The organism is Paenibacillus solanacearum (genome assembly GCF_910593845.1).
GTDB lineage: Bacteria > Bacillota > Bacilli > Paenibacillales > NBRC-103111 > Paenibacillus_G > Paenibacillus_G solanacearum.
In genome coordinates, this window is record NZ_CAJVAS010000009.1 from 1 (window position 1) to 57,671 (window position 57,671).

Consider the following 57,671-nt stretch of genomic DNA (forward strand, 5'->3'; position numbering starts at 1 on the left):
TTTGTCGATACGCTTTTACGCACAGATTTCGCCATACGCAAGTATCCTAGCTACGCGGGGGCTTGGCCCCTCCCGCGACCGGACCTTCACCGGCTAGAAGATGCGTGCTTTCTGGGCACGCGACACAGAAAAAAAGGAAAAGCCCGTTTCCGAGCTTTTCCTCATCTCCTGCGGCAGCCGAGAGCTTCCCTGCTTCAGGATTCAAAATCTTCTTCCGTCAAATCGAGATTGACGCTCATGGCCGACCGGCTGCCGTCCGCCGCGGCGTAAATCAGCTGCGAGGGCGAGAAATACGAAGCGTCACCGGCGGCGTATACGCCGGGAACCGAGGTTCTGCCCAGTGCATCCGTCCTGACCCCTCCAAGCTCCGTCCGTTCGCAGCCCAGCTGCTCCGCAAACGGCGTGCTCTGCACAAAGCGCGGCGTCACAAAGCCGCCCGTTCTCGGCAGCTCGGTACCGTCCGCGAAACGAACCCGTTCAAGCTGCCCGTGACTGCCGATAAAAGCGGTGACCGGCTGTTCCTTCACCGCAACGCCTTTGGCTTGAAGCTTTCCGGTTTGCTCCTCTGACAAAGACGCCAGCCCATTCGTGCAAACGATGAGATCCTTGCTCCAATTCAGCAGCAGCTTCGCCACATGATAAACGGACGGATGCTCAGACACAAGAACCAGCGGGCGATCTCTCAGCTCCCATCCGTCGCAATACGGGCAGTTGAACAAGCTTTTCCCGTATAGCGGGTATAAACCGGCGATTTCGGGAAATATTTCCTTCACTCCGGTAGCCAGAATCAGCTTGCGCGCCTGGGTGCGGCGGCCGGACGAATCCAGCAGCGCGAATCCGCTGCCGATCTTGCCGACCGAGACAATCTCGGCCCGCAAATGATCGACGGACGGGTAGCGGAGCACCTCTTCATAAGCAACGCGGCGGAACTCAGCCGGCGTGACGCCGTCTCTTGTAATAAAGCCGTGCGACGCATGCGTAACGGCATTCCGGGGCCGGTCGTTGTCGATCAAAGCAACATTTCGCCTGGCCCTGCCCAGCACAAGGGCGGCATTGAGCCCTGCGGGTCCGCCGCCGATAATAGCGCAATCGTATATCATGCTTATGACCCCCTCTATCCTTATATATGAATGTGCGATGCGAACCGCAACGCGAACTCCTCGCGGCCCCGCCCGAGCGAAGCCGACTCGACGACTACGTCTGCTGCGGAACGATGACCGGCATCGCCGGAGAAGCGTCGTGAAAGCATAAGCAGCGAAATGCGGAGCATGCTCGATCGCTTCGGAAACATTGCGGGCCGCATTTAATTAAAGACTTAATATATCTATAATATCTTTATTATGCCGAAAGTGTCAAGCCGCTGTCCTATGATAATGAAGAATGTTATTACAGGCCTATCCGCCCGCAACGCAAAAAAAGACTCTCGCCCTCCTAACGGAAAGCAAGAGTCTTGCTGCGTGCAATGATTCTAAATTAATGCGCCACTGCGTTGTACGTCATAATCCAGATCGATCCGGCTACGATCGTCAGCAGTATAATGAGACCGAGGATCAGCGCCATCATGTTCCACTTGGCGTCCTTGCCTTCCTTCAAGTGCATGAAGAAGACGAGCTGCACGGCAAATTGTAAAATCGCCATTGCCAGAATAAGCACCAGCGTTGCCGTCTTGCTCATCAGCCCGTTTAGTACGACGACGAGCGGGATGATCGTAAGCACGATCGACAGGATGAAACCGATCACGTAAGATTTCAGGGAGCCGTGCCCCCCTTGATGGTCATGCGACGCGGCATGCGCGTTATGTTCCATCTTACATCACCCCCATCAAATAAACGACCGTGAAGACAAAGATCCATACGACGTCGAGGAAGTGCCAGTACAAGCTGATGACTTCCACTTTCCGTTTCGTCACGGCGGTGATGCCTCTTTTGCGAAGCTGAAGCATCAGGCCGATCATCCAAATCAAGCCGAGCGATACGTGCAGCCCGTGCGTCCCGACCAGCGCGTAGAACGACGACAGGAATGCGCTCGTGCTGATCGTCGCGCCTTCGTGCAGCACCATCGTGACGAACTCCGTCACTTCCAGCGCGATAAAGGAAGCGCCGAGCAGCGCCGTGACGGCGAGCCAGCCGATTAAGCCCTTCGTGTTGCCGCGGTGCATCGCGAGCACCGCCAATCCGCTCGTGAAGCTGCTTGTGAGCAGGATGAACGTCTCTGCGATGATGCCCGGCATTTTGAACAATTCATGCGGAGTCGGTCCGCCGTTCGTATTGCCGTGAAGCACGATATACGTAGCGAACAGCGTACCGAACAAGATGCAGTCCGTGATCAGAAACAGCCAGAAGCCGAACGTTTTGATCGATTCGTGATCATGATGATCATGGTGGTCATGCTCATGTTCATGACCGGAATGTGCCGCTGCGGTATGCGCCATTAGACGTTCACCCCTCTCAGCTTGGATTCGGTCCGTTTGACTTCATCGACCGGAATATAATAATCGGTATCGTAAGTGAACGAGCGCGCCAGCATGCAGATCCCAACCCCTGCGAGCGCCGGAATCGCCATCCACATCCAGCCCCAGACGAAGCCGAAGCCGACGAAAAACCACAGCATCGATTTGATGAACGGAATCGCGGAATTTTTCGGCATATGAATCGGCTCCAACGGCTGCGGAGCAGGCTTGACTCCTTTGGCCAGCTTCTCTTTCGTCTCCCACCAGTCGTCGGTTGCTTCGACCTGCGGAAGCACGGCGAAGTTATACAGCGGCGCCGGAGACGGAATCGACCATTCGAGCGTGCGTCCGCCCCAGGCATCGCCGGTCGTATCGCGCTCATGATGCTTGATGCTGTAGGCGATCTGCCATACTTGGAAGATGAACGCGATCCCCATCAGGAAGCCGCCGATCGTCGAGATCAGGTTGAGCGGTCCCCAGCCCATGTCGAAATCGTAGGTGTACATCCGGCGAGTCATCCCCATCAGACCAAGGAAGTACTGCGGCATAAAGCAGACGTAGAACCCGATATTCCAGAACCAGAACGCCCATTTGCCCAAATGCTCATTCAGCTTGAAGCCGAACATTTTCGGCCACCAGTAGTACAGTCCGGCAAAGTATCCGAACACGACGCCTCCGATCAGCACCTGATGAAAGTGCGCGATCAGGAAGTAGCTGTTATGGAACTGGAAGTCCGCCGGCGCCACGGACAGCAGCACCCCGGTCATCCCGCCCACGACGAAGCACGGAATGAAGGCGATCGTCCACATCATCGGCGTCGAGAAGGTAATTCGCCCTCGGAACATCGTAAACAGCCAGTTGAACACTTTGACCCCGGTCGGTATCGCGATGGCCATCGTCGTTATGGCGAAGAAGGCGTTCACGTCCGCTCCGGAACCCATCGTGAAGAAGTGGTGAGCCCAGGTGAAGAACGACAGCACGCTAATGATCAGCATCGCGAACACCATGGAATTGTAGCCGAACAATTTCTTTTTGGAGAACGTAGCGACAACTTCCGAGAAAATCCCGAACGCCGGCAGTACGACAATATATACTTCGGGATGTCCCCACATCCAGATCAGGTTGATGTACATCATCGGGTTGCCCCCGCCGTCGAGCGTAAAGAAATGCGCCCCGAAGAAGCGGTCAAGGAACAGCAGCGCCAGCGTCACCGTCAAGATCGGGAACGCGAAGATAATGATAATGCAGCTGGAAAATACGGACCAGGTGAACATCGGCATCTTCATCAGCTTCATGCCTGGCGCGCGCATTTTCAGAATCGTCACGATAAAGTTAATGCCTGTCGCCAAGCTCCCGATCCCGGAGATTTGAATGCCCCAGATGTAGAAGTTTTGCCCGACGCCCGGACTGTATTCCAATCCCGACAGCGGCGGATAGGCGAGCCAGCCCGCATCCGGCGAACCGCCGATAATGAACGATACGTTGAACAACATCGCGCCCCAGAAAAACATCCAGAAGCTGAGCGAGTTCAGGAACGGATACGCTACGTCGCGCGCGCCGATTTGCAGCGGCACGACGATATTGAACAGACCGAACATGAGCGGCATCGCCATGAACAAAATCATGATGACGCCATGCGTCGTGAAAATCTGGTTGTAGTGCTCGGCGTGCAAAAATTCGGTATTCGGCAGCGCCAGCTGCAGCCGCATGAGCAGCGCGTCGACGCCGCCGCGGAACAGCATCAGGATGGAACAAATGATATACATGATGCCGATCTTCTTATGATCCACGCTCGTGAGCCATTCGCGCCACAGCCATCCCCACTTTCGAAAGTAGGTAAGCACGAACACGATCGCTACCATCGCGATGGCAATGCTGACCTGCGCACCGAGAATCATCGGGTCGCCGGTCACGAAAAACTCAGAAGCGAACTTCTTTATTGTATCCAGCATAAGCGGACTTCCTTTCCGTAAGTTTAATGGCCGGCATGCTCATGACCCGCCGCCTGCTGAGGTTTGGTCTGCGGAGGCTGTACAGCCTTGGGCTCCGCGGCGCCTTGCGGCGCTCCGTGAGAGCCGTGGCCTTGCCCGTTTACCGCATATTTGAACGCAACTTTGTGGAACAAGCCTTCCTCGAACGAGGAGAAGGACATTTTATCCGACTTGCCCGGCTTCGCCAGCTCGTTGTAATTTTCCATCGTCAAGGACGAAGGCGATTTTTTCACTTCCTGCACCCATGCATCGAATTCCTGCCGGGACGTCGCCTTCACATCAAATCGCATATTGGCAAAATGCTCGCCGCTGAAATTCGCCCCCGAGCCGTAATAAACGCCGGGGTGATCGGCTTGCAGGAACAACGTCATGACCATGCCGGACATCGTATACATTTGTCCGCCTAGCTGCGGAATCCAGAACGAGTTCATCGGCGCATCCGCCGTCAGCTCGAACTTGATCGGCACCCCTTCCGGGATTTGCAAATAATTGACGGTGGCAATGCCTTGCTCCGGATACGTGAACAGCCATTTCCAGTCCAGGGACGTCGCTTGAATCGTCACCGGCTTTTGCGCCGATTCGATCGGTTTGGACGGCTCCAGCGCATACGTATAACGGACGGTTACAACGCCCAGTATAATAATGACAATAATCGGAATGCTCCACCATACGGTCTCCATCGCCGTGCTGTGCGCCCAGTTCGGCTGGTACGCCGCTTTGTTGCCCGGCTTGTCGCGGTAGCGCCACACGATGTAGAAAGTCAGGATCAGGACCGGAACGAGAATAATGCCGCATAGGACGGTCGAGATCAGCATCAAATCTTTTTGGCCGGAGCCGATCGGCCCTTTCGGGTCAAGAACAATGATCTGTTCACAACCCGCCAGCAGGAATAACATAAACATCATAAGCAGCGGAACTGCGATCCGAAATACGTTCTTCGGTTTTTGCATGGCGATCCTCCCCAAATTGTACGACGGCAGACGCAATCGTCCGCCTCGACTCTGCAAGCTCAAGTTGTTGACTAATCCTAACATAGCAGATTTGCTCGCAGGTTTCGCCGGTGTTAACAAATACGTCAAACGATCGCCTTTTCTTTGCAATATTTTCGACACGAGTTAGACGCAATTAGCCCCCAAACAGGCAAAACCCCTTGTCAGCCTAAGCCAACAAGGGGCAACCGAACCGTTGCTTCATACTAAAAGTTGCCGAGTTCCCGGACAATCCTATCGACCGAAGGAGAAAACGGGGGCCAAACGAACCGGGCGTCCGCCGGCCTGCGTTACTTCTCCTGGGATTCCGAACGCGAGTGAACGAGATGAATCGCGGTGCGGATGACGTACACATGAACGCTTCCGACCATAAAGCCGATGCCTACCATCAGTGAAGCATTGCGATCGCTAAAATGGTTCATATTAAAAAGACTGAGCAGCAAGCCGATGCCGAGGAAAATCCACGCGGCCGCCGTCATGATCGCAATCAGCCGATTGACGTCCTGTTTCGTATGCGTCATGCTGCCGTTCTCAGTTACCGTTTTGGTTGTCATGATAACATCACTCCAGACTCGAATGAAAATGCTTTCCTTATCAAGAGTATACCACAAACTTACGAATTTTGTTCAAAAATCATTCACATTTTCTACAAAAAAATTACACAATTGCGAAAAGGGGCTTCTCCCCGTATGTTATGGCCGAAGTAAAGCCAAATGACTTACGCCCGCCGCAGCCTCAAGGCGTTAAGGATGACGGTAACGGAGCTGAACGCCATCGCCGTACACGCCATCCAAGGCTCCAGCCGCCCCATAACGGCGAACGGAATGGCGATCGCGTTGTACAGCAGCGATAGGGCCAAATTTTGCCGGATGTTGTTCATCGTCAGCCGGCTGATCCGCATCGCCTGCGCGATCCCGAGCAGATCGTTTTTCAACAAATACAAGTCGGCCGACGCTTTCGTCAAATCGGTTCCCGATCCCATCGCCACGCCGATATGGGCGGCGGCCATGGCGGGCGCGTCGTTCATCCCGTCCCCCGCCATCACCACGATTTTCCCTTTCTCCTGCAGCCTTTTCACGAGCTGAAGCTTATCCTCCGGCAGCATCTCCGCGTACACTTCCTGAATCCCGGCCTGACCGGCGACGGCCCGCGCCGTTTCCTTGCGGTCGCCGGTAACCATCATAACCCGCAGCCCCAGCTTGCGCAGCAGCTTGACGGCCGCCCTTGACGTCGGCTTCAGCGGATCGGCAAGCAGCATCGCGCCCGCCCATTTCCCGTTGACGGCGACGCATAAGACGGATCGTTCCGGGCCAAGCATCGATGGCGATCCTTCCGGTACGCTGACATGAAGTCCCTGTTCCCCAAACCATTTGATCGAACCGACCATCACCTGCTTGCCGTCCACCACCGCCCGGACACCGCTGCCGGGAACCGCTTGGAACGCGGTGCATTCCGGTACGTCCAAGCCTCTGCGCCGCGCCTCCGCAGCGACGGCAGTGCCGTACGGATGCTCGGAAAATTGCTCGGCGGCGGCGGCGATTTGCAGCAGCGCACGCTCCGAACCGTCTGCCGGATGAATAGCCGCGATGACCGGCCGGCCTTCCGTCAACGTGCCGGTCTTGTCGATCAACAGCGTATCCGCGCGATTCAGCTGCTCCAGATGAACGCCGTTCTTGAACAATACACCGGACAGGGCGGCCCTTCCCGTTCCGACCCAGACGGAGATCGGCGTTGCGAGTCCAAGCGCGCACGGGCAGGCGATGACGAGCACGGCAATCGCCGTCACGAGCGCTTCGCCGAGCGCGCCCGGCTTCAGCGCATAATAGCTGAGCAGAAAGGCAGCGGCGGCGATGACGACAACGACGGGGACGAATATGCCGGACAGCCGATCGGCCAGCCGCTGGATCGGCGGCTTCGTCTCCTGCGCCTCTTCAAGCAGCCGCAGCATGCCTGCGATCGTCGTCCCGCTTCCCGTCCGCGTCGCTTGGACGCTCAGCACGCCGTCCGTGTTCACGGTTCCGCTGACGACCGGATCGCCGCTGCTTTTGCTTACCGGCAAGCTCTCGCCGGTCACGGCCGACTCGTCGACAGCCGCCTGCCCTTCGGTCACGACGCCGTCCACCGGAATAACCTCGCCGGGCCGAATGCGCAGTACATCGCCGGGCGAGACGCGCTCGATCGGCACCTCGATTTCCTCCGCGCCCTGCACGAGCCGCGCCGTCTTGACCTGGAGCCGCTCCAGCTGCCGCAGGCTGCTGTCGGTATGCTTCCTCGCGCTCGCTTCGAGCCACTTGCCGAACAGGACGATCGTAATGATCATCGCACTGCTGTCGAAGTACAGCGGGATGCCATGATGCACCGATTCGATCTTGCTCGGATGAAAGATCAAGTAGTGGCTGTACAAATATGCCGCTGTCGTTCCCATGACGACTAGCACGTCCATGTTCGCGGTTCCGCTTCGCAGCGCCTGCACCGCGCGGTAATAGAACGGGAGCCCGATCACAAACTGCACCGGCGTCGCCAGCGCGAGCTGAAACCAGGGATTGACCAGCAGCTCGGGAACCCAGATGAACGATGTCACCGCATGATGACCGGCCATCGCCCACAAGAACGGCAGCGTCAGCAGCGCCGACCACAGCAGTCTCACCTTCAGCGCCCCAGCTTCCTGCGCTCTGGCATCTTCCCGTGATGCCGCACGCATCTCTTTCTTGAGCACGCCGTAGCCAAGCCCGCGAATTTTATCTTCGATTTGCGCGGGTTCGACCTTGCTCCCGTCATACACGATTCGGGCGCGGTGCAGCGCCAGGTTGACGCCGACCTCCTCCACGCCGTCCATCCGCCCGACCACTTTCTCGATGCGGGCAGAGCACGCTGCGCACGTCATCCCGGTAATATCGAGTATTAGCGGATCGATCTCCATTCTCATCGCCATGCTATCGCACCTCATTCCGCTTCAGCGTTCCGTGACGCCTGTCCTTTATCTCAATATATATGGGGACAGTCGTTGTTTCATGAACAGGTGCCCCGAACATACGCGTTAAAAGCGCAGCTGACATCAATCGGGTTTCAGGAAAGCTTTTCGAGTGCAGACAGAGCCATCGCCCAGGGGACTTCAATTAGAATTAATAATTGATAACGATGTACGAAAGCTGTATTGGCTGAAAGGAGCGATGATCCGTGTCAATTAAGGTGACAACGCTCTCCACAAGCCAGAATGAACAGCGATTTCCGATACATGGAGGGAACCATGAACTATTCCATTGACATTTCGTTTGAACAGAACGAAGGTTTTACAGCTTTCTTGAAACAAAGGATTCGAGATTACAATAATAGCCACTCATCTTATCATAGGAAGATCAGAAAAGAAGGAGCGGTTCGGCCGATAAATATTATGGTATATGGCGAGGATAAACAATGGGTCGGCGGAATTGCCGTAGAAGTGTATTGGGATTGGGTGGTATGGGATTGGGACGGAGCTTGCTTCAAAAAGTAGAAACAATCGCAAAAGAGGAAGGTGCGAGCAAGGCGCTGCTGACTACCTTTGACTTTCAAGCTCTTACATTTTATGAAATGCAACAGTATGAGGTCGTAGGTGAAATCAAGGATTATCCTCCTGGCAGCAGTTACTACACGATGGTTAAATTGTTAAAATGAACCCATCCGTATCCAATGAACGGACACAGAAGCAAAACAGCGGCAATCACGAACTTTATTATCGCGTCCTCGCTTGCCGCCGTTTCATTGCCTGACCCGTTATTGTATCGCTCTGGTCATCATCACCTGCTCCGACGTCTGCTCGAAGCCTGCGCCAAGCAGCAGGCGAACCGCGTCATGGCCGCGCAGCATATTGAACGCCCTTCGCGTCAGCTCACGGGGCGACCCCAAAGCGTGAGCGAGCGCGCAGCGCAGCAGCGTCTCGCGGTCCGGACGGTCCGGCTTTACCTCGCACTGGAATAAGGTCGTTGACACATGCGCGCCCGAGGCGTCGAAGCCGCGACGGTATAGGCAATAGGCGACCTCCTGTCCGCTGCTGTCGGCCAAGATCAGCGACTCGCCGTCGCGAACGCTCGGCCACTGCGTTTGCCAGGCGGTCATCGGTTCGTAAAACGGGACGCGCACCAGCTCCTGCGGCTTTGCTTTGACTACGGTGTAAGGGGCTAGCTCTTCCGCCGGCAGTTCACACATTCCTTTATGCTGAAGGATCGCCAAGCGGTCGACGATGCAGTAGCCCATCCGTTGGTACAGCTCGATCGCCGGCACATTCGCCTGAATCGCTTCCAGCGTCGCCGTGTTCACCTGTTCCTCCCGGTATATATCGAGCGACGCTTGGATCAGCTTCTTGCCGAGCCCTTGCCCGCGGAAAGCTGGCGCGACCCCGGTTCCGCCATTCCAGGAGACCCGCTTGCCGCGAATCGTACGGATGCCGTTCAATACGATGCCCGAAGGTTTGCCGTCGATAAACGCGATAACCGAGAGCGCGGGGGATAGTCCTTCACTGGCCATCCGTGCAAGGAACGCATCCAGCGTCATCGTCGCGTCGATGAAGTACCCCTCGAAGCCTTTGTTCCACGCCTCCAGCGCTTCTTCCAGCGTACATTGGGACAATCTTCTGATAACCGGTTCCCTCATCCGTTAGGCCTCCTTCCTTTACTTTTCGCTTCTTCCTCTATGCATATTGCTTCATGAACGTATCCATTCGTTCCAGCGCGCGATCGAGCTGCTCCTGTGACGTAGCGTACGAACAGCGGATATGGCCTTCGCCGCCCGGGCCGAAAGCATGACCCGGAACGGTCACGACGCCGGCTTCCTGCAGCAATCGCTGGGCGAATTGTTCCGAGCTCAGCCCGGTCCGAGCAATGGAAGGGAATGCGTAGAACGAGCCTAACGGTTCATGACAAGTCAATCCGATCTCGCAGAGGCCGCGGACGAATGCTTGACGGCGGCGGTTGTACACCTCCATCATCCGATCCTTCTCCTCCATCCCGTGACGCAGCGATTCGAGCGCGGCCACTTGCCCCAGTACCGGCGCGCACATGACGGTGTACTGATGAATTTTCAGCATGGCCGAGATGAGCTCTTGATGGCCGCATACGTATCCGATCCTCCAGCCGGTCATCGCGAACGCTTTGGAAAATCCGCTGACCAGCAGCGTCCGTTCCTTCATGCCAGGAAGGGAAGCGATGCTAACATGCTTCTCGCCATACGTCAGCTCGGCATAAATCTCGTCCGAGATTACGATCAGATTATGTTTCTCCGCGATTCGTGCGATAGGGAGCCAGTCCTCATAGGTCATGGTCGCCCCGGTCGGATTGTTCGGATAACAAAGCACCAGCACTTTGGAGCGCGGCGTCACTTTTGCTTCCAGCGCTTCAGCCGTCAGTTTGAACCGGTCCTTCGCGTAGGTCTCCACATGGACCGGCTTACCCCCTTCCAGCGAGGCGATCGGCGAGTACGGCACATAGCATGGCGTCGGAATCAATATTTCATCGCCTTCCGTGATCAAGGCGCGCAAGGCAAGATCGATCGATTCGCTGCTGCCGACCGTTACCAGCACCTCACGGGCCGGATCGTACTTCACTTGAAAGCCGGTGTGCAAATATTCGGCGATCGCCTCCCGCAGCTCGGGAAGACCGGCATTCGTCGTGTATGATGTCATTCCTTTCTCAAGCGCCTGTACGCAGGCATCCCGAATTCGCTTCGGCGTCACGAAATCCGGCTCGCCGATGCCGAGCGATATGACGTCCTTCCGATCGACTGCGAAGTCAAAAAACTTGCGAATGCCGGAAGGCGGCATGTCGCGCACGGCCGGGGACAACAGGTCCGATATGGATAATTGCGTTTGCGTCATCTTGAATTCCTCCTTTTATAAAAAACAAAAAAACCCGCCCCAAAAGGGACGAGTTTATATACCCGTGTTACCACCCTAGTTCCGCTTCATCACAAAGCGACACTCCACTCACGTATCCATCAATACGCGTTCCCGTTAACGCTGGACCTGCGGCAGCACCTACTTGATTCAGCCTGCTTCTCGGAGATGGCTTTCCGTTATCGCTTGAACGTTGGCTTTCACCTGACCCAACTCTCTGTGGAACAATCGGATAACGTACTCTTTCTCTTCATCGAATTTCGTTCATTTATTAAGAATGAAGTCATTATATCCAAACGCCACTTGGAAAGCAATAGCCAAATCATCCGTAAATTTCGCCATCGCGGTCCGTTTGAGCGGATATTTCCGCTCTACTTCGTTTAAACGAAGCTTTTCTCTATCACGTAGTGGCCGGGAATCCGCCTGTACCCGAGTTTCTCGTTTAACGCGATCATGGGTGCATTGCCGATATCGTTGGACGTGATCAGCCTCTCTGCGCCAAGCTCGATTGCCTTTTTTATGGACCACAGCTTCAAGACGTGCGCAAGTTGAATACCTCGGAAGTTTCGTTCCACCCCTGTATATTCATGCCATACAAAATTGCCTTTCGGTTTAAATTCGAGATGAGAGATGCCTACGTATTCATTGCGATACGAAACGGTCAGGACAAGTTCAGGGTCGGTTTGACTCAACGCTTCGGCCCATTGAGCCAATGTATATTCCGGGACTGTTTTCCCGGGGATATCGATGTACGTGTTCTCGTATAGGTTGTACAAACGTTCCAGATTCGTTCCGGCTTTCGCCAGTTCCTCTTTCCAGGTGCACAATTGAAAGCCTCGCCGCTGAAGCAGAGGAATGATGTCACTGTACGGTTCCATCCGAAAGCTTGCCGTAGACAAGGAGCTGTATCTGTTGTGCGATCGCACGTTAAATCCAAGTCTCTCGGCGAAAGGAAGCGCATAGGGGAGATGGTCCTTCAGTTCGGTCTGTATGCTTGAGGCTCTCATCGAGCGAGCCCAGCCTTCCAGATGCAAATACAATGCTTTTCCAATCCCGTTACTGTAATACCGGCTGTCCACAATAACATGACTCGACAGTCTTCCGGGTGTAGACCAGGGAGCAAGCCACGCTTGAGCGAAGCCCAGCACATAACCGCTATCATCGACAGCAACCGCACGTTCACGGCAAAAACCGGTGATGAAGCCGTTCTCGTTTGTTTTCAAATTGGCGCTCGTTGGAATGCGACGATCTTCCCGCTCCAAATCGTCAGCCGTTTTCACTTCAAAATACACGGAGTTGAACAACCGAGCGATTCGATCGTAGTCACCCGGCACTTGAATCGGTCGTATCGTAAAGTTCATTCCATCTTCCTTCCCATCTACTTAATATTCCTCCTGAAATTCCTAATTCTTTTTGCAACTCTGGCTTGCGCCTCTATTTTCAATACGGCGAGCAGGATTAGAAGAATAAATGGCACTACAAACACGAACCAGACGTAGAGGGGTGTGTCGTAATCTTCAAATATGTTCATCGATGTTAAAATAATCGAAAACAAGCTGACGCTTGCAAATAAACTTAAGAAACTTAGGGTTGTACCCGGCCCTGATTTCTTCATATAGGAGTTATCGAATATCATATTTGCACTGAAAGCTATCAATGCAATGGATAGAGCGGGCAGCAGCAGAAAGGCCGGAGGATAAGCCTGCCCCAATAACAGGGGAACGATACAAATAATCCAGCATATGGCTAGTCGCTTCATGGGATTCTTCATTTTTTAACCCCCAAGTAATCGAATAATTTACATATCCCTATACTTCGCCGGTCGCGGCTGCGGGATTTTTTTCACTAGGCAATTCCCCTATAAAGAAAAGTCCTCCACTTCATTGGTACCAATTCGTCTCATCAAACCATTTATCAATCAAGGAAGCTGATCGCGACAATTCCCTTTGCACTTCCGCTTCCGAGCTGGGAGAAGCAAGACGATACAACCTATCTTCCGTATCGATCATTTTGATTTTTGGGTTGCGGTAAATGACCGGCTTGACGGCATGATTCAATTCGTCAATGAATACTTTCCATACCGGCTCGTCGTTTAGCTTAAGCTTGTGAATGGAAGACCGGGAGGTAAGCGTTTCCTGTTTCGACCAATCATATTGGAACTCGCTTTCCGGGTTAAGGACAATATCCTTGATGAATTTCCAGGCTAGTTGTTGCTGCTTAGAAGCGGCCACGATGGACAGAACAGCCGGGATCCATACCGCGTTCGCCCGAACCCCGTTGTCCAGGCGGGGTAGCGGAGCGACTCCGATCCTTTCTTTCAACTCTGGGTTACGAGAAAGAAAAGGATAGTTCCCGATTCTCCCGACGCACATTCCCACATTGCCGGAGGAAATTTCTCTAAGGACTGTACTTGTCGCACTGGGCACCTTTTTTACGACATCTTGACTGTTCTGCAGCAACAAGGTCAACGCTTCGATGACAAGCCGGCTATCCAAATAACCGGTTAAATAGCTATTGTCAGGTGACAGCATGCTGCCACCGTTACTTTGTGCAAGTGATTCAAATACATCCAGGATGATCGGAACTGCGCTGCCGTAAATTTTTTTTCCCCGGGCGGTGTTGGCCGCTTTCAAATGAACCGACATGGCAAAAAATTGTTCCCATGTCCAATCCTCCGTCGGCTCGGGCAGATTTGCCCTGTTGAACCAATCTCTGTTGAAAAATACGGCCAGCGGTTGAGGAGACATCGGGATCCCTGTTAATTTTCCGTCCTCTGTCATCATATCGGTTAGCGGTTTGTATAAGTCGTCGTGAGTTATTCCATCTTCCTTATAAAGGTGAAGCAGATCGACAAACAGTCCCTGTCTGCTGAACAAGGTATCATAAGGCCAAAAGACAAGGTCTACAGCATGGGATCCGCTTATTCGTTCCAAAAATTCGGCTCCATAGAAATCGGGTATAGGCATTGTGGAAATTGTAACCTTTGTCCCGTGATTGGCTGATTCGAAAGCTTGTGCATATTTGATAAACGTGGATATCCGTGTTTTTTGGACGCCCTCATAAGCGGGTATAAGGATCGTCAAAGTTCCTTCATTCGGAATTCGCTGTTCCGGGACTATTACAGCTCCTGAAGAGTAACAATCATTATCCATATACTGTTCCATCAAGAACTGCTTCCATTCTGCCTCAAACTGGCTCGGTGTCCGCTCAAAGATGGCTTCGAGGTTGCCCAAGTCTCGAAGCAGGCGGTGGAGGGCGTCCCAGCTATACCTGGTTACGATAAAATCAATCAGGGTGTAACTTAATTCACGGCCTCTAATCCCTAAAAACTTAAGCGAGTCTACTGCCCGCAAGTATTTAATCGAAGGGAGTTGACGTTGTAGGTAAATGGAAGTTACCCGACTTCGTACTTGCTCGCGGGACCATACTTGCCCGAGATACTCTCCTACCCCGTGCAGAAGAAACGACGGTATTTGCGGATTCAATTGCCTGGTTAATACTCTACTATACAGAGCCAAAGAGTGCCGGACGATGTCGTGATAATCAAAGTGCGGTCCCGGATTCAAAGGTGAAATGATTTTCACAATGTTCTGACCGAAGGTACCGGAGATGGTTTTTTTAGAGGGATGCGCTTCCGGGAGCATTGACTCTTGATCGGGATAAATCTCATACGCTATTTTTGTGTGCGGGGTGAAATTTAAAGATGATGTAATGCGCCGGAAGTTTTTGCGTAAAATGGCCGTGAAATCGTCGGTCACCTTCTGGAATTCCGGACCGCTTTGCCCCGATTCCAGCATATTGACCATGTTGATATACTGCTTTGGGTTGAAAGGCGCTGATATGTGCCAGTCTTCCAAGTCGTTTTTCATTTTTCCCAGGCAGCGGTACATTCTGTTTTTAATCGTGACTTCATTCATTTTCAGCAGCTTGGCGATGTCGCGGAATGAGTAGTCAGCAATATAACGCAATGTGAGAATTTCTTGGTCGATCTGATCCAGTTTATTGAGGGAAGTACCGAGATCAATTTTGAAATCCACCTCCTTCGTGAAGTCGGTGGTTATAAACCGCGAAAAGTTTGTCTCCTGACCTGACGGCAACTCTTTGGCGTGATACGCCTTCCTTGCTTCGTTCATAATGGTGTTGGAGGCAATGGAATACAGCCAAGTGTACACACTCGACTTGTTCTGAAACGAGTTCAGCGACTGATTTGCCTTGAGAAACACCTGTTGCGTCAAATCCTCCGCTTGATCAATTCCAGCTCTGTAGGCGATATACCGCTTGATGCGAACGTAATGCTCCATTAACAGATCATTTTCATGCCAATTCATCGATCGATGCACCTCCCAGTTATGTTAGACACTTCAGGATGGGAAAAAGATACAAGTTTTTTGAAATTTTTCTCTACACCGGACGAAACGGGCTATCATCTGGACCCTCTCCTTCTCAAAAGGTGAAAAAGGCTAGTAACCGGAACAAACGGTTATACGGATACTTTATCCTGCCGCGCATCCAACGCAAAAAAGCCGCCATTGCCGGCGGCCTTGCAGCGCAATCGATTGTTACTATTACAAAGTGACAAGCTGTTTCTTGTCGATAATCGATTTAATATCTTTGACCAGCTGGATCGAAGCTTCGATCTCGACTTTTCGCGTCGATACGCTCTCTACGCTGCAGCCGACCGGGATGCCCTTTTCCAGTCCGAAATCAAGAATTTCCTCGAAAATTTTTTGAGAGACGCGGATCGACTGGTCCAGCACGTCATGAGAATATTTCAAGTCGTTTTCCAGCCATTTCGGGATGCTGATCCCGAGCCATTTCATGAATTCGAGCGTTTTTTGCGAGCCGCAAGGCGCGATGTTAATAATGATCGGCACCATGTCCAGCCCGTTTTCTTTGGAATAATAGTAATAGTCGGACAAGAAATCTTTGGTCGCCTCGACGTCATAGGTTGCCTGCGACACGAAGAAATCGCAGCCGCTATTGATTTTATTCAATACGCGAATATGCTCGTCATTTTTCTTCATATGCCGTTCGGGAATGACGACCCCGCCAAACAGCATGCGCTTGTTCAGCTCCTTGCTCAGTCGGTAAGCATCAGATAAACGGAGCGTGACCTCCTGCTTGCTGGACGAGGCGCCGACAAATACGGAGAACCGGTCTTCGTCGCGATCCGCTTCAATCCAGTCGATCAGCTGCGGCTCGGAATATTTGCCGACGCAGCGGTATAAAATTTTGGGGACGTTCAACGACTCGAGGTAACGGCTGTACACCGTCGGATCGATCATCGGCGAATACGGAAACGGCCTCTCTTGCTCAACGCGATCCGCTTCCTCCTGGACGTCGTACAGAATCAAGGCGTCTATATCAAGATTTTTGAGTCGCTCGCACTGCTTATGCGAGATTTCGGCTACTTTCTCCGGGGGGTTCGATTCCTTCGGCGGCGTCATGCCATATGTTAAAATGCCCGCTTGTTTATTTATGATCTTATCTCTTAGCATTTTGTGCCACATCCTCGACTTAGTATAACTCGGCTATGGATCATGTATCCTTAATCCTTAGTTATTCGCTCTGCATTGCGGAAACCCTCTTTACAAGATACCATGATCGCCCGATATAGTATAAATCGATTAAACTATATCTAGTTATAGCTTCAAGCTATATCAATGACCGCACCGTTCACCAGTGAACGTCGAGCCTCCCCACAGCTTGTTCTCCGCCCCTTAACGTTTCTCGTGAACTCCACGATTCTGGGTGGGATGGGGTGGGATCGTTAAGCCCGGGAACTGCCCTCACTTGCATTTCGATTTACCGTTTGAACGTGCTCAAGAATGAATGATAAGTGCAATGCGATTGAGTCAGATACTTCGTGAATGCCCCTTTCACCGTATTCGGCCGCTCCCTGCCCTGCGACACCGAAACGCGCTTCCGCATTCAGACCCATGCGCAGTGAGGCCAGTAAATGCATAATAGTGCTCTCCAAATCGGGGGCGCCGTGTTTCGTTCGGATAACTGCATTAGTATTGGGCAACTGCATTAGTATCGGACAACTGCACTAGTAATAGGTCAAATCCAACTCATTTCAAGCGAATGAGCGCCTGGCAGCAAAATAACAGGAACAATCGAATTATTCAGAGCCTTACCCCTTTGAATTGTTAGGAAAGCCAACTACAGCGTAGTTTTTGCGTTTATAGAGCGGCAATAGTCGGGTTTGCCCAATAAAGATTTGGTTTTCTCGAACAAATTGGTTTTCAAAAACGAAGTGGGTTCCCTGCGTGGGTGAGTCTCCATGCAACAGCCAGGTCTCCCTGCGGTAAGCGGCACCCCCTGCATTTCTTATCTCCCCTTTGCCATCTTCATTTCTGGCAATGGAACTGCATCTTTCCTTGCAGATTGGAAAATATTTGCAGCAAATTCTTAATGGAAAGGGATGAAATGATAAAAGCGCCGGCCATCAGCCGACGCTCCATCTCGTTCCCAATTTCTAAAACACCTTCGTCGTCCACGATTCGCAATTCCACGTCTCCGTCACGACGTCCCGGTAAAATTCCGGTTCGTGTGAGATCAGCAGAATGCTGCCTTTGTACGCCTTCAGCGCGCGCTTCAGCTCATCCTTCGCGTCCACGTCCAGGTGGTTCGTCGGCTCGTCGAGCACGAGCAGGTTCGTTTCGCGGTTGATCAGCTTGCACAGCCGCACCTTCGCCTTCTCGCCGCCGCTCAGCACCGCGACCTTGCTCTCAATGTGCTTCGTCGTCAGTCCGCATTTCGCGAGTGCCGCGCGCACCTCGAACTGAGTGAACGAAGGGAACTCCTTCCACACTTCCTCGATGCATGTATTGTAGTTCGCTTCCTTCACTTCCTGCTCGAAATAGCCGATGTGCAAATATTCGCCGCGTTGGACCGAACCTGACAGCGCCGGGATTTCGCCGAGGATGCTGCGCAGCAGCGTCGTCTTACCGATGCCGTTCGCGCCGACGAGCGCCAGCTTCTGCCCGCGCTCCATGCGCAGGTTCAGCGGCCGCGACAGCGGGCTGTCGTAACCGATCACGAGCTCTGTCGCTTCAAAAATCAGTTTGCCCGACGCCCGCGCTTCCTTGAAGTTGAACTGCGGCTTCGGCTTATCCTTCGCCAGCTCGATCACTTCCATCTTGTCGAGCTTCTTCTGACGCGACATCGCCATATTCCGCGTGGCCACACTCGCCTTATTACGCGCCACGAAGTCCTTCAGGTCGGCGATTTCCTGCTGCTGACGCTTATACGCGGACTCCAACTGCTGCTTTTTCATCTCATAGACTTGCTGGAAATGGTCGTAGTCGCCGACGTAGCGAGCCAGCTCCTGATTTTCCATGTGGTAGATGAGGTTGATGACGCTGTTCAGGAACGGAATATCGTGAGAGATCAGAATAAACGCATTCTCGTATTCCTGCAGGTAACGCTTCAGCCAGTCGATATGCTGTTCGTCGAGATAGTTGGTCGGCTCGTCCAGCAGCAAAATGTCCGGCTTCTCGAGCAGCAGCTTGGCCAGCAGCACCTTCGTCCGCTGTCCGCCGCTCAGGTCGTTCACGTCCTTATCCAGACCGATGTCGGTCAAGCCTAAACCGCGTGCAGTTTCTTCGATTTTGGCGTCGATCATATAGAAATCCTGATTCGTCAGCGTATCCTGGATTGTGCCGACGTCCTCGAGCAGCTGCTCCAGTTCCTCAGGCGACACCTCGCCCATCTTGGCGTACATGTCGTTCATCTCCTGCTCCATATCGAACAGGTACTGAAACGCGCCCTTCAGCACGTCGCGAATCGTCATCCCCTTATTCAGCACGGCATGCTGATCAAGGTAACCGACGCGCATCCGCTTGGACCATTCAACCTTGCCTTCATCCGGCTGCAGCTTGCCCGTAATAATATTCATGAAGGTCGACTTGCCTTCGCCGTTCGCGCCGATCAGCCCGATATGCTCCCCCTTGAGCAGCCGAAAAGACACATCGGTAAAAATTGCCCGGTCCCCAAAACCGTGACTTAACCGTTCTACATTTAATATGCTCATCCATGACACCTTTTCTTCCTAGTCTATTTATCAGCTTCTATTATAAATGCGAACGGGGAGGAACTCAATCCGCCGAAACCTGTCAGACTTTGGATTTTTGCCGATACGCGTTTTTTTCTTATTATTACTTAATGGAAAAAGGCGACATCAACCGCGTCATTCTGACGTTGTTAAACATTATCAGAGGGCGCGGCTTCCGGCCAAACGACAAAGCAGCCTATGCATAGCATAAGAAAAGTGCTTCTGATCGATGCCTTTTCGACGAAGATCCATTCGTGTCTTAGACGAAGATATATTCGCGTAAAAAAAAACATCTGCGCGGAAGGCCGGAAATCAGCGAAGGCCGCACAGATGGATATTCATGGTTCAATTTAAACTGTCGGCGGTACGCTTGCCCGCCCTTGGCTCAACGATTCGCGCGTCATCGTTACATAGGAATCGTCGGCACCTCGGGAACAGTCCGATAGGAAGCCCGAGGCTGAAGTGTCGCCAGCCGTAAGCACCGCACCGACAAGATGCGTCATCCGATTATTGGAGCTGTATGGAGACGATGCCGCCCTCGCTCGTCACTTCCGCCTTGAGCACATCGGAGAAGAACGCTAAGGGCACATACATTTTGCCGTCGCTTTGGATGACGGGCGCTTCGCCGAGTGAGAGCGGCGCCATCTTGTTATACACATATTCATCCTTGCCTTGCTGCAAGATCGTCCACTGGTTGTCCCGTGTTAATTCGGCCGCTTGTCGTTCCGCGTCCCACTGTATGGTGTATCCGAGCGCTTCAGCGGACGCTCTCAGCGGGATCATCAGCAGGCCGCTGTCCGCCTTGTAGACGGAGGCTGCTTCTTCCGGCGAAGCGGGTTTGCCGTTCAAAACGAGCTGCGTAGGCACAGCTTCGGGTTGTGTCGGCTGCTCTCCCGGTGTGCCGTTGGTAGCAATCGGGATCCGAAACTCCGGCATCCCCGACGCATAAGGCGCGATCTCGTATTGGGCGAATTGAATGACGGCATCACCGCGCTCTATGTAGAAATTTTGCGTGTCGGAGATCCCTTTGAACGTATCCGGGAAGTACGGATCGGGGTTGCTCGCAATGGCTTGCTTTATTTTTTCGTCGATAAACGCTTTATAGCCTTCACCGAACAAGTTTTTCAGCTCGATAGTTTTCGCTGCTTGTTCGTTCCATACGTTGTAATTATCGCTGCGCGTCCCTCCGTGTGCTCCTCCGGTATACGTATACGTGAGGATTTGGAGCGAGAACATGCCTCCGCTGCCGCTGCCTCCATCCGCCTTCAGCTTGTATTGGATATTCAGCTCATAGGGCCTCATCTCGTAGCCTGCTTCTTTGGCATGGACGACTTCTTCCGCCGCTTGCGTTTTGAGGGTGTCCATGTCTTTCATCGCTTGACGGTAAATAAGATCGTTAAGCTCCTCTTGGTAATGCGCGTCCTTCAGCCCTTCGATGACCGGAATGCTCAAGTCGACTGTGATCAGGTCGTTCTTCTCTTTGATCGGTTTCGTCGTTACGGTTGCCGCCTGTTGAACTGCCGGTGCAGAAATAAGCACAGGTACCGCCTGCGGCAAGGCTTCGGCATAAGATTGGGGCGCTGCCGTCAGCAGGCAGAAGCCTGCTATGCCGATGGTTAGAATCTTAAAACGTGATTTCATGATGAATGCCTCCTCGCTGAATTGGAAAATCAATCTCACACTAATATGACGTATGAGACTGCCGAAAAGTTTGGAAAACGGGAAAACGATTGTATCGCGCAATGCAAACTGCACCTGTGCACGGCCCGTTCGACAAAACAGCGGTTCTATGGTATGGTGAAAACATCCCATAGGCATTCCACCTTTTCCAGGTGGAGTGCCTTGCTCTATATTTTGGGTATTTTACATTAAATGTATATTATCGCGTGGGACGTGGAGGTGGTGATGCTGTGTTTCTCTTTGCAGCCCCGATCAGGGGGAACGTGAATGATAGTGAACGTATACGATAATCATTTCATGAAGAGGAGCGAGCATAGCATGACGACTTATTTTCAAGCGGAACAACGTAATCATTTGAATTCATCGGGTCTTCGAAATTTGCGGAGAGCGGGCCGGCTGCCCGGCATTGTATTTGGTAAACAGGCGGCAAACCGGATGATCCATATTCCGACGATTCAATTTCAGAAGTGGATGAAGCTGGGCGCCTCCGGCTTTATCGAATTGCGGCTCGACGGGCAGGAATCGGTGACCGTGCTGCTGGAGGATTTCCAGCGAGACCCGGTGACACGGGAGCTGCTCCATGTGGATTTCCAGCAGGTGCAGTCCGGCGAAATCGTGCGTACGAAAATTCCGCTCAAATTCAAAGGCACGCCGATCGGTACAAAGCAAGGGGCGGTTGTCCAAATCCAGTGCGCTTTTATCGAGGTGGAGGCGCTGCCGGGGCATTTGCCGACGTCAGTTGAATTCGACATCAGCGGCATGGAGCCTGGATCGTCATTGCAAGTGAAGGATGCGGTGTTCTCGCCGGATGTAACGGTGATCTCCGATGAGAAGGAAATTCTACTATCTGTTGTAAAACCGTAACTTCCGTCCGACCGGCCAATTCGGGGGTCCGCATGGAACAACCTTTTATCTGAAGAACAGGAATCTGCATTGGAATACGATGCGCAACGAAAATAGGGTCGAGCAGCGAGTTACGACTGCCCCACCCTATTTTCTTTTTGGATGCCACAAATTAGGAACCCGCCACTTTGAAAAGCGATCAGGTTGAAGCGGCGAACAAGTCTGCGGCTGAGCTTAATCTTCTCTGATGATCCGGTTGATGGCTTCCTCGGCGTCCCTGAGCGCCGTATTCATATCTTTCTTATCCTTGACGTAATCCCAGAACGAAGCTTCCAGCAATTTTTGCGCATCCGCATCGTATTTGGTGAAGGAAGGATTCGGGGCGGGACGGCTTTTGAAGATCGAAGCCATGCTCTTGCCTTTCAGGAACGGCATGTTTTCGCCCAGCGCTTTTTTCATTTCCGGATTTTTGAGCGGCGGAAGCTTGGCCGTATTCCTCGACATCTGCAGCATCACTTCATCCGAAGTCAATACTTCGAGCACCTGCATGGCGGCCTCCTTGTGCTTGCTTGTTTTGGCCACGAACATGATCCACGGGTCGACCATCCCGTACGTATTCGGCCGGTCCTTGTAGCTCGGATACTGCGCCACATCCCAGTTCAGCCCGGTCTCGCCCGCTTCCTTCATATCGCTCAAAAAGTTGTAGCTCGGCAGCATCGCCAGCGTCTTGGATTTGCGGAATTCATTGATCGGACTCGATTCCTTCCGCTCATTCCCGGGAATCGAAAGGATTCTTTTCCCCAGGTCGAAGACCGTCCTCCACTGCTCATTGTTCACGGCCGCCAGGGTTGTCTTCGGGTCGACAATGTTGATGGATCTGGGATAAAAAATGCGCGTCATGCTTTCCGGGTCAAGCCCCCGGTATAAAATGCCGGACTCGGTTCGCGTCAATTTTTTGGCAAGCTCAATCGCGTCGTCCCACGTCATGCCATCCTTCGGGTAAGGAACGCCGAAACGATCGAATATGTCTTTGTTGTAATAGAGTGCATTGAGCTGCAAGTTGAACGGAAGGCCGGACAGCTCGTTGTTATTGCCGGACATGCGGATCGCATCGATCACTCCCGGCTCGTATCGGTCCAGATCCAAACGGAATTTCCGGATGAGCGGGTCGATGTTGTCCAGCAAATCCAGCTGCTTCAGCGTCGGCATCATGCCGGTATAGCCCGTGAACAAATCCGGCGTATTCCCCGCCACGACCAGATCCTGGATGTTCTTTCCCGTCCCTGTTGCGATCAAGTTCAGCGTAATGTTCGGATATTTCTTCTTCACCGGATCGATCAGCATCGTTTCAAAATCCACTTGGTACGCCGAGGCCAATATATTCAAGGTGACAGGCTCCGTGCTTACCACAGGCGGAGCGGAGCTTTCTAGTCCCCCCTCGGACGCGCTTTTCTGTCCCGATGCTTGCCCTCCGCTCTCCTGATGGCCGCTGCATCCTGCAGTCATCCATATCAACAGCAGGATCGCTGCCGCGAACAGGCCGTTATTTTTCACGCGAAACACCTCCCATGGTTACGGTTATAGGGTACCGCCGAGCTCCAATTGCTCAAAAACATGAGATCAACAGCAATGATGAGATTTCTCAGCAAACGCTTACATATTCGCGTGAAACAACGTTTCGCCCTGCCCCATACGCACGTCCAGATGCCACTTCGCCGTCTGCCCGGCGCCGATCCGAAGCTGTGTTCCTCTCCGGCACGCTTCGCTCAGCACGTCATAATATCCGTTGCTCGGCTCCAAGGCGCAAACCGTCCGCTCATTGAACGCGCCCTCGTCGATCCAGACGCCGACATAAGGAACAACGTCCGGCTGCCATGCCAGCGAGAGGCCGTGGCCGCTCTGCTCGTCATAGAGCCCGATGGTTCCGGCGCGCAGACGCCCCGATACATAATATTTGCGGCAATCTTGCAGTGTAGCCGGGCCTGCGCGGGTGAACGTATCGTCCAGCACGGGGCTGCCCGTCGGCCAGCGATAAGAGCGTCCGGCTTCCAAGGTCCGGCCGCCGTCGACGCAGAGCAGCCGGTCCGTCCCTTCCGGCAAAACAATGCGCGTATGCTCCGTGCAAAGAAACTGCGGATGGGCCGCCCACAGCACGGAAAGCGTCTCGCCGCCCCAATTCGCCGCTTCGTAGTCGAAGCGCAGCGTGCGCTCGTCGAGAAACCGCATCGTGCGCGTGAATGTGTAAGGAAGCGCCCTCCCCGCTGCGCTGCATACCACCCTCTCTCCCTCCGCGCACGTGCGCCACGGCACGGACCACAGCTCTCCGTGATCCGGAAGCAGGGCTCCCTGGTATGCGCCTTCGGCCGGATAAGGGCAGGCGACAATCGTCGGGAAGCATTCGTCCCAGCCGCTCATGTCGGCCGCCGTAAATGCCGAGCCGTACGCGGCCCGCCGCAATGCCCTCGTCCCCGAATCAACCAGCCATTCCTTCGCTCCCGGCGTATACGCCAGCGAGACGATTTTGCCCCCGAGCTCGGGCAGCATGATCAGCTTCACTTCGCCCGACTCCATCTCCACCGAGCGTAAGCCCCGGTAGACGGAGTACCGGATGCGGCATGACGGCGTCCGGCTGCCGCCGCGATGCGGCGCCGGATCGGGCGAGCGGCTCCCGGGAGGATGGTTCATCGTAAGCGCTCCTCCTTCGTGCACTGCTCTTGCATCGCGTCGGCGAGCTTGACGTAGACCGCACCCGCTACGACCTTGACGGGATAGGTCCGCAAAGCGACGCAAGCCGGCGGACGCTTCGCCTCGCCGGTAGAGAAATCGAACCGGCCGTTATGCTTCGGACATTCGATCAGCTTTCCCGTGACCAGCCCTCCTTCCAGATGAACTCTCTGATGCGTGCAGTACCCGTCGGTAGCGTAATATTCGTCATTCGCCGTACGGTATACAGCCAACGAGCGGTCGCCGGAATCAAAGCGGATTACATCCTCCGGCGCCAGATCGTCGGCGGCGCAAGCCTCGATCCATTCGTCACATGCCATGCGTCATTCCTCCTGTCGCGGCCGCTTGGGCCGTCCCCGTCTCTGTCTCCCTCTCTGTCCCTTTTCCGGCTTGCTCCTTCGGCATCCCGCCTTCGGGGCCGTACTTGTAAGGGCGGGCCGTGCTCGGCAGCGGACGCAGCACCGTATAGGAAGGGTCTTTCCTTTGCCGGATCAGCGCGGTTACCACTTCGACGAGCGCGGATGTGAAGCTGCGGCACGCCGGCGGGCAATCCGCCTTCATCTCCTCATGCAGCCGAGGCAGGGCGTGATACGGAACCAGCGGAAACATATGATGCTCAATATGATAATTCATGTTCCAGTAAAGGAAGCGCAGGATCGGGTTCATATAGACAGTGCGCGTGTTCAAGCGGTGGTCGAGCACGTCCTCGCATAAGCCCAAATGCTGCGTCATCCCGAACAGCAGCACGATCATGCTCCCGTAGAACGAAGGCAGTCCGATCAGCATCAGCGGCAGCATGCTTCCCGCGTAAACAGAACCGGCGGCGACCGACAGCAAAATCAGCAGGTAGATGCGCGCCTCCAGGTACGCCTTGCGCCGCTCCGATGCCGGTATATACTCATTCTCTTCCTTGTCCACCCGGCCGAAGCAGTGGAGGGCGAAGCGTTTGATTTCCAGCGGTCCTCCATACAGATGAAATATTTGCATGACGATGATTCGCCAGATCGGCGGCCGTTCGGTCAAAATTTCCGGGTCGCGGCCGACGATGTACGTGTCGCTATGATGCCGCGCATGGCTCCATCTCCACGGTGTAGCCGAACGCAGCACCATAAACGAGGCAATCTGGTAAACCGCTTCGTTCATCCATGCCGTCTTGAATGCGGTGCCATGCCCGCACTCATGCCACCTCGAATCGGCCGGCGTGGCGTACAGGATGCCGTACAGTGCAAAGGCCGGCACAGCCCACCACGTTCCCCACGCCTGGTAAGCCCATACTCCTGCCGCGATCAGCGCCGCAAACCAGATGATCGTGTCGCGGATGGCCGGACCGTCTTTTCGCTGCATCAGCTGCTTCAGCCTCGCTCGCGGCACCGGGCTTGTATACCACTGCGCATCGGCCAGACCTTTAGCCTGCGCCCGCTCGTTCTCCGGCCCGGCCAGGCTGTAATTTCTGCGTTCTGCTGTCTGCGTCATGCGAATCCTCCTCCTTCATCGCTCTTTGATTCCTCATTGTAGAGAACTTTCTCCTGAAAGTATTTGGTTCAAAGTAACAATGTGGTAACCAAAATCATATTCATCTTGGATATGACCCGCGTTGCACGTACAATAAAAGCAGAGGTGGAAGCCATGTCCAATAAACTGTATTTTCTCGAGCCGGACGATACGCTGGAGCAGCTGCAAGATTACTATTTCCCCCCTTACCTGACGCTGGCGCATATGTTCCACGCTCCGGACGGCTGGAGCCTGAAGCCCCGGCAGCTCAAGCAATACCAGCTGCAATACGTATTGGAAGGGGCGGCGGAATACGTCATCGAAGGCCGGACGTACATGACGCATCGCGGCGATTTGCTGTTCCACGGGCCGAACGAGCGGCACCATGTGCGCACGATGCCGGGAACGCCTTACGTATGCATCTCCGTCGTCTTCCATTTCGGCGGAGTGTCCTTTCCGATTCACGACCTGCTCGGTCCGGAAACCGCAGGCGGCAGCCACTACATGGGCAACTTCGCGAACCAGGCGCTGGAGAACAAGCTATCCGAGCTCGTGCTGCATTACCGCCAGTCGGGACTGTACCACCAGCTGCTCTGCCAGAACGTGCTGATGCGCATTTTGCTCCAGCTGTCTGCAGCAAGCGACGCTCTCGGCCCGACGGCCAGCAAAAAGGAAGACGCCAATAAAGCGAAGCTCATTCTCGTGCGCAATTATATCGACAGTCATCTCCGTGAAGGATTTGGCCATCGCGACCTTGAGAAGCTGACGGGCTGGAGCCGCAACTACATTATCGTCCAGTTCCGCAAAGCGTTCGGGATGTCGCCGACGCAGTATCTGATCCGGGTTCGGCTGGAGAAGGCCAAGGAGCTTGCGCTCCAGTCCGGCCTGTCGTTCAGCGAAATTGCGAGCGAGGTCGGATACGTGAACATCCACGCCTTCGGGAAAATATTCAAACGAAAGACGGGCATGAGCCTATCCGAATTTTGCGCCACGTTATTTAAAGATACGCCGGACAAGTGACCCTCGGGCAGCTGGGCGGGAACCGCTTCTAGCTGTCCGTTCTGCTGCGCCTCGCGCAATCGTTGTGATTTTGGTTACAAATTTATAGGTTTGAACCAAATACACCGGGCTCGCGGCTCCTTACAATATAAAGAGAAACCCCGATAGGCAAGCGTAACAAGTCCGTGTGGGAAAATACATTTATGCCGTATGGCATACAAAGGAGCGGTTACGAAGTGGGATTTAAACTGGGCGTTGTCGGAGCGGGTCAATTTTCCAAATGCTTTATTCCGTTGTTTCAAGCACACCCGTATGTCGAGGAAGTGACTCTCGCCGAGCTGCAAACCGACCGGCGGGAACAGTTCGCCAAAGCGTTTCGCCTGAAGCGCACGTACGCTTCGCTTGACGAGCTGCTGACCAGCGACGTGGATGCGGTGGCCCTGTTCACGCAGCGACATCTTCACGGTCCCCAAGCGATCCAGGCGCTGCGGGCCGGCAAGCACGTGTACTGCGCCGTGCCGATGGCCCAAAGCCTGGAGGAAATCGGGCAAATCATCGATGAAGTCCGGCGCTCCGGGCTGATCTATATGACCGGCGAGACGAGCTATTATTATCCCAGCACCGTATACTGCCGGGATCAGTTCCAGTCGGGAGCTTTCGGCGGATTCGTGTATGGCGAAGCGCAATATTTGCACGACATGTCGCACGGTTTTTACGATGCGTTCAAGTATTCGGGCGGCCCGGATTGGAAGCAAGTGGCCGGCATTCCGCCCATGCATTATCCAACGCACTCGGTCAGTATGGTGATTTCGGTGACCGGCGCCAAGGCGACGAAGGTTGCCTGTCTCGGCTATAAAGATGGGCATGAAGATGAAGTTTTCCGCAAAGGCGCCAATCTGTGGGACAACGAATTCAGCAATCAAAGCGCGCTCGTGCGCACCTCGGACGGCGGGATGATGCGCCTGAACGAATTCCGGCGCGTAGGCTGGGGCGGACGCAACAGCGTATACATGAGCATGTTTGGCACGCAAGGCAGCTACGAGGAGCATGCCGGCGGCTCGGTCTGGACCAGCCTGAAATGGGGGACGGTCGAGGAGCTGACCCCACAGCTTCAATGCCAAAATATACGCGTTCGATTGGATGAGCAGGGCATCCACCAGACGCTCGCGCATGATTTCAACGCATCGCTCGCCAAGGCGCATCACCACTACCGCCTTCCCGCGTCCTACAACGGGATGCCGAACGGCCATCTCGGCTCGCATCAATTTTTGGCCGACGACTTCGTCAAGGCGGTTCATACAAACAAGCTGCCGCCGAACCATGCCTGGAGAGCCGCCGATTATATGGCGCCGGGATTGATCGCCCATGAATCATCCTTGCGGGACGGGGAAATGCTCGATGTGCCGGATTTCGGAGAGCCTCCGGCAGACTGGAGCCTGCTCGATCCGGATGCATTCGTCGCTGAGCGCGAATAAGGGCATGCCGGCGTTCACATAAACTCCACTCGCATAGGAAAAAGGGTCCGTTTCCCATCTAGGATACGGACCCTTTTCTATTCACTCCAGTAATGCTTTATTTATGCGGCAGGGGGACTCGTGCACAGCTCGTGTACGAGCCTTGAAGGGGACAAGCCGCCGAGCGCTCCCCCTGCTGCCGTACGATCAGGCCAGGATAGCCCCTTCCGCGCCAACCGGACATGACGGCCGCCACACGGTACGGTTCTTCGTGATCTGCGGATTCGAGACGGCGGAGTAGCACATAATGAACGATCGGCGGTGACGATCGGATTCGTTCGCCGCAGACGCATGCAGCAAATTGCTGTGGAAAAACAATACCGAGCCTGGCTTCAACTGGCAATGCACCCGCTCGAACATCGATTCGATCTGAGCCAGCCGCGTCGGTTCGACGCCGACTTGCGAGCCGACCTTCCCGTGGTCGATCCGGCCGAGCAGATGCGACCCTCTCAGCACTTGCAGGCAGCCGTTCTCGATCGTTGCCTCATCGAGCGCGACGAAGGCGCTGATCATGGTCGGGAATATAAAGCCTTGGTTGTACCAATATCCGTAATCTTGATGCCATTCCCACGCCCCGCCGGTTCTCGCCTCCTTCAGCATCACTTTGCCGTGAAAGAACGCGGCGTCCTCCCTCAGCAGCATACGAACCGGGTGGACGACGCGAGGGGCAATGGAAGCGGCGGACCAAATATCGTCTCCCAGCTCGTGCCAGATGGCCAGGTTCGAATTTTTGCCGGATGTGTCCGCCTGCCCGATATGCTTGGTCCGGGAAACCCGATCCCCGTTCTCCACAGCATCGATCATCCGGTCCACCTCGTCTTGAGTGAACACCCCCTCGACGATGACATAGCCGTCACGCTCATAATCCATTACCTGTTTGTACGATAACATCGTTCATCCTCCTCATATGGGCAGCATCTTATACGCTCACCAGCTCGGACCTACCCTCACAGTCCTGCCGCCAAGCGCCGGCATTTTCCTGGCCGAACCAAGAAATATGCTACCTTCATTGTAGGAAAACGGGACGACGACCGTAATCGCCATTCCGGCTGTAAATCCTAGCGATTCTGCTATTTCCGCAATCGCTTTCGATAGGCGCTCGGGCTGACGCCGAAATACTGCTTGAACTTGCTCGTGAAATAATCCGGTGATTGAAAGCCGACATCTTCGGCGATTTCCGTAACCTGGCGGGACGTAAGCTCCAGCAGTCTTGCCGCCTGCTTCAAGCGCATTTTGTTCCACGTCCCGATCATGGAATCCCCTGTCTGCTCCTTGAACAAATGCGCCAACCGGGAAGGGGATAAATTCACTTTTTTCGCCAAGTCGGTTACGCTGACAGGCTCTTTGATGTTTTGGGACAGCAGATCGAGCACCTCATGAATTCGCGGGTCGAGCGTGTGCGACGATTTCTTGTAATGGAGGCTTGCCGCGAGCAGCAGTATTTCCTCGAGCGCGTTGAGCGCAAGCTCCTCAAACAGCGGATTCATGACAGCCTTGTTATCGGCGATCAGGCTCCTGAAGGCCGCCTCGATGCGGGTGCATACGGCATCATCGCCGATGTGCAGGAACAGCAGGCTCTTCGATACTTTGGGCCATTGCAGCCAGGCCGCCCATGCGGGTCTGGGAATGAAGTGAACCCACATCATCTCCCACACGCTGCCTTCCGTCGTGAAGTAGTCGTGAGGCGTACCGGGCGGCAGCACAATCATGTCGCCGGCGCGGCACAACTGCGCGTGCGGCCCTTCCTTGACGCACCCTTCCCCCGAAAGCGTATACATCAAAAGCCAATCTTTGGTGCCAGAAGCACGCCAGCCCGCATAGCCGAACGGACTGCGGTTATGATGGGAAACAAGCGCGCCTGGGGGCGGAGCCGGCGTCTCGGCCGTAAGGTACGGTTGTCGGACCATGGACAGTCTCCTTTCCTTATTTTTCCTGTTCATATTGAAAGCTGTACCCGGTTCCACTATGATGAGTGTACGATCGTGAAAGGAGGCTTTACATGGACTGGTTCAATGAGACGGGATATCCGTTTATGATGTTTACGCCGCAGCATCTCATCCCGCTGGCTTGTATCGCGCTGCTCATTCTGCTGCTGTACCGGTTCCGCAAGCCGCTTCGGCAGGATGCGCCGGTACGTGCGATCCGCATCGGCCTGGTTTTGCTTCTTCTCGTATTCGAAGCGCTGCTGTACGGCTGGTACATATATTACGGGCAGTTCTCGCTGGAAGCGTCGCTGCCGCTTCAGTTGTGCAGCATCGGCTACCTGCTGACGATCGTCATGCTGCTGTTCCCCTCGTACCGGCTGTACGAGTTTTTATATTTTGCCGGGATCGGCGGAGCGCTCCAGGCGCTGTTGACGCCGGCGGCCATCTTGTCCGGCTTCCCGCACTTCACTTATTTTTACTTTTTCATCGGTCACGGCGCAATCGTATGGGTGGCGCTGTACATGACCTGGGTTCACGGCTACCGTCCCACGCTGCGTTCCATCGGGAGAGTGCTGCTCGCGCTCAATGTACTGCTGGCCGTTATCGTGCCGGTCAATCTGGCCACCGGCGGCAACTACATGTTCGTCGCCCGCAAACCGCCCGGCCCGTCGCTGCTCGATTACTTGGGGCCGTGGCCGTGGTACTTGCTGTCGCTGGAAGCAGTTGCGGCGGCAGTATTCATTTTGCTGTACCTGCCTTTTATCCGCCGCAGATCGAGTAGGCAGTAACGCGCTGCCCAGGCAGGTTCGTTCTGTCAACAAGGCACGGACCGGGAACCGGCACCGAGCAAGCCTAGGATCACGGGGGAGGAAGGAATTGGATGCAGCGCAACGAATATATGTATACTCGTTTCTACAGGAGGTGTATGGCATTGCCGCTGGAAAAAAGAGCTACGTTCAATGAAGTTGCGGAACTGTACGACCGGGTTCGCAACCGTTATCCCGGGGAGCTGTTCGACGATTTGTTCGAAGCGGCGCAGTTGAACCCGCAGTCGCGAATACTGGAGATCGGGCCGGGCACGGGCATCGCCACCCTCGAACTGGCCAAACGCGGCTGCCGCATCACGGCCGTCGAGCTCGGTGCTGAGATGGCGGCCGTGGCGAAGCGCAACCTGGCCGATTTCCCCAACGTGGACATGCATGTCGGCGCATTCGAGCAATGGGAACCGCCAGCCTCCGTGTCGTTCGACCTTGTCATTGCGGCGACGGCGTTCCACTGGCTGGACCCGGAAGTGCGCTTCGCCAAGCCGGCTGCTTTGCTGCGTCCGGGAGGCCATCTGGCCATCGTCAACTACTTGCATGCGGCTGGCGGCGACCGGCTGTTCTTCGAGCAAGTGCAGTCCTTCTACGAAAGCTATATGCCGGGCACGCCGCCGAATCTTCGCCTCACCGAAGTCTCCGACATGAAGCCGGACACGGGACCGCTTGAAGACAGCGGGCTGTTCGAAAAACCTACCGTCCGGCATTACGTTACGGAGGAAACGTACAGCACGGAACAATATCTCGATCTGTTGTCGACTTATTCCACGCACCTGACGCTTGATGCCAACAACCGCCAGAAGCTGTTTGCCTGCATCGGCTCGCTCATCGATGATCAATTCGGCGGCAGCGTTACGAAATGCTACTTGAATGAGCTAATGCTCGCCCGCAAACGAGGATGAGCGCGGTTTGAAGCGGAGGCGCATCATGAAAACGGGCTCGATTCCCTGCCGGAATCGAGCCTGTTTCGCTTGCCATGACGATCTTGGATATCCAGGCAGTTGCAAGCATCCTGACGTGACCGGCTTCTAGCGCATCAACCGGAGACGATCGGCAGCGAATAGCGTGCGAAACCTTCCGCGTTGTAGCGGTACCGTTCACAGATCGTATACGCACGTCCCTGCGCGTCTACGGTGAGCCCCGTCTCGGCGATATATGCGTCAATAATCCGACCGGCCCGGTCAAAATCGCCTTCGCTGCTCGCTGCGGCGACGCAGCGCTGCGCGGGAAGCGTGATCCGGGCAAACCATTCCGGCACCCCGTCGAAGCCGGATACTTCCACGCATAATACGTACGCATGCGTATCGGCGATGCGTTGGCCGTTGACTTGCGGCCACACGCCGTATTGAACGGACGCATCGACGATCTGGGGCATATGGGCGGCGAGTCCGAGCAAGCTCTCTTTGGCCAAATGGTATTTGCTTGACATGTCCTTCAGTCCGATGCAAGGAATGCCGATTAATTTCAACTCGCCATGCTCAACCACCTGGGCCTCAAGCTCTGGCAAACGATGCATAGTTTCCATCTGCGAATCCTCCCGGTATACGAATGGTTACATTAATGAAGCGTGTAACGAAGCTCGTTTCGAAGCTCTTGTTCGTCAAAGCGGATTGCATATTGCTTTCTTTGCCCGGCGCCGTTATACTCGGCGCTGATTTCCAGCGAATACGTTCCGTACCGCTCGAACTTGATGGTGTAATCCATCTCCACCTTCTTATGGACAGGGATTTCAGCATGAAACAGTTCTTGCGTCTCGATCAGACGCTGCGAATCTCTTGCATCATAGAGCGAATAGCGGATGATCACGCTGCTGTTGTATTCGACGTTCGTCCGTACCGCAATGTTCAGTTTCATTTCCGCCCGATCCCCCAGACGGTTCAACTGCTGCTGCACCGTTTCCAATTCGATGGGAAACGGATCGGGCGGACTCGGAGGAGGATTTCCCTTCTTGCCATGAGAGCATGAGCACAGCACGATGACGATCGCTAAGCAAACGAGAATGCGCAAGCCTCTCATCGCTCCACCGCCTTTCCTATTCCTGCGTTCGCCCCTGTCTTCTAATACATGTCGAAGGAATTAGGCTTCTTCCACAACCGCCGTTTGTAATACTCATACGCAGGCACAATAGCGAGAACGAGGACGCCGATGATTTTAAGTACCGTCAAGCTATTCCCCTCCCAATGACGAATTATCCATATTTTAACATACGATTCTATCCGGTGGCTTACCTTTTTTTCCGATCATGATGTTCACTGCGAGTGAAGGCTGCCGGTTCAAGCTTGCGCTTCCCCCCGAGGCAGCACGTATTGTTCGAAAAACCGCCGGGCTTCGGGAAAAACGAGCGGCTTAACGTCCTCCGGCGAAAACCACTTCACGTCATCGATCTCGTCGTCCTCGGGCTTCAGATCGGTCATGTCTCCCGTGTACTCGACGAGAAACATGGTCGTCTCCTGCCTCTCGTACCCGATGATTCGTCTTGTCTTCTCATCGAACTCGAAGCTCACTCTCGCGTCGAACCGCTTTTTAACCGCATACATGGCCGATCCCGTCTCTTCCTTCAATTCCCTCAACAGCGCCGCTTCCAGGCCAACGTCATGCGATTCGACGCCGCCTTTGGGGAAATCCCAAACGCCTTTGATTTTCCCTTGCGCGCCTTTCACTTTATGCACCAGCAAAAATTGGCCGTTGCACTGAACGATGGCGCCCACCGCTTGGCGTATCATATATGTCCCTCTTTTCGTTAAGCATGACGATCCTTTATGGTGAGGGGACTTCCGAACGTGCATTTCTCTGCAGGGCAGGATTGGCTCCGCTCAAAGACGAGCGGCTGTTCACTGATCCAGCTTGAAATGCTCCAGCACACTGTCGCCCATGACCCAGTTGGCGAAATACATTTCGTCCCCCGCGATGTAAAGCGCCTGCGGTCGGGCTTCCGCGATCGTTTCTCGGCCGGTGCCATCAATTCTCACCCGTACGATCGGATTCGATCCGGCAATGCTGCCGGAGACGGCAACGGTAACATACAGCCAGCCGCTTTGCGAAGTCTTGATCGAAGCCCTCGGGACCTCAAATTCGGTCAAAGCGATATCCGTCGCTCCGTCCAGACTCATCTTACGAAGCTGTTTTTGGTCCTGCATATAGTAAATCCAACCGTCGACAATGATAAAGGAAGTCACGTCGTCCCTCAGCAACTGCTTCCCTGTCCCGTCGAGGCGCATCGCGTACAGTTTGTTGCGCTCATCCTCCACAGTCCGGTAATAGATCTGGCCGCCATACAAATAAAAGCTCAGCACGGCCGCATCTTCCAGAAGCAGCCGCTCCCCGGTGCCGTCCATGTTCATTCGGGAAATCCCCGTGCGGCCCTCGGACCGGTCTCCATTCCCAGCATCATCCGGCTGCCGATCTGCATTCCGCAGGAAATAGAGGTAGCCGTCTTGCTCCCATAGCTGCTCGCCTGCCGTATGCGACACGAGCGTTCGCCCGGTCCCGTCGGTTCGGATTTTATACATTGCATTCGGTTGGGAAGGTTCCGCAGTGATATAGTACAGCCAGTCGCCCGTGACGCTGATCGACAAGGCATTATCCTCTGCCAGCTCCATTCGCTCGGAACCATCCGATTTCACTTTGATGAGATGATGGGTCCCGCCTGAGCTCCGCTGCGGATTCATATAAATCCAATCGTCCTTTACGGCAAGCTGCCCTCCGTTGGCCGCATTGAGCGCATCCGTGTGCGCTGACGCTTCCCCGGCCGGCCTATCGCACGATTGAATGCTATAGCCGCGCACCTCATCCCATGCCGTCCGCCAATTGAACATTTCGCCGGCAAATCTCCATGTCATCGGAAAATAAGTTATATTGTTGTACAGCAATACCGGATAGCGTTCTTGCGCGTTATCAATGAGCGTCCCATTCACTTTCACAGGGAATGGCACGGGGGTTGCATCCGCATAGCCGCTGCCGTTAACCGCTTGCACCGAAAACGTCTGCGTAAGCGGCGCACAGGTCCCGTTCGTCTGGAGGGAAAGACCGTTCTGCGCATCCCATGCGGCGGTCAACCCAAGCGCGGCCGTATACTCCCATGTCATCGGGAAATACGTAATATCGCGGTACAGCAGGAGCGGATACAAGCTATGCAATGAATCAATAGCCGTTCCATTCACGGTAACGGGGAAAGCCGGATACGTCGCCCGATCTTCGGACGACGATGCAGCACGAGCATTCGGCCAGATCAGCGCAGCTCCCGCGGCGATGAGGAGCGCCATCCGTATGGCAGCCCTTCCGGTTCGCAGCTTACGTGTTCGCATCATAATTAAAAATCTCCTTTTCCCGGCCATGCAGCGATCCGACCGGCGAGGTCAATCCAACTGCATTTCGTTCGTTTTCACTTTATCCGTACGACACAGCATCGTGGCCTGCTTCTTCGCATCGTATCGTGTCGGAACCTTCAGCTCAATTCTTTGTAATAAAATACGGTCGCATGCAATTCCCCGTTGGCCGATCTCGCATAACGGGGAATGCGCCCGGCCGGGGTGAATCCAATCGACACGTACAGCCGGTTCGAAGCATCTCCCTCCCGCGTATCGAGAACCAACAAGGAACGGCCTTCCTGCCGGGCCTGCTCCTCTGCCATGCGCATGAGCATACGTCCGATCCCGAGGCGCCGATATTGCGGATGCGTCATCAATTTGGCGATTTCAGCCCGATGCGCGCCGTTTGCCTTGGCGCTTAAGTGGAGCTGTACGCTCCCTACGATTCTGCGCTCTATCGCCGCCGCGAACAGGAGAACACCCGGACCCGGCACGTTCGCCCAATATTCGGCGGCTTCGGAACGCTCCAACGGCGGCAAAAATCCGATCGACGCGCCGTCTTCCACGACGGCGATCAGAAGCTCGGACAACTCCGCGATATGCTCATCATCCACGGAATGCAGCTGTACGATGGTCATTTGATTTTCCAACGCCTTCCCCTCCGATCCGAATTCTATGTATACTCTAAGCTTCGTTCTATTGGCTTTTACCCGTCTATCCATCTATTCGCGGTATCCGTTCAATTCCCTTTGCCGCCGATGCGATACCGTTTCATTCCGAACGGGCGGCTGAGCGATTCTTACCTTTGTCCATGAACCGTCCCTCCTCAAGCACGGGAACGGCCAAGCTCCGATCGGTCTGGATGCAGTGCGTCACATCCGCTTCATATCCCCGCTGGCGAAGCTCGCGTCCGCTCCCGGAATCATAGATCAGCTCGGCCACGTTCAAGCGGGAATATTCATAAGCTCCGACGCACACCTGCGCTTCGGGAGACTTGCTCCCATTCAGCTTCGATAATATAAGACCGGCGGCCAAATAATCCTCGATACCGGGACGCAGTCGATTCTCCTGCTCGGTCGGATCGTTCCACTGCTCCCCGCATGGAACGACGGTAACATCGGCACCCAGGATGGCGCTTTGCTCATTCGCATAGGCAGCCACCGCCGAAGCATTCCGCAAGCAGCCTGCGATCACGGCAGTCGCCTTGGTTGCAGCCCATGTACAGGCGGCGCCGTTAAGTGAGCACATCACGAACTTGTGCCCTTCATCGGAAGGCAAGAACGTCAAGGGCGATAACGAAGGACCTCCAAACTTCTCCGACTCGGCCCTCCCCCAAACCATTCGCGCGCCTATTTCCTCCGCAAAGCGACGGGCATGCTCATTAACCGGAGGCGGATACGGATAAATAACGGCGCCGTACTCGGCGGCCGTTGTTACTGTAGAAGAGAAGCTCAGCACATCGACGACGATGATCAGATCCCCTCGTTCCGCAGCTTCCCTTGCGCCTCGCTGCCCCCATTCCAATTTGCATGCAAACGGCGATTGATCGAACATGTGCATCCGGCTCCTTTTATGAATAGTGGCTAGCATTCCCTTATCGGCCTATCCGTTCCTTCCGTCTCGAATCGGCGGGCTTTCTCTATTATAACTGGCCTCCATGCCCTTCTGCTTGTTAAAATAAAGCTATCCTTTACCCGATCGGAGAAACCGATATGACCGACACGCTCCCTGCATTGCGTACGTTATTGCACATATTTCCCGGCCTGCAGGCCATTCCCGCCGAGGAATGGTCTGCCGCGAAGCCCAGGCTCCAATCCGTTCCTGCTCAGACCGTGCTATTTTCCGGCGACGAAGCCGGCAAATACGCTTTTTTCGTGCTGGACGGCACGATCTCGATCTCAAGCATCACCGCGGAAGGCCGCGAAGCGATGACAGCTCGCTTGTCCGCAGGAGATATATGCTCGCTGATGGTGCTCAGCGGATTAAGCGGCCGGGACTACCCGGGAAGCATTACAGCCGAAACCGACGTGACGGTGCTGTACGTTGCCAAAAGCTCATTCCTGCGCTGGGTCCTCCAGTATGAACGGGTCCGCCAAGCAGTATTCGGCAGCGTGCTGGACGGCTTGATCCGCATGGGCAGTCTCCTCAGCGCAAAATCGTCGCTCCCGCTGGACATACGGTTAGCGGATACGCTGCTCAAGCTCACTTCCGACCGGCAGCCGGACGTGAAGATTACGCATCAGCAGCTCGCCGTCGAGCTGGGCACCGCTCGCGAGGTCGTCAGCCGGCAGCTAAGCCGTATGCAGCGAAGAGGCTGGATCGCCACGGGGAGAGGATCGGTCTCGATCCTTCAGCGGGAGACGCTCGAAGCTTTCGTTGGTGACCAGGTCACAGAAGAACGTTAACTTCCTTGGTATAGTCGATTCAGTCTAATGAGACTGAATTTATCGCATTGAGCGATCAGGAGGTTAACGCTGTGAGCATTCGTTTATCCCCCGGGGACATCGCCCCCGATTTTGTATTCACCGGCATCGACGGCACGTCCGTCCGTTTGTCCGATCTTCGCGGAAAAAAGGTGCTGGTGGCCTTCTTCCGCAACGCCGCCTGCGCGCTGTGCAACTTGCGCGTGCGGCATTTCATCCGGCGCTATGACGCGTGGCAGCGGCTGGACTTGGATGTTGTGGCGGTATTCGAATCTCCCGCCGACAGCCTCTCCCGCCATGTCGGGCGGCAGGAAGCGCCGTTCCCGTTAATCGGCGATCCCGAGGCGAGACTCTACGCGCTGTACGGCGTCGAAGTATCCGAAGCGAAGGTTCAGGCGACGATCGCCGATGCCGCCACGAAGACGTTCGTTGCTCAGGCGGAAGCCGAAGGCTTTGCCTTGACTCCGGAAGCGGGGTCCAACATGAACCGCATTCCGGCCGAATTTCTGATCGACGAGAACGGCATTGTCGCCGTTGCGCATTATGGCCGGCTCGTCACGGATCATCTGCCGCTGGATGCCATCGACCGGTTCGCCTCACTCGGCTGCCTCGAATCGGACAGCCGCAGCAGGTAATTTCGTAAGGACTCGCTTTCACAGGCCATAGCAGAGGGCGCCAAACCGATGCCCTCTGCCGTGATGGCTGGCTCTGCGCATGAAGCGGAGCATCCGAGCGGCAGCTCGGCCCATGAATCCCCATGCTGGCGGCAGCTACAGCGACGTGAAACAAGCCGGCCGCTTCTCGGGAAGCAGCCGGCTTGTTTGTTACGACGAAACGGTTATTCCTTCAGTTGTTAATTTGTAAATTTTTACATTACGGTATCATGCGGTTGAGCCGCTGTCAATAGAAGCCTTCGCCGCAAATCCGATATGCCCCCTGCCGATTTATACCTTTACGTTGTCGCTCAGCAAATCATTTGCCATATTGCCGAATGTTCTTATGTCGCTCATATAATCGTACCCTTCGGAAGGAGACAGCTGATTGTACATGCGGACACCGACGGCGTCGTAACTTGGAAGGACAAGGCAGGCGCAGCCCGTAATGCCCAGTATCATATAAGAATCCTGCGGCAGCCGCTCGCCCAGATGATTCAATGGCGTATCGTGCTGCAGCCACCAAATAAATCCGTTTCGAGGTCGATCTGCCGGCACGGATGAGGGTGTGGCGCAGCGGGAGACACGAGCGAATACAGCTTGCGGCACATGCTGTTCACCGCAGGTGGAGCCTTGACGGAGATGAATATACCCCCATTTGGCGAAGTCCCGCGCGCTGACGAACAAGTTGCTCTGATCTCCCGCTCCGCTGTCGTTCGGCCCGACCCAGTTGTCGGCTCGACCGTAATAATTGTAGATCAGATGCTCGTGATTCGCGATTTCCCAGCCCGTTTCATTCAAATCATAAGGCTCAAATACTTGGCGTCTCATCCATTCGCTCAAGGAATAACCGGTTTGCCGCTGAACCAGCTCAAACAATAACGCAATGCCGGTATTTCGGTACGCCCAATCTTCGCCGGCCGCAAATTCGCTTTCCAGCTTCCCCAGCTTCGACGTTAAACCGTGGGTATGTGTCAATAGATGCCTTAGCGTTACGCCTCTCGCCATCTCCTTATACTCGGCCAGATACCTTGCGATTTCATCGTCCATGCCGGTGATGTGTCCCTGCTCCATTAGCAGGCTGATCGCAAGGGCAAGATACGTTTTGCGGGCAGAGCCGACGTTGAACCGGGTAAAGGCGTCTACGGCTCGCGATGCTTCCGCGGCATCGTGCCTGCCCGAATACCATTCGTTAACGACGGCATCGTTCTGGATCACGTAGACAGCCGCAGCCGTAGCGCCGATCTGTTGTTGAATATCGTGAACATACGCGTTCAAGCTTTGAAAACGGTTTGTCGTCAACCTTTTCACACATCCTTCTTATCCACCTGCACCGCAAAATACTCTGCCCAGACCAAGCCGGCAGCAGCTATATCTATATCGTTTCCATAATCCGCGAGAGCGCCTCCTCCACGGATAAGACCCGCTTCTCGTTGTCTTTGCGTTCCGCATACTCCACGCTTCCGTCCCCGGCATGCTTGCCGACAACCACGCGAATCGGGATGCCGATCAGCTCGGCATCGTTAAATTTCACGCCGGCCCGCTCCTCTCTATCGTCGAGCAGCACATCGACGCCGCGCTCCCGCAATTGCGCATACAGCTCCTCCGCAAGGCGCATCTGGACCTCGTCCTTGACCGATACCGGAATGACGTGGACGCGATAAGGTGCAATCGCCGGCGGCCAGAGGATGCCCCGCTCATCATGATGCTGCTCGACGATCGCCGACAGCATCCGGGATACGCCGATACCGTAGCACCCCATAATGACAGGCTGCTCTTGGCCCGCCGCATCCGCAAAACGCGCGCCGAGCGCTTCGCTGTATTTGGTGCCGAGCTTGAACACATGGCCGACCTCGATGCCCTTGAACAATTGCAGCGTGCCGTCCTCGCACTGCGCGCAGCGCTCCCCTTCCTTGACGTTCCGGAAGTCGCCCGTGCGTTCCACCGAAAAGTCGCGGCCGGGAACGACATGCTGCAGATGGAAGTCGGCTTCGTTCGCGCCTGCGATGCCGCTCGTCATGGTAGCGACGGCGGTATCGACCAGCACCGGAATTTGCAGCCCGACCGGACCGGCGAATCCGACAGGCGCTCCGGTAACGGCGGCAGTCATCTGCGCATCGGCGAGCTCGAGCTCCAGTGCGCCGACTTCATTTTTCACCTTCGTCTCGTTCACCTCATGGTCGCCGCGCACCACCACAGCCAGCGGCTTGCCGTCGGCAGCGTAGATCAGCGTCTTGATCATATTCCGTGACTCGGTCCCGAAATATTGCGCCAGCTGCTCGATCGTACGAACGTGCGGCGTATGCACCTTCTCCACCGGAGGCACGGCTGTCACCGCAGGTGCGGGACGCTCGGCGCGGGACTGCGCTTTCTCCATGTTGGCCGCATAGCCGCAGCAGTCGCAAGCGGCGATCGTATCTTCGCCGATCTCGGCAAGCGCCATAAATTCATGCGTGCCGCCTTCGCCGCCAATCGCCCCCGCGTCCGCTTCGACCGCCCGGTATTGTAAGCCGCAGCGCTCCATAATGCGCACGTAAGCGTCATACATTGTGCGATACGATGAATCGAGACCTTCCCAGGAGGCATCGAAGGAGTAGGCGTCCTTCATCAGAAACTCTCTGCCGCGCAGCAGCCCGAACCGCGGACGGGGCTCATCGCGAAACTTCGTTTGGATTTGATATACAATAACAGGCAGTCTCCTGTAAGAGCTGATTTCGTTCTTGATCAGCGTCGTGACGACTTCTTCATGCGTAGGACCGAGCGCGAATTCACGGTCGTGACGATCCTTCAGCCGGATCAGCTCCGGTCCGTATACGCTATAGCGGCCGGATTGCTTCCACAGCTCAGCGGGCTGCAGCGCCGGCATCAGCATCTCCTGCGCACCCGCGCGGTCCATTTCCTCCCGCACGATCTGCTCCAGCTTGCGCAGCACGCGCCGGCCCAGCGGCATATACGTATACACACCCGAAGCAAGCTGTCTTATAAAGCCTGCCTTCAGCAGCAGCCGATGGTTGGCCGCTTCCGCATCGGACGGCACTTCGCGCAGCGTGCTGGAACATAGCGTCGATTGTCTCATCAGGGATCACTCCTTCAATATAGGTTGAAACGCAAAAAGACACACTCATCAGGGACGAATGTGTCGTGGTACCACCCAGCTTCAATCGCCGGTTAAGGCGATCCTCTGCCCGAATAACGGTCGGTGCCGGCAGCGGATACTAAGGTTTCACCGCGCAGCTCGCAAGGCGGGGAGCGTTCATCCGCAAGGAGAAGCCTTTCAGCCGGGGGCTTCTTCTCTGTAACCTGCGATAAGGAACCTCATGTCCTTGGTCCAAGCCATTGATTTGCTAATTTTCGCTTAAATTTACACTATTCGCGGCGCCTAGTCAACTAGGCAGCAAAATAGCCAGCAAATAATCGCTCGGCGCATGACGTCCCGATGTCTGTCATACAGCCCGATGAATGGCCCCTGCAACCATTGTCATCCGAATTTCGTTTAGATACTGAAGGATGAAACGAGTAAAGGAGGATCTGCCTTGGACTTTGTGCGGGATTATGCGATGTATACGGCCATTTTTGGCATATTCGGCTGCAGCTGGTTCGGCTGGGCCCAAGAAAATCCGAGACCGGGATGGCGTTTTTATCTCGGCATTGCATCATCGGTCTCGCTGCTGGTCGGCTTATACGGCGCGTACTTAAGCATTACGCATTGGGACGCGGGTACGGCTTTGGCGGCGCCCGGCGCCTTCGATCATTATTTGCTGTTCGTGTTCATTGAATTTTTGCTCGCCGCGGCCGGCGCTATCGTCTTGCTCCGCAAGAAGCGCGGCGATGCTGTGGCACCTTGGGTTGCGTTTGTCGTCGGCGTTCATTTTTTCTGGCTGAATAGCGTATTCCAGGATAGCGCCTTGAATGTGTTGGCCGTGCTGCTCATTATCGTCGCGGCCGCATCCATATTTATCTCCAAAAAACTGAACGTCGCACCGAGCGCGATAACGGGAATCGGCGCCGGCACCGTGCTGCTCGGCTTTGCGGTACTGGGCTGGATTCGCTTCGCTGCCGTCTGACCGGCCTTACCGCTCGCTTCATGGAAGAAGCCTTTCAGCGCGAAAGGCTTCTTCTTCTTCGTCTATTCCGTTCTTCCGCAGCCTGAAGCTCAATGCCGAGAAAGGTAGAGCGCCGTTTCCGCCAATCGGGTCGCATAGCCCATTTCGTTATCGTACCAGGCCGCAACGGATACAAGCTGGCCGTCGAGCACCTGGGTAAGCGGAAGATCAATGATCGATGAATGACGTTCGCCGACGATCCGGGAGGAGGCGTATTCGTCCTCCAGGACGGTCAATATGCCGCGCAGCTGCTCGCTCTCCGCCGCAGCCCGGAACATAGCGTTCACTTCTTCGCGCGACGTGCTCTTCTCCACCTGCACGTTCACTTCAACGATGCTTCCCGTGCGAACGGGAACACGGTACGCCTTCCCGGTAATGTTCAGCTCCGGCCAAATGAATTTAAGCGCTTTGGCCGCACCCGAGGAGGACGGAATAATGTTCTCAGCCGCCGCCCAGGAATCCCGCATCGCGCTCATCGGCTGGTCGGTTAACGACTGGGTATTCGTATAAGCATGCACCGTTGAAAAAAATCCACTCTTGATTCCGAGACGTTCCCCGATAATCTTCACTACCGGCGCCAGCGCATTGGTCGTACAGCTCCCCATGCTAATAATGCGATGCTGCGTCGAGTCATAATTGTCCAGGTTGATGCCCGGCAGCAGAATCGCATCGCAATCCTCCAAAGACTTGCTCGGAGCGCTGACGAGCACTTTCTTCGCCCCGCGATCCAGATGGGCCTGTGCTCCGCTGCGGGTCGTCGCTCTCGCGGTGCAATCGATAACGACGTCGACGCCCAGCGCTTCCCAATCCGGCAATGCTTCCGGCGAATTCAAATACGGAATCTCTTGATTGTCTATGATGAATCGATCCGAGCCAGCCTCTACGCGTCCGGGATACTTGCCGTAGTTCGTATCGTAGGCAAATAAGCTCGCCAATGCCTTGATGTCTTTGATGTCGGAGATTGAAACCGGAACAAACATGTTTTGTAAAAGCGCCGCTTTCGCGGCCGTCCTGCCAATTCTCCCGAATCCGTGAATTGCAATGTTTCCCATACTTTTCGCTCCCTCTCCAGTAACTTTTGTTATCGGGACCATTTTGGTCCCACAGGGACTTTTTACGTCCACAAGTGAATTATATCACCCTTTTTATGGGAAATCAATCCGCATTTATATTCCAGTGTCATTGATCTCCCTGCGTTTAACATGCAGCCGAAGCGTACCAGCCGCCGAACGCTCGTACTGAACCGCTGCAAGCTGCTCGGGTCCGGCGCAAACAACGGCTTCCCGCCGCAAAGTATGGCAGCCGTAATCGGGAACCATGAATTGGCTCACGCCTCCCTCGCAACAATCCATTCTCTTGCTGCGTCTACTAGCATAGAACCAACTCATGCTGAATGATGGAGTGTGCCGTCTTGAAAAAAGTTCCTTTCACCCTTGCTTTAAGCGCCGGCCTGCTGATTGCCGGCACGACGACGGTTTTTGCCGCGGACGCCGTGAAAGCGGTGCTGTTCCCGATTCAAGTGTTTATTCAACAAAAAGCCCAGACGCTTCCGGCGGAAAGCCCGATTCTGAACTACAATAATCAAACGTATGTGCCTCTGCGATTTTTCTCGGAGCAGCTCGGCCAACAGGTCGACTACAAGCAAGGTGCCGCGAATGAACAGAGCAGCGTCTCGTTAAGCGCTCCGCACAGTGATCCGGCAGGCGAAGCATGGCATTTGACTTACTTGATGCAGCCCGGCAATCATCGGGATGCCCCGCTGTCTCTCATGCTGAACATGACAGAGCTGAATCCGGAGGAAAATAAACCGCTGGAAGATCGCATGTACCAATTTCACGCTTCGATCTATAACGTCGGCAAGGAGGATGTTGTATTGCTGAACGGGTTCAACATCGATCTGGAAATCGTGAAGGTAGACGAAGGCGGAGGCGGAATCGGCGAGGTTGTATGGGAAGGCGCCATCGGACATGTCCCTTCGAAGAACGGACCCGTCCACATTCAAGGACTGCCGATTCCCGGAGCGAATAACGATATGTTCTGGGGCGTTCAATCGCCGGCCTGGAGCTGGGACGGCAAGGATCGCAACGGCGTTCCGCTGCAGCCGGGATCGTATTATTTAAGGCAGAAGGAAGGCGCCCATCTGCAATACGGGATCATTAACGGGTCAGGCGAGACCGTGACGCATAACTTCAATCGCAGTATGGCTAACGGGATCGCCGGTTTCTACATTCGCACGCTCCCCTGAATGCAGCCAAGGCCGTCGAACACAAACCATGTCCGGCGGCCTTGCCCTATGTCAAGCGGGGGCAATCTTATAAAACGAGGTTTCGCGCAGTCATGCCATCGGCAGCGCGTTCGTCACAATCCCTTATACGATTCCGTCTTGTGCAATATCCATGAACGAACATCGGAAATAAGGTATAACGTACCGGAGACGACGGCAAGGTCCTCTTCTCGCGTAATATCCAGAAGCATGTTCAGCGCTTCCTTCCACCTAGGCTCCACATGCATCCGAATGTGCAGCTGCTGTTCATCCGCTATGCGCTGCGCCAGCTGGTACAGGTCGCCTGCAGGCAGCTCGTTGCGAAACGCCGGCTCGGTAATGATGAGCGTATCGACCAGCGGCAGCACATGCTTGAGATATTCCGAATGCTCCTTCGTATTCAGCATGCCCATCATCAGATGCAGCCGCTTATACGAGTAAACCGTGCGCAGCGCATCGGCAAGCGTCTGAGCCCCTTCCGGATTATGCGCTCCGTCGAGCACCAAGCGCGGCTTGCCGGACACCATCTCGAGCCTCCCTGCCCACTTCGTTCGGGCCAGCCCTTCTTCAAGCCCAAGGAGGTTCACGCCGTGCCGGGTCCGCAGCAGCTCCAACGCCATGACCGTAACCGATGCGTTCTTGAACTGGTGCCGTCCGTTCAGCCGGATCTGCAATCGCTCGCGGCGGCCTTGGGCGCTCCGAAAGTTGAACGTTTGCTCGTCCAGCTCGGAGGATACTTCCTCGTATTCGAAATCGCGGTTCAGCAAATAAAGATCGGATCCTTGATCCGCGCAGCGCTGCCGGATCACCTCGATCACTTCTTCCTGCTCAGCCGCGCTTACGACAGGAACGCCCCGCTTGACGATCCCGGCCTTCTCGAACGCGATCTTCTCCAGCGAATTCCCTAGTATAGCCATATGATCATGTCCGATATTCGTGATGACGGAAACGAGCGGCGTAACGACATTGGTCGAATCCAGCCTGCCGCCGAGCCCTACTTCCAGAACGACAAAGTCGGGCCGGACTTGGGCGAAATAAACGAAGGCCATGCAGGTCGTCACTTCGAACATCGTAGGGTGACCGAGATCGGACTGCGCAACCTCCTCTACAAGCGGCTTCAACACATTCGTAATCGCAAGCACCTCTTGCTCCGGGATGTCTGCGCCATTCCACTGAATCCGGTTCGTAAACCTTTCGATACACGGCGAAGTGAACGTCCCTACCGAATATCCGCTTTGCAAGAGCACCTCCGTCAAAAATGCGCATGTCGAGCCTTTGCCGTTCGTACCGGCGACATGAATAAACGACAGCCCGCGTTCCGGATGTCCGAGCCGATCCAGCAGCCTCTCCATTCGATCCAAGCCCGGTTTGATGCCGAAAGGCACGATCCCCTCCACCCAATTCACAGCCGAAGCAACGTCATTGAAATATTCCATACGTGCACCTCCCAGAAAAATAAAAAGCATCCGATCCGTAGATCGAACACTTTGCCCAGGCGTACGGCTTTGTCCATATGTGCTCCCTCGTGGTTCACCACGTTTACGCCAGTTGCACATACCAAATATTTACTCTTATTATAGTCTACAGTCTGCGATTCGCAAAGATTTTTTTCAAATCGAGTGCCTGTCGGATGCCGTCCTTTCATTCCATAGTCAGCTGTGTTTCTTCGCGACAATGGCGATTTCTTCAGGCAAATACGACTTCATCGTACTGCCCTGCGTCTCCGTTTCGACCATCCGTTCGATCGTAAAGCCGGCTGCTGAAATCGCATTGACGATGTCGGCCAGCGTGTGAAAAAAATTGACGGTCGGCTTGTTCACATCAACGCCATGTCTTCTTCCAACGGCGGTTGCATCAAAGCGGTAGTAATGCGGAGCTCTGTCGTGGTAACGGCGCGTAATCTCCAGCAGTCCGCCGTTTTCATGCAGCAGCTTGGCCAGCGGATGCGGTCCGGCGTACAACAGACGCCCTCCCGGCTTGAGCACCCGGTACCATGTCTTAAACGCTTTCTTAATGTCTTCATACCAGACCAGATAGGTGGCATAGACGATATCATAGGCTTCGTCGGCGATAGGCTGCAAAGTCTGCGCGTCAGCCGCCTGAAACTCCACATCCAACTCCATGATCGCGGCGTTGTTCTTGGCGATCTCAATCGCAACCTCGCTGATATCGCATGCCGTAACCTTCGCTCCCAAATTGGCCCAAGAGAAGGCTTGACTGGCATCGCAGGCACAGCAAGTGTCAAGCAGCCGCAATCCCCGGACATCGCCCAGCAGACGAAACTCGAAGGAATCGACCACTCCGCCTCCTGCAAAAAACTTGTAATAATCCGGCCGTTCTTTCAATATCGCTTCCATATATTCCGGGTGGTACGCATCCCACTGCTGCCGGATCATATGGAGATGGTTGTTATCAGCCACAGCGTTCACTCCCTTTATTCCTTCTCGCCCCAGTTCAAGTCCTCAGTTTGATACAAATGCAGCAGCGATTTCCAGTTATGCAAAGTATATTCCGGATCCCACGGCTCGCCTTTAGCAGCTAGTCCCAAATGGAACTTCTTCGATGCGCTTGCTCATAAAGGACAACAGCGCATGCTCGTAATGCAAGCTTTCGATAAGGGTGGTTCGGTGTCTCACGCGTACGACATACTTGCGATTTTCGGTACGTACGGCAAATACGTCATTCCACCAGCCTCCCTCCAAACGATACGCTTCAATGATCTTCTCCATTTCGTAATGCCGTTCCAATGCTTGGATAAGGCCAAGCGGCAGCGCAGTGTCCATAACATACACTCCTTCGTTCTTTCGGTAATCACTTGTTTTGAAAAAAAATAAGCCTTGGGAAATGACGTCCCCAGGGCAAGCTTTCGTGACGCAGCCGATCAGGCCGTTCGATCGAAACCATACTACCATCATCTATATCCATTGCATAGGTATTTAATGGTTATAATGAACTGTAAACAACCATGCCCCACCGCGCTTTTACAGCACGTCGCTGACGTCCATGCAGCCGACCCGCAAATACCCGCTTTCATCTTCATAAGTAAACGTCACCTTGCTGCTGTCGGGACTGAACGACGGATGCGGATGACCAGGATGATGCTTCCAGCGGTCGATCTCGCACAGCACGGCGGACTTGCCGCTATGCACGTCGGTCAGCACGATCCGGCTTCGCGTCCCGCCGGGTCCCGTATCCGACACCGCCCAGCGCCCGTCGGAGCTAACGGCGGCGTGCCAATGGACGTGCTCGCTATTGATGCAGCCCCACCGCTTCCCGTCCTTCGTGACATAGTAAATGCCTTTCGGCGCAAGCGGACTGACGCCGTATTTGACGAAATACAATCGTTCGCCGTCATAGGACCACATCTCGTGGCCTACGCACTCGCCGACAGTGCCGTCGTCCAGCAGCATTTGCTTAAACAGATTGACCGCCTCTCCCTTTCTCGCATCGACAACCCAGATTCGGTCCGGGATGCGCTCGGTCATCCCTTCATGCGCATAAAAGATGAGATCCGTATACACCGGATTTACCAAGGCGTGGCTCGCCGCCGGAAACGGCTGGGCGAACTTCGGATCGATCGCGATGCGCCATCGGCCGGTCGGGACGTCGACGGACAATACGAGCGTATGATCCTCCTTGCTGCCGATCACCGATACGGTCTTGCCATCGCTTGAGATCGAAACGGGACCGATCAGTTTCATCTCTTCATCCACCTTGCATACTTCACTTACATGAGCGCGTTCAAAATCGACAGCAAGAATTTTGTTGCCGACGCAGTAGTAGTAGCGATCGTCGGACGCGGATGTTCCCGCCCCGTACGGCACGTTCTCAGCCAGCGCTTTGCTCCCGCCCGTTTCCGTATTGTACAGCACGAACCGGCACCGGTGCGTATCCGGATTCACGTTCGCCGATACGATCAGGTCGCGGCTGTTGCTTCTCCACGAAGATGCGGTGAAATACCCGTGAGCTGTATGGGACCGTTCATCCCCGACAGAATGGAACGTGCGGCCAGTGTGACCGTTCGTTACAAGCTTGGTTGCCAGCATGCTTTTTCACTCTCCTCTTTTCCGCGGCACGGACGATTAGGCACTATTTCACCTTCAGCTTGGCAATCTGCTGATTGATTTCCTCTTGCGCTTCTCTTAATGCGGTGTTGACGTCTTTGTCGTTCACGACGACATCCTTGAATTTCGCCTGCATAACGGCTGCGGCAACGGATTCGTATTTGGAGACCGGCTTTCTCGTCGGCGCGAGCTGGTTCTTGATCAACGCTTCTCGGTTTTTGCCTTCCAGTATCGGGTTTTCCTTTCCGTACTCCTTCTTGATCTCCTGGTTTTTGAGCACGGTCATTCTGCCCTGCTTAATCTCCGCCGTCTGTACTTCATCGGATAAAATATGCGCGATCGCCTGGAACGCCTGCTCCTTGTACTTGCTTGTTTTGGAGATCGCCATGCCGGGCGCGAACATTTGGATCGTTCGTCCCGGAGCTTCCTTGAAGGTCGGCACCGTGACCACATCCCAATTGAGGCCGCCTTTGACCGCTTCGGGCAGCGACCCGAAGATCGTCGTCGAGGCGAACATCGCCAGCGTTTTGTCCTTCAAATAAAACTGCGCCGCTTTGCCGTAATCTTGCGAAGCGAGCTTGCCGCCGTCCATTTCGTAGATCCGCTTCATCGTGCCGAACCAGTTTTTCCATTGTTCGGTGTTGACCGCGGCATTATCGTTCGCATCGAGAAGCGGCAGCGACAGCTGGTTGTACGGGATCAAGATGTTGTCGTTTATGCCGATGCCGCGATACTGCACGCCGTCCACCAGCTTCGTTACCTTTTTGGCCAGCTCGACCGCATCGTCCCAAGTCATACCGTCCTTCGGATACGGCACGCCGAATTTATCGAATATATCTTTGTTGTAAAAGAGCGCCTCCACATTGATCGAACGCGGCAATGCAAGCAGTTTCCCTTCATTGCCCGCACCGGCGTACGTTTTCATATCATCGAGCACAGCCGGGTCGATTCGGCTCAGGTCGAAGTTGTACTTTTTGGCGAGCGGGGTCATGTCATAAGGAACGTCCAGATCCTTGTACGTAATAATATCCGCACCGCTGTCGAGAAATAAAATGTCCGGCACATTACCTGCCGCCACAAGGTCTTCGATCATTGATCCTTTCGCCCGTTTTATGACCTGAATCGTAATAAACGGATATTTTTTCTTGATCGGCTCTTCGAACGCGGTTTTGAACAATTCATCGCCCATGCTTGTGTTGAACACCGTAAGCGTGACCGGTTCCGTACTCATCGCCGCCGGCTCGTTTTTACCCGGATCCGCCGCATTGCCGTTCCCGCCCGCCGGGCCTCCTTGCGCGCAGCCAGTCGCCCCTAATGCCAACGTCAGCAGACTCGTCAACAGCGCAAACCCGTTCTTGTTTATATAGGTCATATCGAACCCTCCCGATTGGTATATTAAAAAAATGGTTCATATCCCGATAAAACGCTTCCAGAACACCGGTACATTCGTTTATGATGAAACTAAAGTGAAAAACGCTCATCCTGCAAGCAGCTTAGCCTGCAATTACAAATTCATTTTTATGACCATTGCGCTGCTGGAGGTCATAGAAGGAGGTTCGTGATGAACATTCATGATTCGGAACCTTTTATCGACAGCATGGTGAACAACGATTTGAAGGATTTGCCTTTCTTTATTAAACATCGCTGGACCGACTTTCATTTTAGGATGAATTATCATTCCCACAACGGCTATGAACTGTACATTGTCCACGAAGGCTCGGGCAATTTTTTGACGGATAGCCGAATCTACCCGATTGACGGAGTTCATGTTTTTCTGATCGGAGAGAACGAGATTCATAAGCCGATTATCGTCCAAGGGCAGAAGTATACCCGAACCGTCATTAACTTCCTGCCGGAGTTTCTGCAGTCCAGCACCAAAAAGAAGTGGCTGGACATGTTCGATCGGGCGCGCCATCCGGATAAAATGCACATCCGCTTGAATGCCAAGGAGCATTCGTATATCTCCGCGATTTTGTCGCGCATGCATGAGGAATACTCCACCCGGGAGTACGGCTTCGACCAAATGCTCTCCGTTTATTTGAACCGGCTGCTCTTCGAAATTTACCGGCTGCTTCATTCCGGCAAAGAACCGGATTCCAAGGCGACGTCCAGCTCCTCCAACGCCATTGTGGAAAACGTCATCAACTATTTATCCGAACATTATGCCGAAGACGTCTCGCTTGACGAGCTGGCGAAAATGTTTTTCATAACCCCTTACTACTTGTGCCATTTGTTCAAAAAGACGACCGGTGATACGATCAGCAAATTCATCTTGTACACGCGCATCCACCACGCCAAGAGACTGCTTACCCATTCGGATCTGACCATCTCGGATATCGCCATGAAGATCGGCTTCAACAGCTCCCCGTATTTCGGCATGGTTTTCAAAAAACATCTGGAAATGACGCCGAAGCAGTTCCGCACCAAATATAGACAATCGAGCGCGAAAGGATTCGATTTCGTTTAATTGCCGGTCGGCGGCCTTAGCTCCGACCATACGCCTGGCGTTCCGGAGACCGTGCAGATCCAGCCGGTGACGATATATCTACTGCCGGATGTCCCAGTTTCGATGGGAGCCTGGTTATACAGCACGTCTCCTGCGCTCCAGGCATATTCCGCAGGCGCGGACAGCGCCTCGTACCTCCCTTGGCTGGCGCGAATATGCCAACTGCCCTGATCGAAATAAATTTGGCTTACATCGTTGCCTCTGTAGTTGCCGATCGAGAAGCTTGGCCGCACCCCGCTTCGAATATACACAAGCGAGTGCGAGCGAACCCTGGATACGGTCGTATTCGCTCCGTTCACGACAATCGCCCGGTTGGTCGTGCCGGTGACGGTCACGTTATCGACGACGCCGTAATCGCCGTTCATTTGCACGCCGTATCCGCCCTTGCACTCGATGATCGTATCTTTTATCGTCACTTTGTTATGATTCGGGTTTACGATGAATGGCGTATTCGCCTGAATAACCCCGCCGAGTACGGTCACGTTCGCGTCCAGCGCCGCCTGCGCGTCTCTGATAAAGATGCCCGTGTTGGACGTGTCGTTCAAATTGACAATGTCCGGCTGGATCACTCGGTGGTAGCCCTGCATCCCGTCGACATATTCGAACTTGATGCCGTATGGATTCCAGCAGCGGATGACCGGGTTCACGATATCGACGTCTTTGGATTTCCCCTTAATGACGATGGCGCCCTCCGTGCAGCCGGGCAGCGTGCTGATCTTGGCTTGAATAACGCCGCGTTCAACGGAAAGAAACTCGATCGCCTGATCATCCACCTCGCTCAAGCTTCCGGTGACCGTGACATCGCTGCACTCCGAAAATTGTACCGCCTCCAGCCGATTGCCGCCCGTAACGTTCGTTTCCCGGTTGTAGCGTCCGCTGCCGATGGAGTCGATATGGAGCCGTACGTTCCGGCTTCCATAGATCGTGCTGTCGCCCGTCAAGCTGCTGATGCACAGCGCGTCGATGGCGACATTTTGAATGCCGTTGGCTCGAATGACTTTCACGGACGATCCGTCGGTTTGGCCGCACCTAGCGGCGGTGACGTCAAGCCTGATATTGTTGCTGTCCAGCAGCACGGCCGTGTGCGTCGACAGCAAGTCAGCCGCCTGTACCTGCAAGCGCAGATCACAGCACTTCGATACGGCGATGCCCGGGCTGGACGATCCCCGTACACCCGTCATGGAAACGCTTACCGATCCGCCGATGCAACGGCTGACGGAAATGCCGACGGAGTGAAGCGACAGTCCCTCCGAAACGTGCAGCGTGTACGGGCGGGTGATTCGGGTAACCGTCACTCCGGTCAAGTTGAACAGAATGTTCCGGTCGAGCGTCACAACGCCTCCGGCAGCAGCAACCACCTTCGCGATCAAACGCGTCGCCGTATAGCGGCTCGGCGTATAAAGCGAATGCCCAATCGTGCCCGCAATTTCGAGGAAATCTCCAGCCGCCGCGGATACGGCCGTTGTCAACCGGAAATCCCCTGCCGTCACATTGCTTGCCGTCCCCGCCGCACCCGCCGGCGCATCGAACAGAAACGTTCCGCCGCCGAACAGGCGCACCCCCTCGGCGATCAACGCCACGTGCTTCCCGCTAACCGTTACATTGCCCGTCATGTAATACGCTCCGGCAGGAATGTAGACTGCGCCTCCCGCTTCAATCGCATCGAACGTCTGCTGGAACGGCAGCGCATTGTTCGTCGGATTCGGATTGACCGTTCCATCAGCGAGAAAGTAATCCGCCTTCGCTCCCTTGTCCTTCACGTTATACTCGATGCAGCAGTTCGCCGGCAGGTCGCCGGTATTGCCGTAAACCGCTTCGCTCACGCTCTGCCCGGCCGCTGCGCTCCCCATCCCCGTCAAGCTGCTCCCCGCAAGCAACCCGATGCCTGCCGCGCCTAAGCCTGTGAAAAATGTTCTTCGGCTCAAAAGGGCCGGTTCTTTCCGATCGCGCTCCCGTTCCACTATACAATCCTCCCCGTAAACATATCGAAGCTACATTTACTCAGTCTCCCTTGTTTGTATGCCAGCCGCTGTACTTTCGATTATAAAAAAAGAATCCGCATCCAAACATTTCATTATTGCTGTAAAACTATAACGAAATTGTTCTGTTGTTTATAATCATTTTTTCCAATGAATGCTATTTCGTACGCCTATTGGGAAGATGAAATATGAATCTGGCCCGAGCGGTGATATTGCGGAGCGCGCTATAGGATTGTTCCGGGGAAGAAGTATACGTCAGCTTACGTGGAAGATGAGCAGCATTCCCGACCGTTGGCACGAGGATACTCGATGCATAATTGGTACATGTACTCGGGGTGATTGATCTGGATGCTCCCTCTCTGCTCCAAGATCTTGGCAAGCTATTACATCAGTTTATTTTTTAGCAATGTACAATGTTTCAGCGTATCAGCAATCAGGTAATGGTTTCGTTCCTTGAGCTGATTTACTAATTCCGCAGCTGTACCTTTGGCCGTCACGTAATCCGATGCGGAGACGGCTCCCTTTTCATAGGCTTCCTCCAACTCCGTTTCATCCAATACATAGATGCGCCCGTCCGGCAAATACACAATATCCAAATAAAGATCCTCGATATAAGGAATGCCTGTTTCGGTGAACCCCATATCTTTAATGATATCGATATACCATTGGATAACGTTGTCATGGTTATCTATGGATGCCGTCACCGCGTAATTGCGGTGTACAGGGAAGTACATGAACCATTTGTAATCGTCATCAGCAATGCAAAGATGGCTGTCGCCATACTTGACGCATACGGGCTCTTCGACTTTATCTAACGTCAGCAAGGAAATATGGCCCATAAACGCCCCTTCCTCAAGATACATTTGCGCATAACGCTTCTCATAGATTCGGAACCATCCCGGATCATCGGCAAACTTCTTTTTCATGGCAGCCTCCCACTAGCTCTACATCCGCGCGTTCCTACCGTCTACGCTTTTTGGTAAACATAATGACTTCCATTTGTAAGATACGCTTTGAATTAACCGACGTTTATTAAATGGCCAAAATGAATTATAATCCATATCGGGACACGTCAATATACCTTGACAGGAATATTCCATATTATGTATATTTAAAGGTATGAAGGGAGAAATGCGTATGGGCGGGAAATTAACAACTTTGAGCGCGCTTGCCGAGCCCAATCGCTTGCACATTGTCGAGCTTTTGCGCAACGGACCGCTTACGGTAGGAGAAATCGCCAACGCGCTTGGACTTCGTCAGCCGCAAGCTTCCAAGCATCTTCGCGTACTAAGCGAATCCGGGCTTGTCGAAGTAGAGCCGGATGCCAACCGGCGCATTTACCGGCTGCGGCCAGAGCCGCTCGTCGAATTGGATGAATGGATGGAATCTTTTCGCCGCATGTGGGAGGAACGATTCGACCGTCTCGACGATTACTTGCGGATGCTGCAGGAGAAGGGCAATAAGGAATAGATCTTGGGTACAGCGTAGAGTCGAATCATGTGATTAATAACGGCGAGACATAAATACAATACAAACCGCGGACGATTGCCGCGGTTTGTTTTAATATTTTCACATTCATCCCGATACGAATCAACCTTTACAAGGTCGCCACAGAGCCGTCTTTATCGCTCTCCCGCAACTGACGCAGCTGCTCCTGCTGGAACTGATGCGCCCGTGCATCCTCCTGCTCCGGCGAGCAAATGCGGCGAAGCTCCTCTTCCAGCTCGGCCGCTTTCTCCGGATAAGACGCGAACACATTGTTCAGCTCTTCCGGGTCATTCCGCAGATGGAACAGCTGATGCGGCGCTTCGGCATAATAGATCAGCTTCCAGTCTCCTTTGCGAATCAGGTAAGCTCCCGATCTTGTGCCATGCCCGTGATATTCCGAGAATACGACCCGATCCTCGTCCTGCTCGCTCACCGTTTGCAGCGGCTCTCCGGCCCAATGCTCCGGTCGTGCGGCGCCTGCGGAGTAAAACAGCGAAGCCTGCACGTCATGCGTATCGACCGGCGTCTCCACTCGTTTGCCCTTCGCAAAGTCGGGACCGGCCGCTATGCACGGCACGCGAACCGAATCCTCGTACAGCGAGCATTTCCACCACATGCCGAACTTGCCCAGCATCTCCCCATGATCCGAAGTGTAAATGACATTCGTGCTGTCTTTGAGCCCATTTTCTTGCAACACGTCGAGCAGTCTTCCGATCTGGTCGTCGATAAACGCCACATTGCCCAAGTAGCCTCTTCGCAGCCCGCGCACCTGCTCTTCGGTAAATAAATCCGTTTCGAAATGTGCCCGCAAATCGCGCGCATACGGATGGTTGGCGCTCGCTTCTTCCTTCCCATAGCGGGGAAGATCGCCGCCCTCGGGATACAAATCCCAATAATCCTGCGTGTTCCACTGCGGGAAATGCGGATTGAGCACGTTAATGGTCAAGCACCACGGCTGTTCCAACGTCGGGGCCACTTCGCGCAGCCACTGGAGCGCGTCATTGATTACTTTCAAGTCTCCGTCGAAGGCGGTCTCCTTCACGCCGTAGCCATCCGCCCGCTGCGCAGCGTCTTTGCGGATCGCAAGCGGCTTGCGGCTGAAGTTCGTATCGCCGGGCTTCTTCTGGTCTTTGCTGTGATGAATTTCCGAGAAGCCAAGCCGCTGGCCCGCGTCGTATACATGCGTTTTGCCGAAGTGGGCGGTATGTACGCCTTGATCGCGCAGCACCTTGCCGTAAGTCGGGAAGTCGGTCCGCAGCCCGACGTTGCAGTTGCTGTACGTCTGCAGCTCGTGCACGCGCAAGCCTGCCATAAAGGCGGATCGGCTCGGCGAGCAGAGCGGCGAGGGGCAATACGCGTTCTCGTACACGGTGCCTTCCGCCGCAAGCCGCTCCAAGTTCGGCGTGTGCAGGAAGGGATGACCGTACACTGCGGAGTAACGCGGGTTATGCTCGTCGGACATGAATACGATGCTGTTGCTCATTCGGTATTCCTCCTTATCGGATCGCCTGATGGCGATAGGGTCTAATGGCGCGTCTCTTGCTCCGTTACGCGGCGCTGACCGCTCTTCTTCTCCTCCGCGGCAATAATTTCCGCCGGGGCCTCTCCCGCTTCGGCCATGCGCCGCAGCAGCCGCTGCCTGAGCACGTCGGCGGTCGACTGGTGTGACTGATAGCCGATCAAGTTCGTCAGCTCGTACGGATCGGCCTGCAGATCGTACAGAAACTCCTCCGCGTACGTGTCGGACGAAGCGCTGTTGCGGGTGGAATCCGGCGCCGACACCGAATATTTCCACCGCTGCGTGCGAATCGCGCGCCCGGTCTGCGCTTCGCTGATCTGCACGAACACGTCTTCCGGCCAATCGGCCGTTTCGCGGCGGAGCAGCGGCAAAATGGATCGGCCCTGCATCGACGCGGGCACCGGCAGGCCGGCAGCGTCAAGCAGCGTCGGCGGCAGGTCGATCAAGCTGACCAGCTCGCGGATTTGCCCGCGGCTCGTAAAGCCCGGCCCGGTGAACGCGGTCGGCACGCGGATCGAGCTCTCGTGGCATGAGCGCTTATACTCGCCGTTGCGCGTCTTGAAATGGTTGCCGTGATCGGAAGTGAACAATACGATCGTATCGTCTGTCAGCGCAAGGCTTTTCAAGGCGTCGAACACGCGGCCGAGCGCTTCGTCGAGGCGCTTCACCATGCCGTAGTAGCCGTCCAGATGCTGTGCGCTCGTCCCGCCGAGGGCCGCCAAATCCGGCGGCGTCCACCGGCTTGTGAAAGCGTTCGCATAAACGTCGGGTGCCGGATAATCGTCCCGGTGGTTTTGGTGATGCGGCTCCAGGTACGAAACGAACAGGAAGAACGGCTCGTCCTGATGGCGGTCCACATAGCGGATCGCCGCATCCGTCAACGCATCCACCCGGTAGCCGGGCAGCTTTACGCGCTCGTTGTCGTTATCAAACACGACGGTATCGTACGCATCCGACGTTCGTTCCAGCGCATTGGAGGCCAGCCAATACTCGTAGCCGCCCCGTTTCGGCTCGGTGA

51 protein-coding genes, 1 riboswitch and 1 other annotated feature (1 of these 53 running past the window's edge) are annotated in these 57,671 nt (G+C 54.7%); of the genes, 12 read left to right on the forward strand and 39 right to left on the reverse strand.

Features of this window, described 5'->3' with window-relative positions; translation table 11 throughout:
* Window positions 1-194: 194 nt before the first annotated feature.
* The 7 genes from KXG62_RS12040 to KXG62_RS12070 all read right to left on the reverse strand — a co-directional run bounded on the left by KXG62_RS12040 (window position 195) and on the right by KXG62_RS12070 (window position 8,361).
* On the reverse strand, window positions 195-1,100 hold the full coding sequence (locus KXG62_RS12040) for an NAD(P)/FAD-dependent oxidoreductase (RefSeq protein ID WP_218092221.1): 906 nt from the start codon (window positions 1,098-1,100) through the stop codon (window positions 195-197).
* A 373-nt stretch (window positions 1,101-1,473) separates the two neighbouring features.
* A complete protein-coding gene (cyoD, locus tag KXG62_RS12045; RefSeq protein ID WP_218092222.1) occupies window positions 1,474-1,806 on the reverse strand; it encodes a cytochrome o ubiquinol oxidase subunit IV in 333 nt (110 codons plus the stop codon).
* Window position 1,807: 1 nt separating this feature from the next.
* The gene (cyoC, locus tag KXG62_RS12050) at window positions 1,808-2,431 is read right to left on the reverse strand and encodes a cytochrome o ubiquinol oxidase subunit III (protein WP_218092223.1); all 624 of its coding nucleotides are present in this window, start codon (window positions 2,429-2,431) and stop codon (window positions 1,808-1,810) included.
* A complete protein-coding gene (locus KXG62_RS12055) occupies window positions 2,431-4,401 on the reverse strand; it encodes a cbb3-type cytochrome c oxidase subunit I (protein ID WP_218092224.1) in 1,971 nt (656 codons plus the stop codon). Before KXG62_RS12055 ends, cyoC begins: the two co-directional genes overlap by 1 nt.
* A gap of 23 nt (window positions 4,402-4,424) precedes the next feature.
* Window positions 4,425-5,390, reverse strand: a complete 966-nt coding sequence (cyoA, locus tag KXG62_RS12060) for a ubiquinol oxidase subunit II (protein ID WP_218092225.1) — start codon at window positions 5,388-5,390, stop codon at window positions 4,425-4,427.
* A gap of 329 nt (window positions 5,391-5,719) precedes the next feature.
* Entirely contained in the window at window positions 5,720-5,983 is a 264-nt protein-coding gene (locus KXG62_RS12065) for a hypothetical protein (RefSeq protein WP_218092226.1), read from the reverse strand.
* Between the two features lie 164 nt (window positions 5,984-6,147).
* On the reverse strand, window positions 6,148-8,361 hold the full coding sequence (locus KXG62_RS12070; protein ID WP_218092227.1) for a heavy metal translocating P-type ATPase: 2,214 nt from the start codon (window positions 8,359-8,361) through the stop codon (window positions 6,148-6,150).
* 527 nt (window positions 8,362-8,888) lie between these two features.
* Here KXG62_RS12070 and KXG62_RS12075 point away from each other — a divergent pair.
* Window positions 8,889-9,083: a GNAT family N-acetyltransferase gene (locus tag KXG62_RS12075; RefSeq protein ID WP_343223471.1), complete on the forward strand. Its 195-nt coding sequence runs from the start codon at window positions 8,889-8,891 to the stop codon at window positions 9,081-9,083.
* A gap of 99 nt (window positions 9,084-9,182) precedes the next feature.
* On the opposite strand, the gene KXG62_RS12080 is transcribed toward KXG62_RS12075, so the two are convergent.
* The 8 genes from KXG62_RS12080 to KXG62_RS12115 form a co-directional block, all read right to left on the reverse strand.
* Entirely contained in the window at window positions 9,183-10,058 is an 876-nt protein-coding gene (locus tag KXG62_RS12080) for a GNAT family N-acetyltransferase (RefSeq protein WP_218092228.1), read from the reverse strand.
* A gap of 37 nt (window positions 10,059-10,095) precedes the next feature.
* Window positions 10,096-11,277, reverse strand: a complete 1,182-nt coding sequence (locus KXG62_RS12085) for an aminotransferase class I/II-fold pyridoxal phosphate-dependent enzyme (RefSeq protein ID WP_218092229.1) — start codon at window positions 11,275-11,277, stop codon at window positions 10,096-10,098.
* Window positions 11,278-11,318: 41 nt separating this feature from the next.
* Window positions 11,319-11,558: a binding site (T-box leader), on the reverse strand.
* Window positions 11,559-11,675: 117 nt separating this feature from the next.
* On the reverse strand, window positions 11,676-12,656 hold the full coding sequence (locus tag KXG62_RS12090) for a GNAT family N-acetyltransferase (protein ID WP_218092230.1): 981 nt from the start codon (window positions 12,654-12,656) through the stop codon (window positions 11,676-11,678).
* A 17-nt stretch (window positions 12,657-12,673) separates the two neighbouring features.
* Window positions 12,674-13,066, reverse strand: coding sequence for a hypothetical protein (locus KXG62_RS12095; protein WP_218092231.1), 393 nt, complete (start codon window positions 13,064-13,066; stop codon window positions 12,674-12,676).
* Between the two features lie 109 nt (window positions 13,067-13,175).
* On the reverse strand, window positions 13,176-15,623 hold the full coding sequence (locus tag KXG62_RS12100; protein WP_218092232.1) for an extracellular solute-binding protein: 2,448 nt from the start codon (window positions 15,621-15,623) through the stop codon (window positions 13,176-13,178).
* A gap of 237 nt (window positions 15,624-15,860) precedes the next feature.
* Window positions 15,861-16,793 (reverse strand): methylenetetrahydrofolate reductase, encoded by a 933-nt coding sequence (locus tag KXG62_RS12105; protein WP_218092233.1) that lies wholly within the window; start codon window positions 16,791-16,793, stop codon window positions 15,861-15,863.
* Window positions 16,794-17,776: 983 nt separating this feature from the next.
* Entirely contained in the window at window positions 17,777-19,333 is a 1,557-nt protein-coding gene (locus KXG62_RS12110) for an ABC-F family ATP-binding cassette domain-containing protein (protein ID WP_218092234.1), read from the reverse strand.
* A gap of 528 nt (window positions 19,334-19,861) precedes the next feature.
* The gene (locus tag KXG62_RS12115) at window positions 19,862-20,995 is read right to left on the reverse strand and encodes a stalk domain-containing protein (RefSeq protein ID WP_218092235.1); all 1,134 of its coding nucleotides are present in this window, start codon (window positions 20,993-20,995) and stop codon (window positions 19,862-19,864) included.
* A gap of 306 nt (window positions 20,996-21,301) precedes the next feature.
* On the opposite strand from KXG62_RS12115, the gene KXG62_RS12120 reads away from it, so the two are divergent.
* Entirely contained in the window at window positions 21,302-21,898 is a 597-nt protein-coding gene (locus KXG62_RS12120; RefSeq protein ID WP_246627408.1) for a 50S ribosomal protein L25, read from the forward strand.
* Between the two features lie 213 nt (window positions 21,899-22,111).
* Here the strand turns inward: KXG62_RS12120 and KXG62_RS12125 are convergent, their stop codons facing one another.
* The 4 genes from KXG62_RS12125 to KXG62_RS12140 all read right to left on the reverse strand — a co-directional run bounded on the left by KXG62_RS12125 (window position 22,112) and on the right by KXG62_RS12140 (window position 26,074).
* Window positions 22,112-23,431: an ABC transporter substrate-binding protein gene (locus tag KXG62_RS12125; RefSeq protein ID WP_218092236.1), complete on the reverse strand. Its 1,320-nt coding sequence runs from the start codon at window positions 23,429-23,431 to the stop codon at window positions 22,112-22,114.
* 99 nt (window positions 23,432-23,530) lie between these two features.
* On the reverse strand, window positions 23,531-24,562 hold the full coding sequence (locus tag KXG62_RS12130) for an aldose epimerase family protein (RefSeq protein ID WP_218092237.1): 1,032 nt from the start codon (window positions 24,560-24,562) through the stop codon (window positions 23,531-23,533).
* Window positions 24,559-24,921, reverse strand: coding sequence for a MocE family 2Fe-2S type ferredoxin (locus KXG62_RS12135; RefSeq protein ID WP_218092238.1), 363 nt, complete (start codon window positions 24,919-24,921; stop codon window positions 24,559-24,561). Before KXG62_RS12135 ends, KXG62_RS12130 begins: the two co-directional genes overlap by 4 nt.
* The gene (locus KXG62_RS12140; protein WP_218092239.1) at window positions 24,911-26,074 is read right to left on the reverse strand and encodes a fatty acid desaturase family protein; all 1,164 of its coding nucleotides are present in this window, start codon (window positions 26,072-26,074) and stop codon (window positions 24,911-24,913) included. Before KXG62_RS12140 ends, KXG62_RS12135 begins: the two co-directional genes overlap by 11 nt.
* A 153-nt stretch (window positions 26,075-26,227) precedes the next feature.
* Here KXG62_RS12140 and KXG62_RS12145 point away from each other — a divergent pair, with 153 nt between their 5' ends.
* Together KXG62_RS12145 and KXG62_RS12150 are read left to right on the forward strand one after the other, a co-directional pair.
* Complete coding sequence (locus KXG62_RS12145) at window positions 26,228-27,112, forward strand: helix-turn-helix transcriptional regulator (RefSeq protein WP_218092240.1); 885 nt, start codon at window positions 26,228-26,230, stop codon at window positions 27,110-27,112.
* 215 nt (window positions 27,113-27,327) lie between these two features.
* Complete coding sequence (locus tag KXG62_RS12150) at window positions 27,328-28,566, forward strand: Gfo/Idh/MocA family protein (protein WP_218092241.1); 1,239 nt, start codon at window positions 27,328-27,330, stop codon at window positions 28,564-28,566.
* 186 nt (window positions 28,567-28,752) lie between these two features.
* On the opposite strand, the gene KXG62_RS12155 is transcribed toward KXG62_RS12150, so the two are convergent.
* Complete coding sequence (locus KXG62_RS12155; protein ID WP_218092242.1) at window positions 28,753-29,496, reverse strand: phytanoyl-CoA dioxygenase family protein; 744 nt, start codon at window positions 29,494-29,496, stop codon at window positions 28,753-28,755.
* A gap of 179 nt (window positions 29,497-29,675) precedes the next feature.
* The gene (gene araC / locus KXG62_RS12160) at window positions 29,676-30,512 is read right to left on the reverse strand and encodes an arabinose operon transcriptional regulator AraC (protein ID WP_218092243.1); all 837 of its coding nucleotides are present in this window, start codon (window positions 30,510-30,512) and stop codon (window positions 29,676-29,678) included.
* Between the two features lie 92 nt (window positions 30,513-30,604).
* Between araC and KXG62_RS12165 the strand changes: the two genes are divergently transcribed.
* On the forward strand, window positions 30,605-31,318 hold the full coding sequence (locus KXG62_RS12165; protein WP_218092244.1) for a YwaF family protein: 714 nt from the start codon (window positions 30,605-30,607) through the stop codon (window positions 31,316-31,318).
* Window positions 31,319-31,461: 143 nt separating this feature from the next.
* Window positions 31,462-32,250, forward strand: a complete 789-nt coding sequence (locus tag KXG62_RS12170; RefSeq protein ID WP_218092245.1) for a class I SAM-dependent methyltransferase — start codon at window positions 31,462-31,464, stop codon at window positions 32,248-32,250.
* 134 nt (window positions 32,251-32,384) lie between these two features.
* Here KXG62_RS12170 and KXG62_RS12175 read toward each other — a convergent pair whose 3' ends face one another.
* The 6 genes from KXG62_RS12175 to KXG62_RS12200 all read right to left on the reverse strand — a co-directional run bounded on the left by KXG62_RS12175 (window position 32,385) and on the right by KXG62_RS12200 (window position 37,209).
* Entirely contained in the window at window positions 32,385-32,873 is a 489-nt protein-coding gene (locus KXG62_RS12175) for a GyrI-like domain-containing protein (protein WP_218092246.1), read from the reverse strand.
* Between the two features lie 32 nt (window positions 32,874-32,905).
* On the reverse strand, window positions 32,906-33,364 hold the full coding sequence (locus KXG62_RS12180; RefSeq protein ID WP_218092247.1) for a hypothetical protein: 459 nt from the start codon (window positions 33,362-33,364) through the stop codon (window positions 32,906-32,908).
* A gap of 257 nt (window positions 33,365-33,621) precedes the next feature.
* Window positions 33,622-34,071: an NUDIX hydrolase gene (locus tag KXG62_RS12185; RefSeq protein WP_218092248.1), complete on the reverse strand. Its 450-nt coding sequence runs from the start codon at window positions 34,069-34,071 to the stop codon at window positions 33,622-33,624.
* Between the two features lie 108 nt (window positions 34,072-34,179).
* The gene (locus KXG62_RS12190; protein WP_218092249.1) at window positions 34,180-35,655 is read right to left on the reverse strand and encodes a DUF5050 domain-containing protein; all 1,476 of its coding nucleotides are present in this window, start codon (window positions 35,653-35,655) and stop codon (window positions 34,180-34,182) included.
* A gap of 137 nt (window positions 35,656-35,792) precedes the next feature.
* On the reverse strand, window positions 35,793-36,293 hold the full coding sequence (locus KXG62_RS12195) for a GNAT family N-acetyltransferase (protein ID WP_218092391.1): 501 nt from the start codon (window positions 36,291-36,293) through the stop codon (window positions 35,793-35,795).
* Window positions 36,294-36,426: 133 nt separating this feature from the next.
* Window positions 36,427-37,209, reverse strand: a complete 783-nt coding sequence (locus KXG62_RS12200) for a 2-phosphosulfolactate phosphatase (RefSeq protein ID WP_246627409.1) — start codon at window positions 37,207-37,209, stop codon at window positions 36,427-36,429.
* Window positions 37,210-37,367: 158 nt separating this feature from the next.
* Here KXG62_RS12200 and KXG62_RS12205 point away from each other — a divergent pair, with 158 nt between their 5' ends.
* Together KXG62_RS12205 and KXG62_RS12210 are read left to right on the forward strand one after the other, a co-directional pair.
* Window positions 37,368-38,060: a Crp/Fnr family transcriptional regulator gene (locus KXG62_RS12205; protein WP_218092251.1), complete on the forward strand. Its 693-nt coding sequence runs from the start codon at window positions 37,368-37,370 to the stop codon at window positions 38,058-38,060.
* A gap of 71 nt (window positions 38,061-38,131) precedes the next feature.
* A complete protein-coding gene (locus KXG62_RS12210; RefSeq protein WP_218092252.1) occupies window positions 38,132-38,713 on the forward strand; it encodes a peroxiredoxin family protein in 582 nt (193 codons plus the stop codon).
* Between the two features lie 309 nt (window positions 38,714-39,022).
* On the opposite strand, the gene KXG62_RS12215 is transcribed toward KXG62_RS12210, so the two are convergent.
* Window positions 39,023-40,042 carry a serine hydrolase domain-containing protein gene (locus KXG62_RS12215; RefSeq protein WP_218092253.1) on the reverse strand — a complete coding sequence of 340 codons (1,020 nt, stop codon included), beginning with the start codon at window positions 40,040-40,042 and terminating at the stop codon, window positions 39,023-39,025.
* Window positions 40,043-40,106: 64 nt separating this feature from the next.
* Entirely contained in the window at window positions 40,107-41,807 is a 1,701-nt protein-coding gene (locus tag KXG62_RS12220; RefSeq protein ID WP_218092254.1) for a proline--tRNA ligase, read from the reverse strand.
* Window positions 41,808-42,273: 466 nt separating this feature from the next.
* On the opposite strand from KXG62_RS12220, the gene KXG62_RS12225 reads away from it, so the two are divergent.
* The gene (locus KXG62_RS12225) at window positions 42,274-42,795 is read left to right on the forward strand and encodes a hypothetical protein (RefSeq protein ID WP_246627420.1); all 522 of its coding nucleotides are present in this window, start codon (window positions 42,274-42,276) and stop codon (window positions 42,793-42,795) included.
* A gap of 89 nt (window positions 42,796-42,884) precedes the next feature.
* On the opposite strand, the gene KXG62_RS12230 is transcribed toward KXG62_RS12225, so the two are convergent.
* Window positions 42,885-43,886, reverse strand: coding sequence for a type I glyceraldehyde-3-phosphate dehydrogenase (locus tag KXG62_RS12230; RefSeq protein WP_218092256.1), 1,002 nt, complete (start codon window positions 43,884-43,886; stop codon window positions 42,885-42,887).
* A 359-nt stretch (window positions 43,887-44,245) separates the two neighbouring features.
* Between KXG62_RS12230 and KXG62_RS12235 the strand changes: the two genes are divergently transcribed.
* Window positions 44,246-45,079, forward strand: a complete 834-nt coding sequence (locus KXG62_RS12235) for a stalk domain-containing protein (RefSeq protein ID WP_218092257.1) — start codon at window positions 44,246-44,248, stop codon at window positions 45,077-45,079.
* Window positions 45,080-45,192: 113 nt separating this feature from the next.
* Here KXG62_RS12235 and KXG62_RS12240 read toward each other — a convergent pair whose 3' ends face one another.
* The 5 genes from KXG62_RS12240 to KXG62_RS12260 form a co-directional block, all read right to left on the reverse strand.
* Window positions 45,193-46,533, reverse strand: coding sequence for a bifunctional folylpolyglutamate synthase/dihydrofolate synthase (locus tag KXG62_RS12240; protein WP_246627410.1), 1,341 nt, complete (start codon window positions 46,531-46,533; stop codon window positions 45,193-45,195).
* Between the two features lie 46 nt (window positions 46,534-46,579).
* A riboswitch (ZMP/ZTP riboswitch) is annotated at window positions 46,580-46,659 on the reverse strand.
* A gap of 90 nt (window positions 46,660-46,749) precedes the next feature.
* Window positions 46,750-47,517, reverse strand: a complete 768-nt coding sequence (locus tag KXG62_RS12245; RefSeq protein WP_218092259.1) for a class I SAM-dependent methyltransferase — start codon at window positions 47,515-47,517, stop codon at window positions 46,750-46,752.
* Between the two features lie 111 nt (window positions 47,518-47,628).
* Window positions 47,629-47,880, reverse strand: coding sequence for a phosphotransferase (locus KXG62_RS12250; RefSeq protein ID WP_218092260.1), 252 nt, complete (start codon window positions 47,878-47,880; stop codon window positions 47,629-47,631).
* Between the two features lie 198 nt (window positions 47,881-48,078).
* Window positions 48,079-49,143: a TolB family protein gene (locus KXG62_RS12255; RefSeq protein ID WP_218092261.1), complete on the reverse strand. Its 1,065-nt coding sequence runs from the start codon at window positions 49,141-49,143 to the stop codon at window positions 48,079-48,081.
* 43 nt (window positions 49,144-49,186) lie between these two features.
* The gene (locus tag KXG62_RS12260) at window positions 49,187-50,533 is read right to left on the reverse strand and encodes an ABC transporter substrate-binding protein (RefSeq protein ID WP_218092262.1); all 1,347 of its coding nucleotides are present in this window, start codon (window positions 50,531-50,533) and stop codon (window positions 49,187-49,189) included.
* Between the two features lie 189 nt (window positions 50,534-50,722).
* Here KXG62_RS12260 and KXG62_RS12265 point away from each other — a divergent pair, with 189 nt between their 5' ends.
* Window positions 50,723-51,628, forward strand: a complete 906-nt coding sequence (locus KXG62_RS12265; protein ID WP_218092263.1) for an AraC family transcriptional regulator — start codon at window positions 50,723-50,725, stop codon at window positions 51,626-51,628.
* Here KXG62_RS12265 and KXG62_RS12270 read toward each other — a convergent pair.
* Together KXG62_RS12270 and KXG62_RS12275 are read right to left on the reverse strand one after the other, a co-directional pair.
* On the reverse strand, window positions 51,625-53,628 hold the full coding sequence (locus KXG62_RS12270) for a hypothetical protein (RefSeq protein ID WP_218092264.1): 2,004 nt from the start codon (window positions 53,626-53,628) through the stop codon (window positions 51,625-51,627). The genes KXG62_RS12265 and KXG62_RS12270 overlap by 4 nt on opposite strands.
* A gap of 401 nt (window positions 53,629-54,029) precedes the next feature.
* Window positions 54,030-54,572 (reverse strand): ribonuclease FAU-1 family protein, encoded by a 543-nt coding sequence (locus KXG62_RS12275; protein WP_218092265.1) that lies wholly within the window; start codon window positions 54,570-54,572, stop codon window positions 54,030-54,032.
* A gap of 211 nt (window positions 54,573-54,783) precedes the next feature.
* Here KXG62_RS12275 and KXG62_RS12280 point away from each other — a divergent pair, with 211 nt between their 5' ends.
* A complete protein-coding gene (locus KXG62_RS12280; protein WP_425517343.1) occupies window positions 54,784-55,116 on the forward strand; it encodes an ArsR/SmtB family transcription factor in 333 nt (110 codons plus the stop codon).
* A 127-nt stretch (window positions 55,117-55,243) separates the two neighbouring features.
* Here the strand turns inward: KXG62_RS12280 and KXG62_RS12285 are convergent, their stop codons facing one another.
* Together KXG62_RS12285 and KXG62_RS12290 are read right to left on the reverse strand one after the other, a co-directional pair.
* Window positions 55,244-56,617: a sulfatase family protein gene (locus KXG62_RS12285; RefSeq protein WP_218092267.1), complete on the reverse strand. Its 1,374-nt coding sequence runs from the start codon at window positions 56,615-56,617 to the stop codon at window positions 55,244-55,246.
* Window positions 56,618-56,658: 41 nt separating this feature from the next.
* A protein-coding gene (locus KXG62_RS12290) for a sulfatase family protein (RefSeq protein WP_218092268.1) crosses the window boundary here: on the reverse strand, window positions 56,659-57,671 show its 3' portion. The gene runs 337 nt beyond the window's last position; only the last 1,013 of its 1,350 coding nucleotides appear in the window; the start codon falls outside the window, past its right edge; its stop codon occupies window positions 56,659-56,661.

Coding starts and splice junctions, on each gene's coding strand:
- KXG62_RS12040 (WP_218092221.1), bottom strand. CDS start 1,100: ATGATATACGATTGCGCTATTATCGGCGGCGGACCCGCAGGGCTCAAT.
- cyoD (WP_218092222.1), bottom strand. CDS start 1,806: ATGGAACATAACGCGCATGCCGCGTCGCATGACCATCAAGGGGGGCAC.
- cyoC (WP_218092223.1), bottom strand. CDS start 2,431: ATGGCGCATACCGCAGCGGCACATTCCGGTCATGAACATGAGCATGAC.
- KXG62_RS12055 (WP_218092224.1), bottom strand. CDS start 4,401: ATGCTGGATACAATAAAGAAGTTCGCTTCTGAGTTTTTCGTGACCGGC.
- cyoA (WP_218092225.1), bottom strand. CDS start 5,390: ATGCAAAAACCGAAGAACGTATTTCGGATCGCAGTTCCGCTGCTTATG.
- KXG62_RS12065 (WP_218092226.1), bottom strand. CDS start 5,983: ATGACAACCAAAACGGTAACTGAGAACGGCAGCATGACGCATACGAAA.
- KXG62_RS12070 (WP_218092227.1), bottom strand. CDS start 8,361: ATGGCGATGAGAATGGAGATCGATCCGCTAATACTCGATATTACCGGG.
- KXG62_RS12075 (WP_343223471.1), top strand. CDS start 8,889: ATGGGATTGGGACGGAGCTTGCTTCAAAAAGTAGAAACAATCGCAAAA.
- KXG62_RS12080 (WP_218092228.1), bottom strand. CDS start 10,058: ATGAGGGAACCGGTTATCAGAAGATTGTCCCAATGTACGCTGGAAGAA.
- KXG62_RS12085 (WP_218092229.1), bottom strand. CDS start 11,277: ATGACGCAAACGCAATTATCCATATCGGACCTGTTGTCCCCGGCCGTG.
- KXG62_RS12090 (WP_218092230.1), bottom strand. CDS start 12,656: ATGAACTTTACGATACGACCGATTCAAGTGCCGGGTGACTACGATCGA.
- KXG62_RS12095 (WP_218092231.1), bottom strand. CDS start 13,066: ATGAAGAATCCCATGAAGCGACTAGCCATATGCTGGATTATTTGTATC.
- KXG62_RS12100 (WP_218092232.1), bottom strand. CDS start 15,623: ATGAATTGGCATGAAAATGATCTGTTAATGGAGCATTACGTTCGCATC.
- KXG62_RS12105 (WP_218092233.1), bottom strand. CDS start 16,793: ATGCTAAGAGATAAGATCATAAATAAACAAGCGGGCATTTTAACATAT.
- KXG62_RS12110 (WP_218092234.1), bottom strand. CDS start 19,333: ATGAGCATATTAAATGTAGAACGGTTAAGTCACGGTTTTGGGGACCGG.
- KXG62_RS12115 (WP_218092235.1), bottom strand. CDS start 20,995: ATGAAATCACGTTTTAAGATTCTAACCATCGGCATAGCAGGCTTCTGC.
- KXG62_RS12120 (WP_246627408.1), top strand. CDS start 21,302: ATGATAGTGAACGTATACGATAATCATTTCATGAAGAGGAGCGAGCAT.
- KXG62_RS12130 (WP_218092237.1), bottom strand. CDS start 24,562: ATGAACCATCCTCCCGGGAGCCGCTCGCCCGATCCGGCGCCGCATCGC.
- KXG62_RS12135 (WP_218092238.1), bottom strand. CDS start 24,921: ATGGCATGTGACGAATGGATCGAGGCTTGCGCCGCCGACGATCTGGCG.
- KXG62_RS12140 (WP_218092239.1), bottom strand. CDS start 26,074: ATGACGCAGACAGCAGAACGCAGAAATTACAGCCTGGCCGGGCCGGAG.
- KXG62_RS12145 (WP_218092240.1), top strand. CDS start 26,228: ATGTCCAATAAACTGTATTTTCTCGAGCCGGACGATACGCTGGAGCAG.
- KXG62_RS12155 (WP_218092242.1), bottom strand. CDS start 29,496: ATGTTATCGTACAAACAGGTAATGGATTATGAGCGTGACGGCTATGTC.
- araC (WP_218092243.1), bottom strand. CDS start 30,512: ATGGTCCGACAACCGTACCTTACGGCCGAGACGCCGGCTCCGCCCCCA.
- KXG62_RS12165 (WP_218092244.1), top strand. CDS start 30,605: ATGGACTGGTTCAATGAGACGGGATATCCGTTTATGATGTTTACGCCG.
- KXG62_RS12175 (WP_218092246.1), bottom strand. CDS start 32,873: ATGGAAACTATGCATCGTTTGCCAGAGCTTGAGGCCCAGGTGGTTGAG.
- KXG62_RS12180 (WP_218092247.1), bottom strand. CDS start 33,364: ATGAGAGGCTTGCGCATTCTCGTTTGCTTAGCGATCGTCATCGTGCTG.
- KXG62_RS12185 (WP_218092248.1), bottom strand. CDS start 34,071: ATGATACGCCAAGCGGTGGGCGCCATCGTTCAGTGCAACGGCCAATTT.
- KXG62_RS12190 (WP_218092249.1), bottom strand. CDS start 35,655: ATGATGCGAACACGTAAGCTGCGAACCGGAAGGGCTGCCATACGGATG.
- KXG62_RS12195 (WP_218092391.1), bottom strand. CDS start 36,293: ATGACCATCGTACAGCTGCATTCCGTGGATGATGAGCATATCGCGGAG.
- KXG62_RS12200 (WP_246627409.1), bottom strand. CDS start 37,209: ATGTTCGATCAATCGCCGTTTGCATGCAAATTGGAATGGGGGCAGCGA.
- KXG62_RS12205 (WP_218092251.1), top strand. CDS start 37,368: ATGACCGACACGCTCCCTGCATTGCGTACGTTATTGCACATATTTCCC.
- KXG62_RS12220 (WP_218092254.1), bottom strand. CDS start 41,807: ATGAGACAATCGACGCTATGTTCCAGCACGCTGCGCGAAGTGCCGTCC.
- KXG62_RS12230 (WP_218092256.1), bottom strand. CDS start 43,886: ATGGGAAACATTGCAATTCACGGATTCGGGAGAATTGGCAGGACGGCC.
- KXG62_RS12240 (WP_246627410.1), bottom strand. CDS start 46,533: ATGGAATATTTCAATGACGTTGCTTCGGCTGTGAATTGGGTGGAGGGG.
- KXG62_RS12250 (WP_218092260.1), bottom strand. CDS start 47,880: ATGGACACTGCGCTGCCGCTTGGCCTTATCCAAGCATTGGAACGGCAT.
- KXG62_RS12255 (WP_218092261.1), bottom strand. CDS start 49,143: ATGCTGGCAACCAAGCTTGTAACGAACGGTCACACTGGCCGCACGTTC.
- KXG62_RS12260 (WP_218092262.1), bottom strand. CDS start 50,533: ATGACCTATATAAACAAGAACGGGTTTGCGCTGTTGACGAGTCTGCTG.
- KXG62_RS12265 (WP_218092263.1), top strand. CDS start 50,723: ATGAACATTCATGATTCGGAACCTTTTATCGACAGCATGGTGAACAAC.
- KXG62_RS12275 (WP_218092265.1), bottom strand. CDS start 54,572: ATGAAAAAGAAGTTTGCCGATGATCCGGGATGGTTCCGAATCTATGAG.
- KXG62_RS12280 (WP_425517343.1), top strand. CDS start 54,784: ATGGGCGGGAAATTAACAACTTTGAGCGCGCTTGCCGAGCCCAATCGC.
- KXG62_RS12285 (WP_218092267.1), bottom strand. CDS start 56,617: ATGAGCAACAGCATCGTATTCATGTCCGACGAGCATAACCCGCGTTAC.